Annotated in this window: 48 protein-coding genes and 2 pseudogenes; 25 read left to right on the top strand and 25 right to left on the bottom strand. The window is 75.1% G+C overall.

The genetic code is table 11. The features are described 5' to 3' along the window. Positions 1 to 116 precede the first annotated feature (116 nt). Positions 117 to 680 (bottom strand): hemerythrin domain-containing protein, encoded by a 564-nt coding sequence (locus tag ABZ340_RS30205; protein ID WP_358785026.1) that lies wholly within the window; start codon positions 678 to 680, stop codon positions 117 to 119. A 503-nt stretch (positions 681 to 1,183) separates the two neighbouring features. Between ABZ340_RS30205 and ABZ340_RS30200 the strand changes: the two genes are divergently transcribed. Together ABZ340_RS30200 and ABZ340_RS30195 are read left to right on the top strand one after the other, a co-directional pair. Continuing rightward, positions 1,184 to 1,312: a hypothetical protein gene (locus ABZ340_RS30200; protein WP_358785025.1), complete on the top strand. Its 129-nt coding sequence runs from the start codon at positions 1,184 to 1,186 to the stop codon at positions 1,310 to 1,312. 62 nt (positions 1,313 to 1,374) lie between these two features. Then, complete coding sequence (locus ABZ340_RS30195) at positions 1,375 to 2,694, top strand: hypothetical protein (protein ID WP_358785031.1); 1,320 nt, start codon at positions 1,375 to 1,377, stop codon at positions 2,692 to 2,694. A 30-nt stretch (positions 2,695 to 2,724) separates the two neighbouring features. On the opposite strand, the gene ABZ340_RS30190 is transcribed toward ABZ340_RS30195, so the two are convergent. Continuing rightward, a complete protein-coding gene (locus ABZ340_RS30190) occupies positions 2,725 to 3,255 on the bottom strand; it encodes a DoxX family protein (protein WP_358785024.1) in 531 nt (176 codons plus the stop codon). A 250-nt stretch (positions 3,256 to 3,505) separates the two neighbouring features. Here ABZ340_RS30190 and ABZ340_RS30185 point away from each other — a divergent pair, with 250 nt between their 5' ends. Beyond that, complete coding sequence (locus ABZ340_RS30185) at positions 3,506 to 4,138, top strand: GNAT family N-acetyltransferase (RefSeq protein WP_358785023.1); 633 nt, start codon at positions 3,506 to 3,508, stop codon at positions 4,136 to 4,138. A 65-nt stretch (positions 4,139 to 4,203) separates the two neighbouring features. Here the strand turns inward: ABZ340_RS30185 and ABZ340_RS30180 are convergent, their stop codons facing one another. Genes ABZ340_RS30180 through ABZ340_RS30170 form a run of 3 tightly spaced genes read right to left on the bottom strand, consistent with a single transcriptional unit; the run spans position 4,204 to position 5,932 of the window. Then, positions 4,204 to 4,929 carry a metallophosphoesterase gene (locus ABZ340_RS30180; protein WP_358785022.1) on the bottom strand — a complete coding sequence of 242 codons (726 nt, stop codon included), beginning with the start codon at positions 4,927 to 4,929 and terminating at the stop codon, positions 4,204 to 4,206. Then, positions 4,929 to 5,225, bottom strand: coding sequence for a BON domain-containing protein (locus ABZ340_RS30175; RefSeq protein WP_358785021.1), 297 nt, complete (start codon positions 5,223 to 5,225; stop codon positions 4,929 to 4,931). The genes ABZ340_RS30180 and ABZ340_RS30175 overlap by 1 nt, the downstream gene beginning before the upstream one ends. Continuing rightward, on the bottom strand, positions 5,222 to 5,932 hold the full coding sequence (locus ABZ340_RS30170) for a hypothetical protein (RefSeq protein ID WP_358785020.1): 711 nt from the start codon (positions 5,930 to 5,932) through the stop codon (positions 5,222 to 5,224). Before ABZ340_RS30170 ends, ABZ340_RS30175 begins: the two co-directional genes overlap by 4 nt. A 219-nt stretch (positions 5,933 to 6,151) precedes the next feature. On the opposite strand from ABZ340_RS30170, the gene ABZ340_RS30165 reads away from it, so the two are divergent. Further along, positions 6,152 to 6,520 (top strand): hypothetical protein, encoded by a 369-nt coding sequence (locus tag ABZ340_RS30165; protein WP_358785019.1) that lies wholly within the window; start codon positions 6,152 to 6,154, stop codon positions 6,518 to 6,520. 24 nt (positions 6,521 to 6,544) lie between these two features. Here ABZ340_RS30165 and ABZ340_RS30160 read toward each other — a convergent pair whose 3' ends face one another. Further along, a complete protein-coding gene (locus ABZ340_RS30160) occupies positions 6,545 to 7,723 on the bottom strand; it encodes a PP2C family protein-serine/threonine phosphatase (RefSeq protein ID WP_358785018.1) in 1,179 nt (392 codons plus the stop codon). 319 nt (positions 7,724 to 8,042) lie between these two features. Between ABZ340_RS30160 and ABZ340_RS30155 the strand changes: the two genes are divergently transcribed. Together ABZ340_RS30155 and ABZ340_RS30150 are read left to right on the top strand one after the other, a co-directional pair. Beyond that, positions 8,043 to 8,456, top strand: a complete 414-nt coding sequence (locus ABZ340_RS30155) for an SRPBCC family protein (RefSeq protein WP_358785017.1) — start codon at positions 8,043 to 8,045, stop codon at positions 8,454 to 8,456. Between the two features lie 97 nt (positions 8,457 to 8,553). After that, positions 8,554 to 8,748 (top strand): annotated as a pseudogene (locus ABZ340_RS30150) (cytochrome P450); the annotation flags it as partial. Positions 8,749 to 8,822: 74 nt separating this feature from the next. On the opposite strand, the gene ABZ340_RS30145 reads toward ABZ340_RS30150, so the two are convergent. The 4 genes from ABZ340_RS30145 to ctaD form a co-directional block, all read right to left on the bottom strand. Then, on the bottom strand, positions 8,823 to 9,359 hold the full coding sequence (locus tag ABZ340_RS30145) for a hypothetical protein (RefSeq protein WP_358785016.1): 537 nt from the start codon (positions 9,357 to 9,359) through the stop codon (positions 8,823 to 8,825). 80 nt (positions 9,360 to 9,439) lie between these two features. Then, on the bottom strand, positions 9,440 to 9,973 hold the full coding sequence (locus ABZ340_RS30140) for a hypothetical protein (RefSeq protein WP_358785015.1): 534 nt from the start codon (positions 9,971 to 9,973) through the stop codon (positions 9,440 to 9,442). An 88-nt stretch (positions 9,974 to 10,061) separates the two neighbouring features. Beyond that, the gene (locus tag ABZ340_RS30135; RefSeq protein WP_358785014.1) at positions 10,062 to 10,436 is read right to left on the bottom strand and encodes a hypothetical protein; all 375 of its coding nucleotides are present in this window, start codon (positions 10,434 to 10,436) and stop codon (positions 10,062 to 10,064) included. After that, positions 10,433 to 12,151 (bottom strand): cytochrome c oxidase subunit I, encoded by a 1,719-nt coding sequence (ctaD, locus tag ABZ340_RS30130; protein ID WP_358785013.1) that lies wholly within the window; start codon positions 12,149 to 12,151, stop codon positions 10,433 to 10,435. Before ctaD ends, ABZ340_RS30135 begins: the two co-directional genes overlap by 4 nt. Positions 12,152 to 12,514: 363 nt before the next feature. Here ctaD and ABZ340_RS30125 point away from each other — a divergent pair, with 363 nt between their 5' ends. Both ABZ340_RS30125 and ABZ340_RS30120 read left to right on the top strand, forming a co-directional pair. Beyond that, positions 12,515 to 12,709, top strand: a complete 195-nt coding sequence (locus ABZ340_RS30125) for a hypothetical protein (RefSeq protein ID WP_358785012.1) — start codon at positions 12,515 to 12,517, stop codon at positions 12,707 to 12,709. Positions 12,710 to 12,989: 280 nt separating this feature from the next. Continuing rightward, complete coding sequence (locus ABZ340_RS30120) at positions 12,990 to 13,421, top strand: hypothetical protein (RefSeq protein ID WP_358785011.1); 432 nt, start codon at positions 12,990 to 12,992, stop codon at positions 13,419 to 13,421. Positions 13,422 to 13,427: 6 nt separating this feature from the next. Here the strand turns inward: ABZ340_RS30120 and ABZ340_RS30115 are convergent, their stop codons facing one another. Further along, the gene (locus tag ABZ340_RS30115) at positions 13,428 to 14,507 is read right to left on the bottom strand and encodes a hypothetical protein (protein ID WP_358785010.1); all 1,080 of its coding nucleotides are present in this window, start codon (positions 14,505 to 14,507) and stop codon (positions 13,428 to 13,430) included. Between the two features lie 299 nt (positions 14,508 to 14,806). Here ABZ340_RS30115 and ABZ340_RS30110 point away from each other — a divergent pair, with 299 nt between their 5' ends. Genes ABZ340_RS30110 through ABZ340_RS30100 form a run of 3 tightly spaced genes read left to right on the top strand, consistent with a single transcriptional unit; the run spans position 14,807 to position 17,916 of the window. Next, entirely contained in the window at positions 14,807 to 15,298 is a 492-nt protein-coding gene (locus tag ABZ340_RS30110; protein WP_358785009.1) for an SRPBCC family protein, read from the top strand. Next, positions 15,291 to 16,910 carry an NAD(P)/FAD-dependent oxidoreductase gene (locus ABZ340_RS30105; RefSeq protein ID WP_358785008.1) on the top strand — a complete coding sequence of 540 codons (1,620 nt, stop codon included), beginning with the start codon at positions 15,291 to 15,293 and terminating at the stop codon, positions 16,908 to 16,910. Before ABZ340_RS30110 ends, ABZ340_RS30105 begins: the two co-directional genes overlap by 8 nt. 46 nt (positions 16,911 to 16,956) lie before the next feature. Beyond that, positions 16,957 to 17,916: an SDR family oxidoreductase gene (locus ABZ340_RS30100; protein ID WP_358785007.1), complete on the top strand. Its 960-nt coding sequence runs from the start codon at positions 16,957 to 16,959 to the stop codon at positions 17,914 to 17,916. Positions 17,917 to 17,993: 77 nt separating this feature from the next. On the opposite strand, the gene ABZ340_RS30095 is transcribed toward ABZ340_RS30100, so the two are convergent. The 3 genes from ABZ340_RS30095 to ABZ340_RS30085 form a co-directional block, all read right to left on the bottom strand. Next, positions 17,994 to 19,598 carry an FAD-dependent oxidoreductase gene (locus ABZ340_RS30095; RefSeq protein ID WP_358785006.1) on the bottom strand — a complete coding sequence of 535 codons (1,605 nt, stop codon included), beginning with the start codon at positions 19,596 to 19,598 and terminating at the stop codon, positions 17,994 to 17,996. Next, the gene (locus ABZ340_RS30090; protein ID WP_358785005.1) at positions 19,595 to 20,326 is read right to left on the bottom strand and encodes a methyltransferase domain-containing protein; all 732 of its coding nucleotides are present in this window, start codon (positions 20,324 to 20,326) and stop codon (positions 19,595 to 19,597) included. The genes ABZ340_RS30095 and ABZ340_RS30090 overlap by 4 nt, the downstream gene beginning before the upstream one ends. A gap of 153 nt (positions 20,327 to 20,479) precedes the next feature. Further along, entirely contained in the window at positions 20,480 to 21,688 is a 1,209-nt protein-coding gene (locus tag ABZ340_RS30085) for a lycopene cyclase family protein (RefSeq protein WP_358785030.1), read from the bottom strand. 729 nt (positions 21,689 to 22,417) lie between these two features. On the opposite strand from ABZ340_RS30085, the gene crtI reads away from it, so the two are divergent. The 6 genes and pseudogenes from crtI (at position 22,418) to ABZ340_RS30055 (ending at position 28,117) form a co-directional block, all read left to right on the top strand. Then, complete coding sequence (gene crtI / locus ABZ340_RS30080) at positions 22,418 to 23,968, top strand: phytoene desaturase family protein (RefSeq protein WP_358785004.1); 1,551 nt, start codon at positions 22,418 to 22,420, stop codon at positions 23,966 to 23,968. Next, positions 23,965 to 24,897: pseudogene (locus ABZ340_RS30075) on the top strand (phytoene/squalene synthase family protein); the annotation flags it as partial. The gene crtI and the pseudogene ABZ340_RS30075, both read left to right, overlap by 4 nt. 275 nt (positions 24,898 to 25,172) lie before the next feature. Then, positions 25,173 to 26,264 (top strand): DUF5914 domain-containing protein, encoded by a 1,092-nt coding sequence (locus ABZ340_RS30070; RefSeq protein ID WP_358785003.1) that lies wholly within the window; start codon positions 25,173 to 25,175, stop codon positions 26,262 to 26,264. 135 nt (positions 26,265 to 26,399) lie between these two features. Further along, positions 26,400 to 26,528 carry a hypothetical protein gene (locus tag ABZ340_RS30065; protein ID WP_358785002.1) on the top strand — a complete coding sequence of 43 codons (129 nt, stop codon included), beginning with the start codon at positions 26,400 to 26,402 and terminating at the stop codon, positions 26,526 to 26,528. Between the two features lie 25 nt (positions 26,529 to 26,553). Continuing rightward, a complete protein-coding gene (locus tag ABZ340_RS30060) occupies positions 26,554 to 27,096 on the top strand; it encodes an MSMEG_6728 family protein (RefSeq protein ID WP_358785001.1) in 543 nt (180 codons plus the stop codon). Between the two features lie 124 nt (positions 27,097 to 27,220). Further along, positions 27,221 to 28,117 (top strand): oxygenase MpaB family protein, encoded by an 897-nt coding sequence (locus ABZ340_RS30055; protein ID WP_358785000.1) that lies wholly within the window; start codon positions 27,221 to 27,223, stop codon positions 28,115 to 28,117. 100 nt (positions 28,118 to 28,217) lie between these two features. Here the strand turns inward: ABZ340_RS30055 and ABZ340_RS30050 are convergent, their stop codons facing one another. Further along, positions 28,218 to 29,705 carry an MFS transporter gene (locus tag ABZ340_RS30050; protein ID WP_358785029.1) on the bottom strand — a complete coding sequence of 496 codons (1,488 nt, stop codon included), beginning with the start codon at positions 29,703 to 29,705 and terminating at the stop codon, positions 28,218 to 28,220. Positions 29,706 to 30,331: 626 nt separating this feature from the next. Continuing rightward, positions 30,332 to 31,657 (bottom strand): lipase family protein, encoded by a 1,326-nt coding sequence (locus tag ABZ340_RS30045; protein ID WP_358784999.1) that lies wholly within the window; start codon positions 31,655 to 31,657, stop codon positions 30,332 to 30,334. Positions 31,658 to 32,224: 567 nt separating this feature from the next. On the opposite strand from ABZ340_RS30045, the gene ABZ340_RS30040 reads away from it, so the two are divergent. From ABZ340_RS30040 to ABZ340_RS30030, 3 genes are all read left to right on the top strand, one after another. Then, a complete protein-coding gene (locus ABZ340_RS30040) occupies positions 32,225 to 32,737 on the top strand; it encodes an N-acetyltransferase (protein WP_358784998.1) in 513 nt (170 codons plus the stop codon). 452 nt (positions 32,738 to 33,189) lie between these two features. Next, a complete protein-coding gene (locus tag ABZ340_RS30035; protein ID WP_358784997.1) occupies positions 33,190 to 35,559 on the top strand; it encodes a glycosyl hydrolase family 65 protein in 2,370 nt (789 codons plus the stop codon). Positions 35,560 to 35,627: 68 nt separating this feature from the next. Continuing rightward, positions 35,628 to 36,509 (top strand): universal stress protein, encoded by an 882-nt coding sequence (locus ABZ340_RS30030; protein WP_358784996.1) that lies wholly within the window; start codon positions 35,628 to 35,630, stop codon positions 36,507 to 36,509. A gap of 449 nt (positions 36,510 to 36,958) precedes the next feature. Here the strand turns inward: ABZ340_RS30030 and ABZ340_RS30025 are convergent, their stop codons facing one another. Further along, a complete protein-coding gene (locus ABZ340_RS30025; protein WP_358784995.1) occupies positions 36,959 to 37,819 on the bottom strand; it encodes a hypothetical protein in 861 nt (286 codons plus the stop codon). Between the two features lie 348 nt (positions 37,820 to 38,167). Here ABZ340_RS30025 and ABZ340_RS30020 point away from each other — a divergent pair, with 348 nt between their 5' ends. Then, positions 38,168 to 38,545, top strand: a complete 378-nt coding sequence (locus ABZ340_RS30020; protein WP_358784994.1) for a transglycosylase family protein — start codon at positions 38,168 to 38,170, stop codon at positions 38,543 to 38,545. 176 nt (positions 38,546 to 38,721) lie between these two features. Here the strand turns inward: ABZ340_RS30020 and ABZ340_RS30015 are convergent, their stop codons facing one another. Next, a complete protein-coding gene (locus ABZ340_RS30015) occupies positions 38,722 to 39,342 on the bottom strand; it encodes a TetR/AcrR family transcriptional regulator C-terminal domain-containing protein (RefSeq protein WP_358784993.1) in 621 nt (206 codons plus the stop codon). Between the two features lie 141 nt (positions 39,343 to 39,483). On the opposite strand from ABZ340_RS30015, the gene ABZ340_RS30010 reads away from it, so the two are divergent. Together ABZ340_RS30010 and ABZ340_RS30005 are read left to right on the top strand one after the other, a co-directional pair. Beyond that, positions 39,484 to 41,037 (top strand): APC family permease, encoded by a 1,554-nt coding sequence (locus tag ABZ340_RS30010; RefSeq protein WP_358784992.1) that lies wholly within the window; start codon positions 39,484 to 39,486, stop codon positions 41,035 to 41,037. A gap of 80 nt (positions 41,038 to 41,117) precedes the next feature. Further along, entirely contained in the window at positions 41,118 to 42,689 is a 1,572-nt protein-coding gene (locus ABZ340_RS30005) for an amidohydrolase (protein ID WP_358784991.1), read from the top strand. Positions 42,690 to 42,940: 251 nt separating this feature from the next. Here the strand turns inward: ABZ340_RS30005 and ABZ340_RS30000 are convergent, their stop codons facing one another. From ABZ340_RS30000 to ABZ340_RS29980, 5 genes are all read right to left on the bottom strand, one after another. Beyond that, entirely contained in the window at positions 42,941 to 43,570 is a 630-nt protein-coding gene (locus tag ABZ340_RS30000; RefSeq protein ID WP_358785028.1) for an adenosylcobinamide amidohydrolase, read from the bottom strand. Between the two features lie 389 nt (positions 43,571 to 43,959). Then, positions 43,960 to 45,156: a cytochrome P450 gene (locus ABZ340_RS29995; RefSeq protein WP_358784990.1), complete on the bottom strand. Its 1,197-nt coding sequence runs from the start codon at positions 45,154 to 45,156 to the stop codon at positions 43,960 to 43,962. Between the two features lie 260 nt (positions 45,157 to 45,416). Continuing rightward, positions 45,417 to 47,045, bottom strand: a complete 1,629-nt coding sequence (locus tag ABZ340_RS29990) for an MDR family MFS transporter (RefSeq protein WP_358785027.1) — start codon at positions 47,043 to 47,045, stop codon at positions 45,417 to 45,419. A 172-nt stretch (positions 47,046 to 47,217) separates the two neighbouring features. After that, on the bottom strand, positions 47,218 to 47,913 hold the full coding sequence (locus ABZ340_RS29985; RefSeq protein ID WP_358784989.1) for a TetR family transcriptional regulator: 696 nt from the start codon (positions 47,911 to 47,913) through the stop codon (positions 47,218 to 47,220). A gap of 81 nt (positions 47,914 to 47,994) precedes the next feature. Continuing rightward, positions 47,995 to 48,330 (bottom strand): hypothetical protein, encoded by a 336-nt coding sequence (locus tag ABZ340_RS29980; RefSeq protein ID WP_358784988.1) that lies wholly within the window; start codon positions 48,328 to 48,330, stop codon positions 47,995 to 47,997. Between the two features lie 224 nt (positions 48,331 to 48,554). Between ABZ340_RS29980 and ABZ340_RS29975 the strand changes: the two genes are divergently transcribed. Both ABZ340_RS29975 and ABZ340_RS29970 read left to right on the top strand, forming a co-directional pair. Further along, positions 48,555 to 48,983 (top strand): hypothetical protein, encoded by a 429-nt coding sequence (locus tag ABZ340_RS29975; protein WP_358784987.1) that lies wholly within the window; start codon positions 48,555 to 48,557, stop codon positions 48,981 to 48,983. Positions 48,984 to 49,068: 85 nt separating this feature from the next. After that, positions 49,069 to 49,263 (top strand): hypothetical protein, encoded by a 195-nt coding sequence (locus tag ABZ340_RS29970; RefSeq protein ID WP_358784986.1) that lies wholly within the window; start codon positions 49,069 to 49,071, stop codon positions 49,261 to 49,263. A 127-nt stretch (positions 49,264 to 49,390) separates the two neighbouring features. On the opposite strand, the gene ABZ340_RS29965 is transcribed toward ABZ340_RS29970, so the two are convergent. Together ABZ340_RS29965 and ABZ340_RS29960 are read right to left on the bottom strand one after the other, a co-directional pair. After that, the gene (locus ABZ340_RS29965; protein ID WP_358784985.1) at positions 49,391 to 50,647 is read right to left on the bottom strand and encodes an aromatic acid/H+ symport family MFS transporter; all 1,257 of its coding nucleotides are present in this window, start codon (positions 50,645 to 50,647) and stop codon (positions 49,391 to 49,393) included. Positions 50,648 to 50,770: 123 nt separating this feature from the next. Then, on the bottom strand, positions 50,771 to 51,224 hold a 454-nt coding region (locus tag ABZ340_RS29960; protein WP_358784984.1), incomplete at its 5' end, for a transposase.

The raw sequence follows: 51,224 nt of genomic DNA, 5'->3' as shown, positions 1-51,224 counted from the left end.
CCTTCCACCCGCGCTGCCCTTACGCCGACCTGCCCAAGGGCCCGGCGCCGGGCCGCCCCTTCACACGCCTCACAGACGGTCTCGCGACGGAGTCGCCGTCGGTCCCGCCGGCCCCGTCAGCCGGGCTTGCCGCGGCCCGTCAGCGCGTCCCGCACCCGGTCGACCATCCCGGCGCCGGGTGCCAGCAGCTTGTTCATCGGAGGCTTGTCGGGAGCGGAGGGGTGCGGCCGGGTCGGGGCCGTCTTCTTCGCCTGGCGGACCTTGTCGCCCAGCTCGTCGAGCGCCTCCATGGGGCAGGCCGCGCGGAGCCGGGGGAAGAGGTTGTCCTCCTCGTCGGCGACGTGCTCACGGATCTCGCTCATCAGCATGCCGACCAGCCGGTCGAAGTCGGCGTCGTCCGCCGCGCAGCCCTCCAGGTCCTTCATGATCTGCTCGGCCCTGGCGTGGTCCTCCAGCTCCTTGTCCGCGAGGGCGTCGCCGTCCGCCACGTGCTGCCGGACGGCCGGGTAGAGATAGGCCTCCTCGGCCACCGAGTGCCGTACCAGCTCCATCGTGACCTGGTCGGCGTACAGCTTGCGGTCCTTGTGACCGGACGGCAGCGCCTCGATCTTCCCGAAGAGCTCCTCGACCTCCCGGTGATCGGTCGTCAGCTCGTCGATGACGTTTCCGCCGTGTCCCATGTGTCCTCACCTCCAGCCAGATCGTGGCGGGCCGCGGTTCCGGCCCGCCACGCGCGTCGGGTCCCCGCCTCCTGGGCGGGCTAACACCGGTCCGGCCCGGGCCGGCGGCCACGGCCCGTGCCGCCCGGACGGGCACCGGCTCCTCACGGGCCACCCGACCACATCCGGCCCCGCACCGCCCTCCCGGCTACTCCTTCCGGCGCGCCTGCTCTTTCCGGCGCGACGCCGCGCCCTTGCGTGCCCCCGCTCCGGCTTACGCCAACCGGGCACGCGTCACGGCGTCAGTTTTGCCTGTTGACAAGACAAAAGGCGGGGCTATCGTCGACGTAACCGTACGCCAGCACCCTTCCGGAGCCTCCGTGGAACGCGTCGTCCGATTCACCGGCCCACGTCACGTGGCATCGCCGCCCGGCCCCGCGCGAGGCCCCGCGCCCGGCCACCGGCGGCCGGGCGGCGGCCTCCGGCTTCCACCGGGGCGACGGCACCGGACTCCCGGACCGGCGGTGTCCCGCCCCGGCGCCCTGCCCGCCATCGGCCACGACGGGTACGCGACCCTCGAACGCCCCCCGGCCGGTGACCCCGCCGGGGCCGTCCGCTCCGTCCCCGGCTTCCCCGAGAGGGCCGAGGCGTGACATCCCTCGCGGACCGGCCGGTCCGGACCACGCCCACCACGCCCACCACGCCCACCGCGCCCGTGGACCGCCCGGCACTGCGGCGCGGCGCGGCGCGGGTTCTCACCGGCAACTGGACCGGCACCTCGACCGTGCCCTCCCGCACCCTCTACCCCCACCAGTGGAGCTGGGACTCCGCGTTCGTCGCCATAGGACTGCGCCACCTCTCCGCCCGCCGCGCCCAGCGGGAGCTCGAATCGCTGCTGGCCGCCCAGTGGGCCGACGGCCGCGTCCCGCACATCGTCTTCAACCCGGCCGTGCCGCACGGCGCGTACTTCCCGAGCCCCGACTTCTGGCAGTCCTCCCGCGCCGGGCGGACGGCGGGCGCCCCGGCCGCCCCGGAGACCTCCGGCATCGTCCAGCCGCCCGTGCACGCCCTGGCGGCCTGGCTGGTGCACCGGGCGGACCCGGCGGAGTCCCGGCGCCGCGGCTTCCTGGCCCGTGTCCGCCCCCGGCTCGCCGCCTGGCACGACTACCTCCTCACCCGCCGCGACCTCGGTGGCGGGGGACTGGCGGCGGTCGTCCACCCCTGGGAACCCGGCATGGACAACAGCCCTTGCTGGGACGGGGCCCTGCGACGCGTCGAACCGGCCCCGCCCGGCGCCTTCCGCCGCGCCGACCTGCACCACGGCCACGCCGCCGACCGGCCCACCGACCTCGACTACGGCCGCTACGTACGCCTCGCGGCCGACTACCGCGACGCCGGCTACGACGACCGCGCGGCCCGGCACGCGTTCGCCGTGGAGGACCCCTGCTTCAACGCCCTGCTGATCGCCGGCGAGCTGGCCCTCGCCGCCATCGCCCGTGACCTCGGCACGGACGGCACCGCGCACACCGCCCGCGCCGGGCACCTGACCCGGTGTCTGGTGGCGCGGCTGTGGGACGCCGACGCGGGCGTGTTCCGCGTCCGCGACCTGCACGACGGCACCCTGGCCGGCGGACGGAGCGTCAGCGGGCTCGTCCCGCTCGTCGTCCCGCACCTGCCGCACGCCGTCGCCGGCCGACTGCGCGCCACGCTCGCCGGCCCGTGCTTCCAGGCCCCCGCCACCCGGCTCGTCCCCAGCTACGACCTGACCGGCCACGCCTTCGACGCCCAGCGCTACTGGCGCGGCCCCGCCTGGTTCAACACCGCCTGGCTGATCCACCGCGGCCTGCGCACCCACGGCTTCCACCAGGACGCCGCACGCCTCCGGCACGGCTTCCTCGCCGAGGCCGGCCGCTCCGGGTTCGCCGAGTACGTCGACCCCGTCACCGGCGCCGCGCGGGGCGCCCGGGACTTCTCCTGGACCGCAGCCCTCGCGCTCGACCTGCTGTGCGCCGGCCCCGAGGAGCCCCTGCCGTGACGGCCGCCGGCCTCGCGCCCGTATCCCCGCTCAGCAGCCGATCTTCGCCTTGAGGCCGCCCACGGCCGCGGCCGGGCGGGCCGCGGTGACCGAGCGGCGCACCAGACGGGCGTCGCGCCGCACGCCCTTGGCGGCGTGCCGGCCGCGCCACAGCAGGGACGGGGCGGCGCCCGTGTCGTCGGCCGCGATGAGCAGCCCGCCCAGCATGGACAGGTTCTTCAGGAACTGGATGCGCTGCTGGGCGCGTTCGCCGGGGTCGTCCGCCTCCCAGAAGCGGTGACCGGCCAGCGTCGTGGGCACCAGCGTCGCGGCGAGGGCCAGCGCGGACAGGCGGGGGAAGCGGCCGAGCCCCAGCAGGACCCCGCCCGCCACCTGGACCGCGCCGCTGAGCCGGACCAGTTGCTCGGTGCGGTCCGGCGACAGGCCCACCCGTTCGGCCAGCGGGCGGACGACGGGTTCGGCGGCCGGGGCCACGGCCTCGGGGTTGCGGACGGAGTTCATGCCGCCCGCGACGAACATCGACGCCAGCATCGGACGGCCGGCCACACGCAGAAGACTCATGGCGCTCTCCAGAGATGTCGTGCCCAAGGTGTCGTGCCCGAGGCGTTGTGCTCGGGGTGTTGTGCCCGGGGCGTTGTGTCCTACGGCGGGCAAGGTGTCGTTCCTGCAGCGATCATCGGGTGCCCCGCCGTGCTGCCGCCATTCGGCGACCGCCCGCCGGTCGACCCCGGCCCGCGGACGGCCGGGACGTGCGGTGTCAGGCTTTGGCCAGAGCCTTGAAGGGGTACTGCCGGCAGGGCAGGATGGCGCGGTGACCTCCTCTCCCGCGATACGCCCCTACCGCCCCGGAGACCTCCAGGCCCTGGAGGACATCTGCGTCCGCACCGCGCACAACGGCCAGGACAGCCGCCCCTTCTATGCCGACCCCAACCTGCTGCCGCAGATCTTCGCCACCCCGTACGTCCATCTGGAGCCGGAGCTCGCCTTCGTGCTGGACGACGGCACGGGCCGGGCGGTCGGCTACATCCTCGGCACCGCGGACACCCCGGCCTTCGTCGAGGCCTTCCGCGCCAAGTGGCTGCCCCTCGTCGCGGACCGGTACCCGGTGCCGGACGGCCCGCCGGCCACCCCGGACGAGGCCATGGCCGCGCTGCTGCACGACCCCGAGCGGATGGTCCTGCCGCAACTGGCCGGCCACCCCGCCCATCTGCACATCGACCTGCTGCCCGGCTGGCAGGGCAAGGGGCACGGCCGCGCGCTGATGCGGACCTTCCTGCGCGCCCTGCGGGACAGGGGAGTACCCGCCGTCCACCTCTGCATGGTGACGGCCAACACCGCGGCCCGGGCCTTCTACGACCGCCTCGGCTTCCACGAGATCGACGTACCGGACCCCGGGCCGGTCGTCTACCTCGGACGCACCACGGACGGACCCGACCGCGTCTGACCGTGTCTGTCTGCGTCTGACCGTGCCCGACAGGCCGGCACCGGCCGGTGCCGGCCGACACGCCGTCACTCCACCGGCAGCTGATAGACGTTGAAGGCCCGGCGGATCACCGGCTGGGCCACGTTGCGCACCCGTACGCCGCCCGCCGTCATGCCGTGCTCGGTGCCCAGATGGGCGTGCCCGTGGACGGCGAGGTCGGCACCGGCGGTGTCGATCGCCTCGGCCAGCAGGTAGCTGCCGAGGAACGGGTGGATCTCGGCCGGCTCACCGGCGAGCGTGTCGGGCACGGGGGAGAAGTGGGTCAGGGCGACCCGTGCGGCGCAGCCCTGCCGCTCCAGCGCCTCCAGCGCGGTGCGCAGGCTGTCCGCCGAACGGCGCGTGGTGCGGACGAACTCCTTCATCACGGGCTCGCCGAACTCCCCGGCGCTGCGCCCGACGAACCCGCCGCCGAACCCCTTGGTGCCGGCGACGCCCAGGCGCCGCCCGCCGCACTCCACGACCGTGCCCTCGCCCTCCAGGACCGTGACACCGGCGTCCTGGAGGATGGCGGTGACCTTCTCGGGCTGTTCGTCGTGGTGGTCGTGGTTGCCGAGCACCGCCACCACCGGCACCGGCAGGTCGCGCACCTCTTGGGCCACCACCCGGGCCTCCTCCGGCGTGCCGTGCCGGGTCAGGTCGCCCGCGAGCAGCAGCAGGTCGGCGCAGTCGGGCAGGGTCTCGAAGGCGGGCCGCAGCAGTCCCTGGCTGTCCGGCCCCATGTGGATGTCTCCGACGGCGGCGACGCGGATCATCACAGCTCCTCCGCATGGTCGGGGCGGGTGGTCTCCGCCACCACGATGTCGCTGTGCACGGTCAGCCCGGCCAGCTCCTCGTGCACGATCCGCAGCAGCGTCTCGCGGCACTGCGCGGAGGGCACCGTTCCGGTGACGGCGACCGCTCCGGCGCGGACCTCGGCCCGTACGCCGAGTTCGCCGAGCTCCTCGGCGGCGAGCCGGTCCCGCAGATGGGCGATGCGGTACTCGACGTTGCCGCCGGCGGGGGCCGCCCCGCTCGCTGCGGGCCCTTGGCGGGCGACGGGGTCGCTCATCGCTGGTTCTCCTTCGGCTGATCGTGCGGCTGACCGTGTGGCGGGATGATCTCCAGCCGTTCCAGGATGAAGAAGAACGCGGCGGGCATGGGGGCGTCTCCGCAGGCGCGGCGCACCTCGTCCCAGTCGATCTTCTCGCGCAGGGTGCGGGCGATCGGCAGCACCGCCCCGAAGTCGCAGTGGTGCTCCGAGAACGCGGCCAGCAGGCTCCGCACCAGGTCCGTCGGCGACAGAACCGGCATCAGCACCGAGTCGACGGACAGTTCCTCGGCCCGGTCGAGCATCTCCTGGGTGACCGGCTCGTGCGCCAGCTCGAAGATGAGATCGACCTGCTGGCCGAGGCAGACCGCCTTCAGCAGCCAGTCCTCGGGCGGCGTGTAGACCGTCAGTCCCGCCTCGCGCAGGGTCGCGGCGACGGCCCCGGCGTCCTCCGGGCGGATACAGAAGTCGACGTCGTGCTGGAGGTTCTGGGTGCCGCCGTGGGCGTACACGGCGACGCTGCCCGCCAGTGCGAACGGGTGCTCCTTCTTCTTCAGGATCGCGCCGACCTGTTTGGCGGCCTGCAGAATCGCCTGGTTGCGGTCGAGAGGGAGATCGTCCTTGAGTACGTCGTTCTGGGGGACGAGCTCGGGATCCCCCGCGGCCAGACGGAGCTCGGGAACGCCGGCGCGCTGGTCGAGAGCGTTGTCGTCGGCGTGCTGCGTCATTGCTTCTCCCCTTTCCGGACCGGGCCGTCCTCCCCGGCCCCCGGAGAACCGCTGCCGGAGGCCACGACGGTGCCCTTCGGGTACCCGGCGCCCCTGCGACGACACGGCCCCTCCCGCCCGGCCGGCGTACGAGGCGGTACGGGAGGCGGCCCGGGTCCGGGGCACTCGTGCTCCAGGGGGCATATGGGTCATATGAGTCATGGGAGTCATGGGGAAGACATGGGTGATACGCACGGGACGGACGGCATGGGTGGCATGGACGGCATGGACAGTATGGGCGGCACGGACGACGACGGGCGGCGGACCGGGGGCCCGGATCGCCGGACCGTGGAGCGGCTGGTGGCGGCGTGGCTGACGGAGACCGAACGGTACGACCGGGCCGCCGCCCGCGAGGCCCGCACCGGCTGGGAGCACGGCTCCCTGCCGGACCGGGCCGCGCAGGACCTGGCCACCTGGGTCACCGCCCGGGTCACGGACACGGCGTTCAACGAGGACGAGGGCCCGCACGTCGGCGGTGCCGTCCGGATCACCCCGGCGGACAAGGAGGCCGTGCACCGCTGGCTGCGGGCCCGGGGACACGAGGTCTGAGGCGCCCGGCCCGGGACACCCGTCTCAGGGGGCGGGGGGCCGCCACTCGAACATCAGGATCGTCGCGTCGTCCCGCAACTGCCCGGTCTGCGCGTCGAGGATCGAGTGGATGAGGCGGCGCAGCGTCTCCGGCGCCAGTTCACCGCCGGCCGTCGCCCGGATCACGTAGTCGGCAAACCGCTCCAGCCCGAACAACTGCGCCTCCCGCGTCCGGGCCTCGGTGACGCCGTCGGTGTACATCAGCACGCGGTCACCGGGCTGCAAGGGGAACTCGTGCATCCGGCGCGGTGCGGAGGCGAGCCGTGACGGCATCCCGAGGGGCGGGTCGGCGTCGTGCTCCAGGGCGTCGGTGACCACCTGGCCGTCCCGCAGGAGCAGGGGCGCCGGATGCCCGCAGTTGTACCAGCGCAGCACGCCGTCGGCCAGCCCCAGCTGGGCGAGGACCGCGGTGCAGTACTGCTCCGGGAGCCACTGCGTCAGGGCGTCGTCCACGGCGTCGACGAGTTCGGAGAGACCGGCCCCGTTGCGCCGGGCGTTGCGGCAGGCGGCCAGCGCCACCGCGCTGGTCAGCCCCGAGGCGAGGTCGTGCCCCATGGCGTCGATGACGGACACGTGCAGGGCCGTCCGGCCCAGCGAGTGGTCGAAGGCGTCGCCGCCGAGCTCGTAGGCGGGTTCGAGGACGGCCGTCGACACCACGCGGTCGTTGCCGATGGTGCGGGGCGGCAGGAAGGCGCGCAGCATCTCGGAGGGCAGCCGCATCTTCGCCGTGCGGGTGTGCTGGACGAAGGAGTCCTCGGACGCCCGCTTCGACGTGATCATCATGGCCAGGAGCGAGGCGAGCGCCCTGCCGCGGCACAGGGAGGCGGAGGTGAGCGCCTTCTCGTGCACCGCGAGCACGCCGAGCCGCTCCGCGCCGTCCAGCAGCGGGAGCCAGGCGATGATCCCGCCCGTCCCGGTCTCCTCCACGCGCAGCGCCTGTGTACGGTACGCCCAGCCCGCCAGCGAGCCGTCGACGGGGAGCGGGGAGCCCACGTCCGTCTCCGGCACCAGGTGGCGCTGTTGCAGGTCGACCAGGTAGACGACGGCGTGCCGCAGCCCCAGGGCCTTGGCGCAGCGCGCCGCGGCGGTGGACAGGTCCAGCGTCAGATGCGCCGGATCGGCGAGGAAGTCCAGCAGCGGTCCGTCGCCCGCCTCGGGCGTCATCACCTCGTCTCCCCTCGTCGAGAACCCGACGTGATGGAGTACGTCGCCCCAGCAGTCTGGCACCACGCGCCCCGGATTGCGCGCCCACGCGCCCCGTGGTGCCGCCGGCCGGCACCACCGGATACCCGGCATCCGCCCGTCCGCCCGTCCGCCCGGACCCCCGGCATCCGCCCAGCCGCGCGTCCGTGCTTCGACTCCGGCATTACGGGCACGCGTTCCGTCGGGCGGCACGGGCGCACGTCCCGTGAGCCGCCGACGACCGAGCCGCTGCCGACCCGCGGGTCGCCGAGAGACGGAATCAACCGAGGAGTGGTGCCGCATGACCGAGTACGAGCGTTCCCGCACCATGCCCGCCCAGCCCGAGCACGTCTTCGACCAGGCCGCCAACGTCGACCAGATGGAGACCTGGCTCCCGGACGCCCTGCACGTGCGCGTCGAGGACCCGCCCGCCGTCACCGTGCACGAGGACCGCACCGACCAGGACACCTCCGCCCTGCTGCGCGCCCGGCCCGAGCAGATGCGGATCGAATGGGGCACCCGTGAGCAGGGCAGCTACACCGGCTGGCTCCAGGTCGCCGGCGTCGGCAGCGGGGCCAGCGAGGTCACGGTGCACCTGTCGTTCTTCGACGACAGCCACGACCCGGGCGAGCGGGAGGTGCTCGGCGCCCTCGACACCAGCCTGAGCCGCCTGGAGGAACAGGTGCGCCTGCGCGTCGAGAACGCGGCCGGCTGAGCGGCCGGAGCGGCGCGCCGACCGCCCCGGCCGGTGCCGCCCTGGCCGCTTCGACCGGTGCGGCCCCGGCCGCCGCTCCGGCGGCCTCCGCGTCCCCGGCCCCCGGTGCCCCGGCGAGCGCGTCACCGTCGGCCTGCTCGAAGCCCTGGCGGCGCGGCTGGCCCGCCTGGACCACACGGTCCCGGAGCAGGATCTGACCATCCCGCTGCGCCGTGTCCCCACCCGCCCGCGCAGCGGCTTCGTCATCACCGGCGTCCGCGGGACGGACACCACGACCGCGACCGCCGGCTGACAGGCGCCGACAGGCGGGGTCCGGGTCCCCCGCGCCCCGGTGCGCGAAGGAGCCCTGACCGGCTCGGAACCGGCTCAGGCATCCCGGAAGACGGCCCCCACCTGCCGGAGGCGCAGCTCCTCCAGCGTGTCCCGCTGGCGCCGGGCCCGTTCCAGCAGGCCGTCCAGCAGCCGGGCGTCGAGGCGGTCGTCGGTGTCGGCGAGCCGGCGCAACGTCAGCCACCCGGCCTCCTTGCCCTGCACCCCCAGCCGCAGCGCCTCCAGCTCCAGCAGCGTGCTCAGCGGTGAGCGGTGCAGCAGCCGGCCGTTGGTCTTCAGCCGCCCCACCCGCTCGGCCACCCGCCCGGCGTACACCTTGTACTGCCGGACCGGGACGCCGAGCCGCCTCATGACGCGGATCAGGGCCGCCCGGTCCTCGGCGATCTCCGCGGCGACGGGCGCCACCGCCGCACCGAGGGCGGAACCGCCGCACGACCGCACCAGGTAGCGGGCGCGCTCCGCCCCGGCGGTCGCGCCCGCGAGGTGGTCGTTGAGGTAGATGCCCAGCAGGGCCGGGCCCGCGTACGGGCCCGAGGCGGGGCCGGGCACACCCGGACGTGAGCGCTCAGCCATCGTGTGTCCCCTTCGTCGTCACGGGCCATCGGGTCCGTCGCCACGGACCCGCCGGGCGCGGACCGCGGTACGGGGCTCCCCTACCGCGCATGGGACTGCTCGCGGGGCAGCGGCCCGGCGTCCGGGTGGCGGCCCGGGCGCCGCGCGGCGTGCCGTTGCCCGGGCCCGGGGCCCGTACGGGCGGCCAGGGCGTCGGCGACGGCCCCGGTGGCGAAGGCGTAGACGGCCTTGTGCAGCAGGTCCACGACGAGTTCGGGCCGGGGCCAGGTCTGCGGCGGGGCGCCGACACCGGTGGCGTTCTCCAGGATCTGGTCGTTCGTCAGCCGCACCACGGCGAACTGCGCCGACGACCACGGCCCGCGCAGCCCGGCGTGCGCCATCACCGACCGCAGGACGCCCAGCAGCGCGCCCTGCCCGACGTGCATGGCGAGATTGACCGCCGTCGACTGCTCACGGGGCCGCTCCGGCGCCCCGGTGAGCCGCTCCAGCGTCCGGGCGGGTACGTACGAGTCGGGGCGGCCCGTCAGACGCTGCTCCGCCTTCTCGCCGAGCGTCATCACGAGCACCCCCGCCGTTCCGGCGAGGAGCCCTTCCCACAGTGCGCGCTTCCTCATGCCGCCGTGAGTACCCCGATCGGCGACGCCCCACCCGGCCCCGGTGCTCGGGAGCGGTACCGCGGCCGGGGGCGGGAGGGGCGGCCGGTCAGCGCCCCAGCGTGCCCATCGCCGACCCGATGCCCGCCGCGCAGGCCATCAGCACCGACGCGCACGCCGCGTGCCGGCGCAGCAGGGTGCGGCGCAGGGCGCGGTAGCGGGCCTCGTACTCCTGCCGCAGCTCTTCGGCGCGCCGGGCCGTGCCGCTCAGCATCCGGCGGGTGAGGTCGATGCGCTGCTCGACGTAGTGGCGGGTGACGTCCTCGGCCTGGGCGGTGGTCAGCCACGGCAGTGCGGCGCACAGGGCCCGTGCCTCGCGGCGGGCGTCGTCGTGATGGACCCGCGCCAGCAGGTAGCCCTCGGCTTCCGAGGCGAGGAGCGAGGCGTCGCGGGGCAGCGGCTCGCCGCCCCGGCCCCTGCTCACGACCGGTCGCTCTCGTGCCCCGCGACGTCGATCGCGTCGCGCTTGCCGGTGTTCTCCTTCTCGTCCAGCTTGGCCAGATCGGGGTGGTGGAGGTCGAAGGCGGGGGATTCGGAGCGGATGCGGGGCAGGGTGACGAAGTTGTGGCGGGGCGGCGGGCAGGAGGTGGCCCACTCCAGGGACCGGCCGTAGCCCCAGGGGTCGTCGACCTCGACCTTCTTGCCGCGCTGGGCGGTCTTCCAGACGTTGTACAGGAACGGCAGGGTGGACAGGCCCAGCAGGAAGGCGCCGATGCTGGAGAGGGTGTTCAGGGCGGTGAAGCCGTCGGCGGCGAGGTAGTCGGCGTAGCGGCGGGGCATGCCCTCGACGCCCAGCCAGTGCTGGACGAGGAAGGTGGTGTGGAAGCCGACGAAGAGGGTCCAGAAGTGGATCTTCTCCAGGCGGGTGTCGAGCATGGTGCCGGTCATCTTCGGCCACCAGAAGCTGAACCCGCCGAACATCGCGAAGACGATCGTCCCGAAGAGCACGTAGTGGAAGTGGGCGATGACGAAGTAGCTGTCGGTGACGTGGAAGTCCAGCGGGGGCGAGGCGAGGAGGACACCCGTCAGGCCGCCGAAGAGGAAGGTGACGAGGAAGCCGGCCGCCCACAGCATCGGTGGCTCGAACGACAGGGAGCCGTTCCACATCGTGCCGATCCAGTTGAAGAACTTCACGCCCGTCGGCACGGCGATCAGGAAGCTCATGAAGGAGAAGAACGGCAGCAGCACGGCCTGGGTCGCGAACATGTGGTGGGCCCACACGGTCACGGAGAGGCCGGTGATGGCGAGGGTGGCGCCGACCAGGCCCATGTAGCCGAAGATCGGCTTGCGGGAGAAGACCGGGATGATCTCGGTGATCACGCCGAAGAACGGCAGCGCGAGGATGTAGACCTCGGGATGGCCGAAGAACCAGAACAGGTGCTGCCACAGGATCGCCCCGCCGTTCTCCGGGTCGAAGACGTGCGCGCCGAACTTCCGGTCGGCCTCCAGGACGAGCAGGGCGGCCGCCAGGACGGGGAAGGCGAGCAGGACGAGCACCGAGGTGAGCAGCACGTTCCAGGTGAAGAGCGGCATCCGGAACATGGTCATGCCCGGGGCGCGCATGCAGATGATCGTGGTGATGAAGTTGACCGCGCCGAGGATGGTGCCGAACCCGGACAGCCCCAGTCCCATGATCCACAGGTCGCCGCCGACGTAGGCGGTGCGCTCCCCGCCGCTCAGCGGCGTGTACGCGGTCCAGCCGAAGTCCGCGGCGCCCTGCGGAGTGAGGAAGCTGGTGAGCACGATCAGGCCGCCGAAGAGGAACAGCCAGTACGAGAACATGTTCAGCCGGGGGAAGGCGACATCGGGCGAGCCGATCTGCAACGGCATGATCGCGTTGGCGAACCCGGCGAACGTGGGGGTGGCGAACAGCAGCAGCATGATCGTGCCGTGCATCGTGAACGCCTGGTTGTACTGCTCGTTCGAGATCATCTGCAGCCCGGGCCGGGCCAGCTCCGCCCGGATCACCATGGCCAGCGCCCCGGCGATCAGGAAGAAGGCGAACGAGGTGATCAGATAAAGGTGCCCGATCTTCTTGTGATCGGTCGTGGTGATCCAGGAGACGATCACGCGGCCCCTGCCGCGGCGGCCCTCCGCCGCCGGGACCGGAGCAATCGGTTCGGTCGTATGTGTCGCCATCAGCTTCCTCGGTCGGTACCCGGCGGTGCGCGTGCTGTGCGGGTGGCCGGACGGGAGAGGGGGGTGCCTCCGGCTCCGGCCGCGGATGTCGCGCAGCGCGTGCCCAGGGCGGCCGAAGCCAGATCTCCTTTCCCGGTGCGGCGTCACACCGAGCCGGACGGGGGCCGGATGACCGATGTTTTCCATCCGTCCGAGTGGGGCCTCGGCGCGACCGGAGGTGATGCCCCGAGCCGCGGCACACGCCGCCGCCCTTTCCGGCCTGTCACCGGCCCGTCACCCGAATGGCCCCTGCACGTTTCTGGTCCGGGTGGTTGTGAGGTCTCCTGGACAGGGACGGCGGCGTCCACCTTGGGAGGCCGGATCATGTACGAGATGTGCGTGGGCCCGGAAAAGCCGGGCGGAGCATTGGTGTGGCACGTGATGGCCAAACAGGCCGCGGCCACGTTGTGCGGGCAGCGGCTCGCCGATCGCATCGAGGCGTCCACAGCCGAACGGGCACGTCACTGCCCGGACTGCATGGCCTCGTTCGCGGAGCTGATGACCACCACGGCGCGTTGACGTCCTGTCCACGACGACGGCCGGAACCCGCTTCTCCGAGCGGGCCCGGCCGTCGTCCTCTTCTTTCGGCTTATTTCTACTGATTTCGACTCACACCTTTTCGTGTGGGTTTGTACCGGTCCCGTGCGGATCGCGCCGCGAGGAGGCGCGCCGCGCCGGTACGCCCCGGTGGCCGAACCCCGGTCGCTTCGCGTCCGGCGCCCCGGTGGGACAATCTGCCCGCAGGGGCGGGGACGATGCCGTGGTCGGCGCCGCCCGGGGAGCGGAAGGAGCCGTCAGCGTGATCGAGTGGGCACCCCTGGGCAGTGGTGCGCGGCCCGTCCCGGAGCCGGCGGCGGCTCCCCTGGTGTGGGCGGTGGCCTTCGGCGGGGCGCTGGCGCTGGTGGCCGTCGTCAACAGCGTCGCGGGTCCCGGCCGGCCCGGGCTCGCCCTGACCGCGCTGTCCCTGCTGGCCGCCCTGCTGGGGCTGTGCGCCCGGTTCACGGCCGCTCCCGGTACGGCACTCCTGTGCTGGCTGTCCCTCAACGGCTTCGCCATCCCTCCCGCGGGAACGCTCACGTGGGGCGGGCGGCGGGACGTCCTCTGGATCGGCTGCCTGCTCGCCGCGGCCCTCACCGGAACCGCACTGGCCCGCGTGGTCCACGCCCGCGCCGCCTACCGCCGCCTGGCGACCACCCCCGGCCCCGAAGCACCGGAGGCGGGCGGCGGCTGACGACCGTCAGCGTGGCGCATCCCCCGGTGTGGGGCTGCCCCGGGACCCGTCCCGTTCCGCGTACACGTCCTGCTCCGCGTACCCGTCCCGTTCCGCGTACCCGTCCCGTTCCGCGTACCCGTCCCGTTCCGCGTACCCGTCCCGTTCCGCGTACCCGTCCCGCTCCGCGTACCCGTCCCGCTCCGCGTACCCGTCCCGCTCCGCGTACACGTCTCGCTCCGCGAGGATCAGCGACCGCTCGCGTACGCAGTCGGCGTGGACGACCACCTCACTGGGGTCGAGGCAGTCGATGGCGCCCTGCAGCGCGGCCAGCGCCTCGTCGAACCGCCTCAGCCGGCGCAGCGCGCTCGCCTTGCGGAACAGGGCCTCGGCTCCCAGGCCCCGGGCGAACGCCGGGGCGCGCAGGAGTTCCAGCATGCGCCGCGGCTGGTCGGGCAGGTGCTCCCCCAGCCACAGGCCGTGCAGCAGGGCGTGGACCGCCTTGCCGTCACCGCCGGCGCGCGCCATGACCGACTCCAGCAGGTCCAGGCCCCGGGGCCGGGAGCGGCCCAGCAGGGCGAAGGCACGCAGCGCGTCGGTGTAGGGGTCCAGGTCCGTCCGGCCGGCGGCGGCCCGGGAGAAGAACTCCTCGATGGCGCCGCACCGGAAGTCGTACCGCAGGGTGGTCAGGAAGCTGTGCCACAGTCCGCGCCCGTACGGAGTGGCCGGATCGACCTGCGCCACATGGGTCTCGGTGAGGAAGATCAGCGCGCTGCGGCCCGCCGCCCGCGCGCGCCACGCCAGGTCGCCGGTCACGTGAGCCGATTCCGCCCAGTCCGCCCCGCCCCGCGCCAGCCACAGGGCGGCCTCCCGGGTCCAGTCCCGTCCCGAGGAGATCTCCTCGGCCACCCGGGTCCGCACCATCACCCAGCCCTGGTCCCGCAGGGCGGTGTCGTCCGTCCGCAGGACGTGCTCCACGGCCTCGGCGGCCCGGGGCAGACGCCACAGGCCGGACGCGGTGTGCTCGGCGGCGGCGTCCCACCCCGGGGGCAGGGAGGCGACCGCGGCCACCGCCCGTGTCAGGCCGGAGTCCTGCTGCATGGTCATCGGGGAACCTCCTCCACACGCCCGGCCGTCGAAGGCCCCGGGCCGTTGCGCCGCAGGGGGCGGACGGGTCATGTCATGTCTGCCGTGCACAGGGGTTCCGGTAACCGCGGCCGGCTGGATGCCGCCCCCGCACGTCCCTCGCATGTCCCCCGCACGTCTCCCGCACCGAGCCCGTGCGTCTCCCGCACCGAGCCCGTGCGTACCAGGCCCATGCGTCGCGGAACCTGGTTGGCCCGGTCCGGAACGGGAACTCAGTGCGCGGATGCCGCAAGGGCACCTTCTAGACCCGGGAGGCGTGCGTGGCAGTTCGTCACCGTCTGATCAAGGCGAGTCCGGAGATGGTCTGGTCCGTCATCGCGGACGGCAGCCGGTACGCGCAGTGGGTGGTGGGAACGTCGGCGTCCCGCCCGAAGCGGGGACAGTGGCCCCACCTCGGCGCCGCCCTCACGTACGAGGTGAGCCTCGGCCCCGTACGGCTGAGCAACGAGACGGTCGTCCGGCGCTGCGAGGAGGGCTCCGCCCTGGAACTGGAGGCCAAGGCGGGGCTGCTCGGCACCGCGCGCATCGCCATCGAGCTGCGGCCCTGGGGCGGGCACTGCCTGGTGATCGTGGACGAGCATCCGCTGCGCGGCGCGGGCGGCGCGCTGCACAACGCGGCCCTGGAGCCGCTGATCCAGCTGCGGCACCGGGCCATGCTGGCCCGCCTCGCCCGGCTGTGCGAGGCCGAAGCCGGGAAAGACCCGGCGGGCGAAGGGGCGCTCGCGGCGGGCCCGGGGGCCGGTCATGCCTGACGCCGTCGTGATCGGCGCCGGACCCAACGGGCTGGTGGCCGCGAACCTGCTGGCCGATGCCGGCTGGAGCGTGGACGTCCTGGAGGAACAGCCCGAGCCGGGCGGGGCCGTACGGCACGACAGCGGCGTCGACCCGGACTTCGTCAGCGACGTGTTCAGCTCCTTCTACCCGCTCGCCGCCGCGTCCCGGGTCCTGGCCGGCCTCTGCCTGGAGGAACACGGCCTGCGCTGGAGCCACGCCCCCCATGTCCTCGCCCACCCCCTGAGCGACGGCACGTGCGCGGTCCTCGACCGCCACGTCGGCACCACCGCCGCCTCCCTCGACGCCTTCGCCCCCGGAGACGGAGCGGCCTGGCAGCGCCTGTACGAGGTGTGGGAACGGCTGCGCCCCGACATCCTGGACGCCCTGTTCACGCCCTTCCCGCCGGTACGGTCCACCGCCCGGCTCGCCGCCCGGCTGCGCGGCGCGGGCGGGCTGCGGCTGGCGCGCTCCCTGGTGCTGCCCGTGCGGCGCCTGGGCGAGGAGGAGTTCCGGGGAGCGGGCGGCAGGCTGCTGCTGGCCGGCAATGCCCTGCACGCCGACCTCGCCCCGGAGGCCGCGGGCAGCGGCGGCTTCGGCTGGCTGATGTCGATGCTCGGACAGACGTACGGCTTCCCGGTCCCGGTCGGCGGCTCCGGTGCCCTCACCACCGCCCTCGTGCGCCGCCTGCGCGCCCGGGGCGGCACCCTACACTGCGGTCGGCGCGTCAGCCGGATCGTCGTCCGCGACCGGCGCGCCGTGGGGGTGCGCACGGCCGACGGCGAGACCGTCCCCGCACACCGTGCCGTGCTCGCCGACGTGTCCGTGCCCGCCTTGTACGGCGGCCTCGTCGAACCGGAGCACCTGCCCGCCCAGCTCCAGGACGACCTGGAGCGCTTCCAGTGGGACTTCGCCACCTTCAAGGTGGACTGGGCGCTGGACGGCCCGGTGCCGTGGCGGAGCGAGGAGGCGGCCCGGGCCGGCACCGTGCACCTGGCCGACGGCGTGGACGAACTCACCCGGTTCGCCGCCCAGATCGCGATGCGGCAGGTACCCGACCGCCCCTTCGTGCTGTTCGGCCAGATGACCACCGCCGACCCGTCCCGCTCCCCCCGGGGCACCGAGTCGGCATGGGCCTACACCCACGTTCCCCACGACGTCCGGGCCGACGCCGGCGACGAGGGCCTCACCGGCAACTGGGACGCCGGGGAGCAGGAGGTCATGGCCGATCGGGTCGAACGCCAGGTCGAGCGTTTCGCCCCGGGCTTCCGGTCCCTCGTCCGCGCCCGCCGCATCCTGGCCCCGCCGACCCTCCAGTCGCTCGACGCCAACCTGCACGGCGGCGCCATCAACGGCGGCACCACCGCCCTGCACCAGCAGCTCTTCTTCCGCCCCCTGCCCGGCACCGGGCGGCCGGAGACACCGCTCGCGGGCCTCTTCCTCGCCTCCGCGAGCGCCCACCCGGGAGGCGGGGTGCACGGCGCCCCCGGCGCCAACGCCGCACGGGCCGCGCTGCGCCGGCACAGCCCTCCGGGCCTCACCCGGCTCCAGCAGATCCTCGCGAGCCGCGACCGCACCGGAACGAAACGGTGAGACGGAACGGTGGGACGAGATGGTGAGACGACGAAACGGCGGGACGGTGAGAACGCGGCCGGCGGCGGACAGCCCCCTGCGGAACCGGACCGTCGTCGTCACCGGAGCCGCGCGCGGCATCGGCGCCGCCCTGGCGGGCGAACTCGCCCGGCGCGGCGCCCGGCTCGCCCTGCTCGGCCACGAGAAGCCCCTGCTGGACACGGTGGCGGCCGGCCTCCCGGGCACTGCCCTGACCTGGGAGGTCGACGTCACCGACGCGGCCGCGCTGGCCGACGCCGCCGACGAGGTGCGCGGGCGGCTGGGCCGGCCGTCCGCCGTGGTGGCCAACGCGGGCATCGCGACGGGCGGCCCCTTCGCGACCTCCGACCCCGCCCTGTGGCGCCGCGTCATCGACGTCAACCTGACAGGCAGCGCCCAGACCGCGCGGGCCTTCCTGCCGGACCTGACCGACACCGCGGGCTACTACCTCCAGATCGCCTCCTCCGCCTCGCTCGGCGCCGCCCCGCTGATGAGCGCCTACTGCGCGGCCAAGGCCGGCGCCGAGGCCTTCGCCCACGCCCTGCGGGCCGAGGTGGCGCACCTCGGGGTCGGCGTGGGCGTCGCCTACGTCAACTGGACGGACACCGAGATGATCCGCGACGCCGACCGGTACGCGGGCATGCGCGCGCTGCGCACCCGCATGCCGCCGCCCGCCCGGAGCGTGTCCCCCGCCGACGAGGTCGCCGCCCGGCTGGCCCGCGCGGTCGAACGCCGCCGCACCACCGTCTACGTACCTGCCTGGCTGCGCCTGGCACAGGTGGCGCGCGCGTCCCTGCCGCCCGTGGTACTGCGCCGGACCCGCCGCGACCTGCCCCGCCTGGAGGCCGAGCAGGCCCTGAGCGACACCGGCCCGCTCGGGGCCGGGGGACGGGCCGACCGCGCGGTGGCGGTGGCGAAGGGTGACGGGGGCGGTGACGGAGACGGAGACGGAGGCCAGGGCAGGGACAAGGACAGGGACGAAGGCTGAGCCAGGGACGGGGACGGGGACGGGGACGGGACGGAGTCCGATCCGGGGGCGGGGACGGACGGGTGACCCCGCCTCGGTCACGGCTGCGGCTCCGCGTCCCCCCGTGCCGTACTCCGGGCTCCTGCCGCCCCGCGGCGGGCCACGGCGCGCAGCAGCGCCGAGCGGCCGCGGTCGGGGACCGTCCACAGCACCTCGCCCCGCACGCCCCACCGCTCCAGCAGGGCGTTGGCGGCCAGGAAGCCGGAGGTGGCGGCCCGCTCCATCAGCGCCACCGGCAGGTCCGTGCGCACCAGGTCACCGGCGACGACGACGGCCGGATCCGGCGTGCGGACCGTGAGCCGGTCGCGGTACCCGCCCACCGGGAACAGGGGGCAGTCCGCCCGCCACTCGTGGCGGGCGTCGACGACGCGGGCGCCGCGCGTCTCCGGATACACGCGGTGCAGCTGCCGGGCGAGTTCCCCGGCCGCCGCGTCCGGTACGGCCGTCGCGGGCAGCGCGTAGCCGTGCAGCTCGACGACCGACCCGCCCGTGCGCGCGGCCCAGCGCGCCGCCTCGCCCTCCCAGTGGGAGAGCACGCTGACGTTGTCCAGCGGCCCGTAGCCGCTGGTGCCGAGGAAGCCGGGCCGGCCGGGCGCGACCGGCCGGTCCAGCCACAGCCGGGACACCAGGAACGGGGGCGCGGTCCGCAGCCGCGCCGTCCGCTCCCGCCAGGCGGCGTCGCCCAGCCGCGGCGACCTGCCCACCAGCGCCTTCAGCCCGTCGACGTCCAGAGCGAGGACGACGGCGTCGTAGCGGCGCGTGCCGCCGGCCGCCTCGACCACGTCATGGCCGCCGCCGGGACGGGGATGCACGGCCTCCACGGGGGCGGCGGTGCGCACCACGGCCCCGTGGCGGGCCAGGTGACGCGCGAGCGGATCCCACAGCGCCTGCGGGAACGGCTCGCGCGGAACGTCGAACAGCAGCCCCTCGCTGGACCCCAGGAAGTAGATGTGGAACATCAGCGCCATCTCCGCGGCCGACAGCTCGCGCGGATCGGCGAAGAAACTGCGGGAGAACACCTCGAACGCCAGGTGCCGCGCGGCGGCGGGGAAACGCAGGGCGTCGAGGAAGTCGTGCGCGCTGACGTGGTCGAGCCGGTCGTGGACGCGGCGGGTGCGCACGTCGAGCAGGGGCAGTGCCGCCGCCGGACGCAGGGAGAGCAGGTCCCGCAGCCCGAAGGCGGGGCTGAGGGCGACGAAGCCGAGGGCGTTCCACGGGGGCGTGCGCGGAACGCGGCGGAAGCCGTCGCACAGGCCGCTGCTGTGCCGGAGCGGGTAGTCGGGCAGCCCCGTCAGCATGCCCAGCGCGGGATCCGCCCGGCGCAGCAGGCTCCGCAGGTTGTAGTACTGGCGGAAGAAGGCGTGGAAGCCGCGGCTCATCGTCGCCCGCGAACCGTCGGCCAGCGTGACCGGCCGGCCGGCGACCCGGCCGCCGAGCACCGGCTCACGTTCGTACAGCACCACGCGTACGCCCCGCTCGGCCAGCGCGGTGGCCGCCGCCAGCCCGGCGATGCCGCCGCCGGCCACCGCCACCGACGGCGGCTCCCCGCCGCCCCCTCCGATCCGCTCCCGCCCCGGCCGGGGAAGGAGGGCCCGCGCGCGCCGGTCCCGCCCCGGAGGCCGCCCGCTGCCGCGCCCGCTCACCGGGCACTCCCCGGCCGCTCGGGCGGGCGGCGGGCGAGGAAGGTGTGGGTGATGCCCGTCTGCCAGCCGGGCAGCGGCAGCACGCGGACGCGGTCGAACCCGGCGCGCCCCAGCCGGGCGGCGAAGGCGGGCGCGGTGTCGAACGCGGCGACGCTGCGCCCCAGATGGCGGTAGAGGGCCCGGTCGCCGGTGGCCGTGCCGAGCGGCAGGATGACGCCCCGGCACACCGCGGTCCACACCAGGCGGTCGGCGCGCCGGCCGCTGAGCGCGTACTCGTGCACCGCGAGCCGGCCGCCCGGCGCGAGCAGCCCGTACACCGTCCGCAGGACCGCGTCCGGGTCGGTCACGTTGCGGAACAGATAGGCGGCGAAGACGGCGTCGAACGGGCCCCGCACCCCGGCGCGGTGCAGCTCCTCCGCCGGAGCGTGGACGAAGCGCACGCCCGTCGGCCACCGCTTGGCCCGCGCCCGCTCCAGCATGCCCGCCGAGGCGTCGGCTCCGACGATGTCCGCGCCGGGGAGTGTCGCGGCGAGCGCCGCCGTGGACGCGCCCGTGCCGCAGCCCAGGTCCAGCACCCGGCATCCGGTTCCGCCCGCCGGCAGGCCCAGCCGGCGGGCGGAGCGGCGCAGCTGGGAGTGATAGCCCGGATGGAGCGCGACCAGACGGTCGTAGGTGCCGGCGCCGTGGTCGAACGCGTCGGCCAGCGCGGCGTCGCGCAGCAAGGTCATCGGTGACTCCTGAGGGGAGGGGCGGGCGGTGCCGGGCGCGGGGCGGGGAGGGCGCTTCACGGGGATATGGGGACACGGGGTCATGGGGACACGGGGTCACGGGGATACAGGGTCACGGGGTCACGGGGTCACGGGGTCACGGGGGATACGGGGTCACGGGGCGGGGAAGGAGCGGCGCGGCAGCCGGGGCAGTTCGGCCGCGGTGCGCAGCATGGGCAGGACGGGGGTGCGCACGCCGACCACGAGGTCCTCGTACAGCCGGGTGTCCCCGTCGAGGAACCGCAGCAGGAGCGGCGCGGGTACGCGTTCGAAGAGCCGGAAGAAGAAGCCGGGGCCGTCGACGCGGCCCGTGTCCAGCGCGCGCAGGAGCACGGCGTCCATCAGCCGGGCGCGTGCCGGGTACGGGGGCGGCGGCACGGGGGTCCGGCCCGCGCGGACGGCACGGGCGACGGCGTCCGACTGCCGCTGCACGGCGGCGAACGTGTACCCGGTGGCGGCGCGCGTCGCCCCGCCCGCGGCACCGATCCGGAAGACCGGGCCGGCGGTCCGCCGGGGGAGGACGGCGTCGGTCATCGGGATCACCCCCTGCTCGGTCGACAGCACCTGCGCGTCGCCGATGCCGAGGACGTGCCGCGTGTAGTGCTCCAGGGCGGCGTCGTACGCGTCGGCCGTGAGCGGGGCGGGACCGAACTCGGTGTACTCGACCAGGGCGGTGCGGCGGCCGGTGGGCAGGACGTACCCGAAGGACAGACCATGGGCGGGCTGCGGGGTGCGGAAGTCCATCAGGTCGACCACCTCCGGGTCGAACGCCGGCCGGCGTGTGCGCACGAACCAGCCCCGGAAGTGCTGGAGGAGACGGGTGCGGGCCGCGGGCGGGCGGGGCGGCGGGCGGGAGTCGAAGACCCAGCGGGCCCGCAGCCGGACCGGGACGCCCGCGGCGTCCGTGCCCCGCACCTCCGCCGTCCCGTCCGGCAGGACGGCCACCGTGTCGACGGCGGCCTCCACCCGGCGGACCCGCGACGCCTCCCCCGGATCGCGCAGATCGCGGTCGACCAGGGCCTCGAAGTCGTCCGAACGGATCATCTTGTAGCGCACCGGCGCGATGTGCCGCCGGACGGCCGCCCCGTTCCGGTCCCGCACCCGCAGCCACTCCCACGACGCCGTCACGGCCGGGTCGAAACGGCCCGTGCCCGCCTCCCAGAAACACCAGGTGCGGCGCGGCGCCCGCAGGGGGCCGTCCGGCGGATCGACGAGGGCGACGGAGGGGGCCGGGCGGCATCCCGCGGCGGTCTCCGGCAGCCGGTGCGCCAGCGACAGGCCCGCCGCCCCGGCCCCCACGATGACGATGTCCGCCGCCGGCACGGCGCCGGACGCCCGCCGGGTGCCCGTCCCCTGCCCCGCGCCCGTCTCCGGCACGGCCGTCCTCCCTTCGTCTCGTCCGGCGTCCTTCCGGCCGGGTGCCCGGTGTCCGTCCCTTCGGCCCTGGTCTCCTCGGGTCCCGCGTCCCTCCGGTCCGGGCCCTCTCCGGTACGGCTCCTTTCCGGCACTCCGGTGCGGATCCCCTGCGGATCCCCTGCGGATCCCCTGCGGTTTCCTTGCGGATCCCCTGCGGGCCCGCGCGGGGAGCCGGCCGGACCGTCCACGGCCGGACGGGGGCCGAACGGGTGCCGGACGCCCGGCACACGCCCGGAGGGTGTCGGGCGGAGTTTCCCCCGCCGGCCCGCTCGCGGACGCGCGGCGCGCGGGAGCCGACCGAGCCGGCTGCCCGCCGGACGGGTGGCCGACGCGCATGATCGGGCGACGGCGGCTTCGGGCCGGACACGGACGGGGAAGGCATGACGCCGTACCGCACGGCGACAGCACCGGGGCCGCCCGGCCACGGCGTGCCCCCGGGGCACGGGAGGCGCACGGTGCCGCCCGGCCGCCGTGACCGGCATCCGCCCGCCGGTGCCCGCCCGGCGGCGCAACCGGGACGTCCCGGCCGGCCGAACGGCCAGGCACCGGCTCACTGCCCGGACCGACGACGAGAGGACCCGGGATGCGACCCAGCAGCGCCGACGCCCCACCGCCGGCCGCCCGAAAGGACCGCCGATGACCCGGACCATGCCCGGTCCCACCGATCACGTCGTGGTGGTCGGGGCGGGGCTCGCCGGGCTGTCGGCCGCCCTGCACCTGCTGGGCGCCGGGCGCCGGGTCACCGTCGTGGAACGGGACGGGCTGCCCGGCGGCCGGGCCGGACGCCGCGATCTCGGCGGATACCTCCTCGACACGGGCCCGACCGTGCTGACCATGCCGCACCTGGCCGACGAGGCGTTCGCGGCCGTCGGCGAGCGGCTGCGCGACCGCGTCGAACTGCTGCCGCTGCACCCCGCCTACCGGGCCTGCTTCGCCGACGGCAGCACCCTCGACGTGCACACCGACGCGGCCGCCATGGAGGCGGAGGTGGAACGGTTCGCCGGCCCGCGCGAGGCGGCCGGGTACCGGCGGCTGCGCACCTGGCTGACGCGGCTGTACGCCGTGCAGATGCGCCGCTTCGTCGACGCCGACTTCGACTCGCCGCTGGACCTGCTCGCCCCCGGCTCGGCGCGCGACCTGGCCCGGCTCGCCGCGCTCGGCGGCTTCGGCCGGCTCGACGCGCGCATCGGGCGGTTCCTGACCGACGAGCGCCTGAAACGGGTGTTCTCCTTCCAGGCCCTGTACGCCGGTGTGGCCCCGGCCCGGGCGCTGGCCGCCTACGCCGTCATCGCCTACATGGACACCGTGGCGGGCGTGTACTTCCCGCGCGGCGGCATGCACGCCCTGCCGCGCGCCATGGCCGCCGCTGCCGCCGACGCCGGGGCCGACCTGCGCTTCGGCCACGAGGTCAGCCACCTGGAGCGGTCCGGCGACCGGATCACGGCCGTCGTCACCGCCCACGGCCGCATCCCCTGCGACGCCGTCGTCCTCACCCCCGACCTGCCCCTCGCCCACCGGCTGCTGGGCCGCCGCCCGCGCCGCCCGCTCCCGCTGCGGCACGCGCCCTCGGCGGTCGTCCTGCACGCCGGCACCACCCGCACCTGGCCCCACCTCGCCCACCACACGCTCTCCTTCGGCGCCGCCTGGCGGCGCACGTTCGACGAGCTGACCCGGACCGGCACCCTGATGACCGACCCGTCCCTGCTGATCACCCGCCCCACGGCCGGCGACCCCGGCCTCGCCCCCGAGGGCCGCCACCTGCACTACGTCCTGGCCCCCTGCCCCAACACCGACATCGGACCGTCCCCGCAGACCTGGCGCGCGCTCGCCCCCCGCTACCGCGACCGCCTCCTCACCACCCTCGACCGCCGGGGCCTGTCCGAGATCGCCGCCGCCATCGAGGAGGAGTGCCTGGTGACACCCGCCGACTGGGCCGCGCACGGACACGCCGCCGGAACGCCGTTCTCGGTGGCCCACACCTTCGCCCAGACCGGCCCGTTCCGCCCCCGCAACCTGGTGCGCGGCCTGCGCAACGCGGTCCTCGCCGGCTGCGGCACCACACCGGGCGTCGGCGTGCCCACCGTCCTGATCTCCGGCAAGCTCGCCGCCGCCCGCATCACCGGACCTCCCTCCCGTCCCTCTCATCCCTCCCGCTCCCGCCGCCGGGTGGAGGCCGGGCACCGATGACCCGCCGCGAACTCGACGCCGCCGGCATCACCGACCCCGCGCTGCGCGCCGCCTACGCCCGGTGCCGCCGGCTCAACGCCCGCCACGGACGCACCTACTTCCTCGCCACCCGGCTCCTGCCTCCCGGCCGCCGGCCGGCCGTGCACGCCCTGTACGGCTTCGCCCGCTTCGCCGACGACATCGTCGACGACCTCGGCACCCGGGCCGGCCACGCCGAACGCGCCGCCGCCCTGGCCCGGCTCGACGCGCGGCTGCGGCAGGCCCTGACGGGCGGCGGGCCGGTGGCCGAGCCCGTGGTGCGGGCCGTGGCGGACACCGCCGCCCGCTACGGCATCGCCCCCGCGCACTTCACCGACTTCATGGCGTCGATGCGCAGCGACCTGACGGTCACCGCGTACGCGACCTACGACGACCTGCGTGCCTACATGCACGGCTCCGCCGCCGTCATCGGCCTGCAGATGCTGCCCGTGCTCGGCACCGTCGCGCCCCGCGCCGAGGCGGCCCCGCACGCCGCCGCCCTGGGGGTGGCGTTCCAGCTGACCAACTTCCTGCGGGACGTCGGCGAGGACCTGGACCGGGGCCGTGTCTACCTCCCGGCGGACCTGCTGGCCGCGCACGGCGTGGACCGGGAGCTGCTGCGGTGGAGCCGCAGCACCGGCGCCCACGACCCGCGCATCACCGCCGCGCTGCGGGCCGCCGAGGACCTGACCCGGCGGGTCTACCGCGAGGCCGCGCCCGGCCTGGCGATGCTGGACCCGGTGGCGCGGCCGTGCATCCGCACCGCGTACGTCCTCTACCGGGACATCCTCGACGCCATCGCCGAGGACGGGTACGCGGTGCTGCACCGGCGCGCGGTGGTCCCGGCCCGGCGGCGGGCGGCCGTGGCGGCCGACGGACTCGCCCGCGTGCTGGCCGCCCGCCTGCGCGCAGGACCCACCCCGCCCGCCCCGCCGGCCCCGGCCGGTGTGCCGACGCCCTGCCGGCAGGGCCCACAAGAGACAAAACACGCGGCGCACGCGATGCACGAGTCCCATGAGACGTGCGAGATGTGCGAGACATGCAGGGCGTGCAAGACGTGCGAGTCGTGCGAAACGCGCGAGACGTGTAGGACGTATGAGACGTGCGGGACGTATGAGACGTGCGGGACGTACGAGATGAGCGAGACGTACGAGATCCGCAAGACCCAAGAGACCAGGGAGACCGGATGAAGCACGGGAGGGACCCCCGTCCCGGCCCCCACTCCGACCACCGCTCCCACTCCGACCACCGCTCCCACTCCGACCACCGCTCGGGTCCCCGCTCAGGCCGCTACCCGCTGCGGCTGCGCAGGCGTCCCGACCCCTGGGACCGCCAGCCCCCGACCTGGCGCCAGGCACGGCCCGCCGTCATCACCGGCGCCCTGAAACGGGCGCTGGCCCGCCCCTCGGGCAACTGGTACGTCGTCGGCGCCGCCACCGGCGTACGGCCCGACCGCCCGCTGGCCCGGACCGTCGCCGGGCTGGAGGTCGTGGTCTGGCGGGACGCGCGCGGACGCCTGGTGGGCGGACCCGGCGCCTGCCCCCACCTCGGGGCCCCGCTGGCCGCCAGTCCGGTGCGCTGCGGCACCCTCGTCTGCCACTGGCACGGACTCGCCCTGGACGGCACGGCGTTCGCCGGCTGGGAGCCGCTGCCCGTCCACGACGACGGGGTGCTCGTCTGGGTCCGCCTGGACGCCGCCGGCGGAGAACAGCCCACACCCGTCCCCGTACCGGCCGCCCGGCCACCGCTGCCGACCGCCCTCACCTCCGTCTGGCAGGGCGTGGGGGTCTGCGCGCCCGAGGACGTGATCGCCAACCGTCTCGACCCGTGGCACGGCGCCTGGTTCCACCCGCACTCCTTCGCCGACCTCACCGTGGTCGGGGAACCCGGCGACGGTGACGGCGACGACGAGGACGACCGCTTCGTCGTCGACGTCTCCTTCCGGCTCACCCGCCGCCTCGTCGTCCCCGTCCGCGCGGAGTTCACCGCGCCCGGACCCCGCACCGTGGTCATGCGCATCACCGACGGCGAGGGAACGGGCTCCGTCGTCGAGACCCATGCCACGCCGCTGGACGCGGACGGCCACGGCAGGCCCCGCACCGCGGTCGTCGAAGCGGTCCTCGCCACCTCCGGCCGGCCCGGCTTCGCCCTCGCCCGCCGCCTGGCCCCGGCCCTGCGCCCCCTGATGCGCGCCGCCGCCGCCCGGCTCTGGCGCGACGACCTCGCCTACGCCGAACGCCGCCGCCACCTGCGTGCCCTCGGCCGGAACCCCGGCTGACCGGCCGGGCCCGCGCCCGGCGCGCCGGGGCGCGAGCGCACCGGTTGCCGCGCCGTGGAGCCCCCGTCAGACTCGCCACCAGGACGGCGGCGCCGTCCACGCACCGCCCGCACGCCGCACGAGGAGATCCGGAAGATGACCGAGGACACCAAGGACATCGAGGACGCCGGGGGCGCGGGGGGCGCGGCCGGGCGGAAGACCACCCGGCGGCCCGGGGCCGCCGGACGGGCGGTCCGCGGGCCGTCCGACCGGCGGGAGAAGTGACGCGGGACGCGCGGGGACGACGGCCGTGCAGACGTTCCTGCCCCACCCCGGCTTCCGGGACTCGGCGCTCGTCCTGGACCGCCGCCGGCTCGGCAAACAGCGGGTCGAGGCCCTCCAGATCCTGCGCGGGCTGACCGTGCCGGGCTACGGCTGGCGCCGGCATCCCGCGGTGCGCATGTGGGCCGGCTACGAGGAGGCGCTGGTCCGGTACGGCCTGGAGGTCTGCCGGGTCTGGCGGGAACACGGCCACCAGGACAGCTGCGCCGCCTCACTCGTCGCGGGCCTCGCCGCCCGGCGCCCCGGCAGGCCGGTGCGCGACCAGCGGGAACTGGCGGCGGCCGGGGAGCTGCCGCCCTGGCTCGGCGACGCCGCCTTCCACCGCAGCCACCGCTCGGCGCTGGTCCGCAAGGACCCGGCCGCCTATGCCGCCCTCTTCCCGGACGTGCCCGACGACCTGCCCTACGTGTGGCCGGCCTCGGACCGTGAGCGCGGGGACACCGAAGACACCGGGGACATCGGAGACGCCGGAGACGCCGGGAACACCGGGGACGCACCGGCCGGCCGCTGAGCCCGGCCCGCCCGGCCCGTCCACCCCGGCCGTCCTGCCCGCCGTACCCGCCGTACCCGCCGTGTCCACTGAATCCGCCGTGCCCGCTGAATCCGCGGTCCGGCGTGGCGGAGAAGGACCGGCCATGGCGGACACTTGGGGCATGGACGGGGAACCGGCCGTGCTGGCGGCGGCGCGTGAGCGCCTGGGCAGCGCCCTGTTCCGCCGGGTCGCGGGCCCGGAGGGACCGGCCAACCGCGCCCGCATCCACGGCACCCCCGGACCCCGGTGGTTCGGCCCGGAACGCCCCATCCGCGTCGTGCACGGCGACGCCTCGATGTTCGTCGGAGGCGTACGGGCCCTGCTGCTCCAGTCGCTGCACCCGCTGGCCATGGCCGCCGTGGCCGCGCACTCCGGCTACCGCGGCGACCCCTGGGGACGGCTGCAGCGCACCAGCACATTCCTCGCCGTGACGACGTACGGCACCGCCGACGACGCCCGGCGGGCGGTCGACCACGTCCGCGGCATCCACGAGCGGATACGCGGTACGACGGCCGAGGGCGTGCCGTACCACGCGGCCGACCCGCACCTGCTGAAGTGGGTCCACCTGGCCGAGACGGACAGTTTCCTGCGCGCCCACGAACGCTACGGCGCCCACCCGCTGGACGCCGCCGGCTACGACGCCTACGTCGCCGACACGGCGCGCGTCGCGACGGCCCTGGGCGTGATCGACCCGCCGCGCACTCGCCGGGAACTGGCCGGCCAGCTGGACGCCTACCGGCCCGAGCTGCGGGCCACGCAGGAAGCCCGCGCCGCCGCGCGGTTCCTGCTGTTCCAGCCGCCGCTGCCGCTGCCGGCCCGCCCTGTCTACGGGGTGCTCGCCGCCGCCGCGGTCGTCACCCTGCCGCCGTGGGCGCGCACGCTGCTCGGGCTGCCGCGCGTCCCGCTGGCCGAGGACATCGCCGTACGGCCGGCCGGACAGGCGCTGATCCGGACCATCCGCTGGGTGATGACCCCGCCGCCCGCGGCCGGGCGGGACTGAACCGGCGGAGTGCCGCTCGGCGCCCTGGCCGTGCGGGCGCTGTCCGTGTCCGCGCTCGGCCGGGCCGTCGGGGCCGCAGCCCGGGGCCCGCCCGGGTGCCTCACCGCGGGCCGGAGTGCTCCTTGGAGAAGCGGTAGAGGTCCTTCGAGGTCGTGATCAGCTCCCGCAGCTCCTGACGCGAACCGACCAGCGGCTGCGAGCCGTTGAGGGGCACCTGGGCGCTCTCGGGCAGGAACCTCACCGTGATCAGGCCGATCAGCCCGGCCGCCATCAGGTAGAAGGCCGGCACCAGGTCGTTGCCGGTGGCTTCCACCAGCGCCTCGGTGACCAGCGGGGTGGTGCCGCCGAAGGCGGCGACGGCGAAGTTGAAGCCGATGCCCATGGCCGCGTACCGGACGGCGGTGGGGAACAGCGCCGGCAGGGTGGCGGCGCTTGGCGCGGCGAAACAGGCCAGCAGGGTGGACAGCACCAGCACACCGGCGACCGGCTTCCAGGTCCCGTCCGCCTTCAGCAGCAGGAAGGCCGGCACGGCCAGGACGATCATCGCGACGGCGGCGACCGCGTACACCGGGCGGCGGCCGATACGGTCGCTGAGCCGGCCGAGGAAGGTGATCAGCAGCACGATCCACACCATGCCGATCAGCACCAGCAGGTCGGCGAAGCTGGTGGAGCGGCCCAGGGTCTCCGTCTGGTAGGTCGGCAGGAAGCCGGTGACCATGTAGTTGGTGACGTTGTAGAGCAGCACCAGACCCATGCAGACCAGCAGCGCACGCCAGTGCCTGCGGACGATGGTCTTGAACTCGCTGCCCGCCGACGCCTGGGCGAGGCTCTTCTCGTGTTCGTCGAGCTGCTTCTGGAAGGCCGGGGACTCTTCCAGCTTCAGCCGCATGTACAGGCCGATGAGGCCGAGCGGACCGGCGATCAGGAACGGGACGCGCCAGCCCCACGAGAGCATCTCGTCGTCCGTGAGCGCCAGGTTCAGCAGGGTCACCAGCGCCGAGCCGAGCGCGTAGCCGACGAAGGTGCCGAAGTCGAGCCAGCTGGAGAGGAAACCGCGCCGGCGGTCCGGCGAGTACTCGGCGACGAAGGTGGTGGCACCGCCGTACTCGCCGCCGGTGGAGAAGCCCTGGACCATACGGGCGAGCAGCAGCAGGACGGGGGCCGCGATGCCGAGGGTCGCGTAACCGGGGATCAGGCCGATGGAGAAGGTGCCGATCGCCATCATGATCATGGTGGTCGCGAGCACCTTCTGCCGGCCGATGCGGTCGCCGAGCGGGCCGAACACCAGGCCGCCGAGCGGGCGCACCACGAACGCCGCGGCGAAGGTCGCGAACGAGGAGATCAGCTGGGCGCCCGGGGAGGCGCCGGGGAAGAACACCTTGCCGATGGTGGCGGCGAGGTAGCTGTAGACGCCGAAGTCGAACCACTCCATGCAGTTGCCGAGCGCCGAGGCGCCGACCGCGCGTTTGAGCAGCGGCCCTTCGACGACCTGGACGTCCTCCTCGCGGAAGGCCCCCTTCTTCCGGTGGAGCCGGCGGATCAGCTCCTCGCGGACCTGCCGCGGCATGTCGGCGACCGTCTTCGGCATCCTCGCCCGGCCCCGCGGGCCGAGCCGTCCGTCGGGCTTGGCGTCACTCACGCTGCCGCCTTTCTCTTGCTGCACACTCTTCGCCTACGCGAATTCTGCGCCTCTGTGATCATGCGGCGCATGTCAGGGCTGCTGCCCGGCTTCGCGCGGGCCCACACGCCGGTGCGCGTGTCCCGTGCGTCACCCGGGTGGCGGGCGTCCAGCGCGGCCGCCGGGTTCCCGCACCCGGCGGCACGGGGTACGGGAACCTGCGGGGACCGCTGAAGCCGTGACGTCGGCCACCCGGAACGGCCGGACCGGAACGGCCGGACCGGACCGGCCGAGCCGGACCGCCCCGAGGCGGGCGGCCGTGCCGGCACCGGTGAACGGGGCTTGGCGTGTGCAACGGCGAGGCGGAGGCGGTCGTCGGTGCGAAGCCGCGGTCACGAAGCCGCGGTCACGAAGCCACGGCCACGAAGCCACGGCCACGAAGCCTCGGCCACGAAGCCTCGGTGACCGGTGACCGGTGACCGGTGGCGCGGGGAGGGGGAACGGCGGTGCGGTGAGGGAGCCGCGGCCCTGCCCCGACAGCGCGGAGGAGTGCGGGCCGGGGCCCGGACCCGGGGCGGTCCGGGCGGCAGGTCCGGTCAGGGCAGGAGGGGCAGCGCCCGGCAGTTGGAGGCGGCGGGATCGCCGGAGAGCCGGTCGGTGAGCCACGCGATGGCGTCGCCCTGGTCGCCGAGGAGCGGGCCGAAGTGGTTCAGCAGCCCCCGGCCGACGTCGGGCAGGATCACCGGGGCGTAGGTGACGTTCCCGCCCAGCCGGCACCAGTCGACGGCCATCCGGCGGGACTGGGCGTGCGGGACCAGGTCGTCGTTGACGCCGGTGGCCACCCGGACCGGGCCGCTGGGCTTCCGCGCGCCGATGCGCTGCTCGGCGAGGAAGTCCTGCAGGGCGGGCTCGGCGGCGATGATGTCGCCGACCGACTGCCCCGTGGTCGTCCAGGCCGTGCTGCGGGCGGAGCCGTACGCGAACAGCGCGTCGCCGACGCACCTGGTCGCCAGGTCCTCCAGGGCCTCGCGGCCCGCGTCGCTGAGATACCGCTCGGCGATGGGCCGCAAGGAGGGCTCCGTCTGGAGGAAGCCGTTCAGCGACCAGCCCAGGGCGCCCGCCAGGTCGCTGCCGTCGATCGCCTCGGTGACCTCGGTCAGGTCCGCGGGCGGCGCCCCGGAGTACGTGCCGGCGAGCCGGACGTCCGGGGCGTAGGCGGGCTGGAGCTCCGCGGCGGCGGCCGTGGCCCCGCCCCCCTGGCTGTAGCCGAACAGCCCCACCGGGGAATCGGCGGTGACGGACGCGCCGTCGAGGGCGCGCGCGGCACGCACGGCGTCCAGCACGGCGTGCGCGCCGTCGACGCGGTTGACGTAGGTGTGCAGCCGGTCCGTGGCGCCGAGGCCGACGTAGTCGGTGACGACGACGGCGATGCCGCGGGCCAGCAGCCGGTAGACCGACAGGTCCTCGTACCCGACCGAGACGGTGTCGCCGTCGATCTTCAACGGGTGCTCCAGGCCCATCGAGGCGGCGCACTGGTCGCCCTGGCCCATGGTGCCGGGCGCGACGGCGACCAGCGGGCGCGGCCCGCCACCCCGCCAGTCCGCGGCCGGCTCGATGTAGGCGCCGGTCACGGCGACGGGCTCGCCGGTGGAGTCCGTGGACTTGTACATCAGCCGGGTCGCTTTGCCCGGCAGCGGCCCGCCCAGGCTCGGCAGGCTCAGCGCCAGCCGGAGCGGCTCGGTCCGCACCAGTGCGCCGTCGGCCTCGGGCAGGGTGGCGGGCGGGGTGTAGAAGGCGGGGACGGTGACGTCGCGGGACACCTCCGCGGCCGGTGCCGCACCGGCCGCGGCGGGTACGGCCTGGGCGCCGAGGGCGAGTGCCGCGGTGACCGCCGCGGCGAGCAGACGTCTGCGTACGGGCATGGCGAACCTCCTGGGGAGGGACGGGCCGGACCGGTCGTCCGCGGTCCGGCGGGAGACGGCCGTGGGGCGGGCGGCCGTGCAGGCGCGTGGAGGCACGGCCGCCCGGCGGTGTGCTCGCGCTGCTCCTGTGGGGTGACGGGACCGTACCGGGACAGGGGTTACCGGCGGTAGCGGCAAGCATGTTACGGTTCGGTAACTTGACGGAATGTCTAATAAGCGCCGCTCCTGTTTGCCCCGCTCCCGTATGCGCCGCCCGTACGCGCTGCTCGTACGCGCGCCCGGCCGTGGCGCCCGGCACGCGAGGAGGCCGGCACGCGAGGAGGTCGTCCCGCGGGCCGCCGGAGCGGGCGAGTAGACTGGCGCTCGTTCGTGTGCCGGCGGGAGCCGCCCGGCAGGAACCCCCGAGGGAGGTGAGGCCGATGACCGCGCCCATGGCCACCGTGCGCAGCGCCCGGGTCTCCCTCACGTCCCGGGCCGTGGCCTGATCTCGTTCCGTCCCGCCCCGCCGGGAGCGTGAGCTCGCGGGGCACCCACACGAACACCACACAGAACGGATCCGCACCCACCATGCGCGACCTGTGGACCACGCGCGCCGAGACCGGCGCCGACATCCCCGCCCTGCGCGACCTCCTCCTCGCCGCCTTCCCCACCGCCGAGGAGGCCGACCTCGTGGACGCCCTGCGCGCCGACCCGGCCGCGTGGATCGACGGCCTGTCCGTCGTCGCCGCGGACGACCGCGGACGGCCCGTCGGCCACGCGCTGCTGACCCGCTGCCACATCGGCGACAGCCCGGCCCTGTGCCTGGCGCCCTGCGCCGTACGTCCCGAGTGGCAGAACCGCGGCGCCGGTTCCGCGGCCGTCCGCGCGGCGCTGGCCGCCGCCCGGGACCGGGGCGAGCACCACGTCGTCGTCCTGGGGCACCCGGCGTACTACCCCCGGTTCGGCTTCACCCGCGCCTCGGCCCACGGCATCCGGCTGAGCATCGACGTCCCGGACGAGGCCCTGATGGCCCTCACCCTCGACGCCGCCCGTCCGCTGCCCGCCGGGACCGTGCGCTACGCCGCGCCGTTCGGGATCTGAGCGGCCGGACGGCGGTGCCGCGCGGGGGAGCCGCCCCGCACGGCACCGCCGTACCGGACGTCCGTCGATTCCGTCGATTCCGTCGATTTCGTCCATTCAGCCGATTCCGTCGAGCCCGCCGGGCCCGTCGCACTCACCCGAGCCGCGGGAGGACCGGAACACCGCGCGCCCGCCGAAGGGCACCCCGTACGCCGGACCGGACGCCGCCGGGGCGGCCCGGCCCCACCGCCGCGCCGCGCCCCGGCCGGTCCGCACCCGTCCGGGGCCGGTCACCGGGCACGGTCCCGCCACCGGACGCACCCTGGACCCAGGTGCGTCCGGTCACCGGTGGGCTCCCGTCCGGGGTGCGGACCGGCCCCGGCACGACCCGGGAGGCCCCATCGGGCACCCGGGCACCGGCGTCGGGCGCGCCCGTCGCCCCCACCCCCGCCCCACGGGAGGACACCACCGCAGTGACGGCCTGGACCTGGCAGTACGACGGATACGACCCCGCGGCCGAGCGGCTGCGGGAGTCGCTGTGCACGCTGGGCAACGGCTACGTCGCCACCCGCGGGGCCCTGCCCGAGTGCGCCGCCGACGACGTGCACTACCCCGGCACGTACGCGGCCGGCTGCTACAACCGGCTCACCTCCACCGTCGCCGGCCGCCGGGTGGAGAACGAGGACCTGGTCAACCTGCCCAACTGGCTGCCGCTGCGCTTCCGCCTCCCCGGCGGCGACTGGCTCACCCCGGACACGGCACCCGTGCTCGCCCACCACCAGATCGTCCACCTCGACTGCGGCCTGCTGGAACGCCACACCCGCTACGGGCTCGGCGAGGGACGCGTGCTGGACGTGCGCCAGCGGCGCCTGGTGCACATGGCCGACCCCCACCTGGCCGCGCTGCGCACCGAGCTGACGGTCCAGGGCGCCGCCGTCGCCCTCGACGTCGAGGCCGCGCTCGACGGCGGCGTCACCAACGCCGGGGTGGCGCGCTACCGGGAACTGGAGGGTCGCCACCTCACCCACGTCCACACCGGCGACGCCGCCCCGGACACGGTGTGGCTGCGCTGCCGCACCCGCACCTCCGACATCCGGATCGGCCTGGCGGCCCGCGTCACGGCCGGCGTCCCCGTGGCCGCGGCGCACGAGCATCCCCGCGCCGTGCAGCGGATGCGGCTGCACCTGGCCCCCGGCCGCACCGCCGTCGTCGACAAGGCGGTCGCCCTGCACACCTCCCGCGACGCGGCCATCAGCGATCCGCTCCAGGCCGCCGTGGACCGGGTGGCGGCGGCGCCCGCCTTCGACGAGCTGCTGCGCTCCCACCACACGGCGTGGAACCAGCTGTGGCGCCGGGCCGAACTGGAGGTCCCCGGCGAGGCGGGCCGCATCCTGCGCCTGCACCTGTTCCACGTCCTGCAGACCCTCTCCCCGCACACCGCCGACCTGGACGCCGGCGTGCCCGCCCGGGGACTGCACGGGGAGGCCTACCGCGGCCACGTCTTCTGGGACGAGCTGTTCGTCCTGCCCTACCTCAACCTGCACTTCCCCGAGGTCTCCCGCGCCCTGCTCCACTACCGGCACCGCCGCCTGGACCGGGCCCGCGCCACCGCCCGCGCGATCGGGCGGCGCGGCGCGCTGTACCCGTGGCAGAGCGGCAGCGACGGCCGCGAGGAGACCCAGCAACTGCACCTCAACCCGCGCTCGGGACGCTGGCTGCCCGACCACTCCCACCTCCAGCACCACGTCGGATCCGCGATCGCCTACAACGTGTGGCAGTACTGCGAGGCCAGCGGCGACGCCGAGTTCCTGCACACCAAGGGCGCCGAGATGCTGCTGCAGATCGCCCGCTTCTGGGCGGACTCCGCCACCTGGGACGCCCGCCTGGGGCGGCACCGCATCCGGGGCGTGGTCGGCCCCGACGAGTACCACGACGCCTACCCCGGCGCCGGGGAACCCGGCCTGGACGACAACGCCTACACCAACGTCACCGCCGCCTGGGTCCTCGCCCGCACCCTGGAGGTGCTGCGCGCCCTGCCCGAACCCCGCCGGCGCGAACTGGCCGAGCGCACCGGCCTGGACGGCGGCGAACTGGAGCGGTGGGAGAACGTCTCCCGCACCCTGCACGTCCCCTTCCACGAGGGCGTCATCAGCCAGTTCGACGGGTACGGCGACCTCGCCGAACTCGACTGGGAGGAGTACCGCGGGCGGTACGGCGACATCCGGCGGCTGGACCGCATCCTGGAGGCGGAGGGCGACACCGTCAACCGCTACCGGGCGTCCAAACAGGCCGACGTGCTGATGCTCGGCTACCTCTTCTCCCCGGCCGAACTGCGCGGACTGTTCGAACGGCTGGGCTACCGGCTCGACGAGGCGACCTGGCAGCGCACCGTCGACCACTACCTGGCCCGCACCAGCCACGGCTCCACCCTCAGCGGCCTGGTCCACGGCTGGGTCCTGGCCCGGTGCCGCCGCGCCGAGGCATGGACGTTCTGCCAGGAGGCCCTCAAAGGGGACGTCGCCGACCTCCAGGGCGGCACCACCGGCGAGGGCATCCACCTCGGCGCCATGGCCGGCACCCTCGACCTCGTCCAGCGGGGCCTGACCGGCCTGGAGACCCGCGCCGGGGCGCTGTGGCTGGACCCCGTGCCGCTGCCGGAGCTGTCCTCCTACGGCTTCTCCCTGCGCTACCAGGGCGACTGGGGCGTACGGCTGCGGCTGGAGCACGGCCTGCTGGAGATCGCCGTACCGTCCTCCGACCCCGTCCCCATCGAGGTCCGTCTCCCCGACCGCACGGTCCGCGTCCGTCCGGGCGACACCTGCCGCCTCGCGCTGCCGGACTGATCACCGGGGGCGGGGGAACCTGGCAGGTGGGGGAGCGGAGACCGGCCTCACGGCGAGGAGGCGCTGTCATGGTGAACCCGGTGGTGGTCGGGGTGGACGGTTCGCCCTCCAGCCTGGCCGCGGTGGAGGTCGCGGCGCGCGAGGCCGCCCTGCGCGGCGCCCAGCTGCGGCTGGTGCACGCCTTCGGCGGCCCCTCGGTGCGCGTGCCGCCCCACGTACGGCCGTGGAACCCGGCCGTGGCGGGACTGCGCGAGATGGTCGACGGGACCCTGGCCCAGGCGGAGCGGCGGGCCCGTGAGGCCGCACCCCGCGTGGAGGTCGCCCGGGACGTCGTCGTGGGCGAACCGGTGACGGTCCTGGAGATCGAGTCGCGCACCGCCTCGCTGGTGGTGGTCGGCAGCCGGGGCCTGAGCGCCTTCGGCAGCCTGCTCCTCGGCTCGACGGGCGTGCACCTGGCCGCCCACGGCCGCTGCCCGGTGCTGGTGGTGCGCGGCGGCCCGGATCCGGCGGGGCCCGTGCTGCTGGCGGCCGACGGCTCGCCGGCCGGGGAGGGAGCCGTCGCGTTCGCCTTCGCCGAGGCGTCCCTGCGCGGCGCGGACCTGCTGGCGCTGCACGTGTGGAGCACCCGCACCGAACGCGCCTACGACGGCCCCGCCGATCCGCCGTTCGTGACGTACGACGAGGACCACCTGCGCGCCGAGGAGGAGCGGGTGCTCGTCGAGGCGCTCTCCGGCCACCGCGAGCGCCACCCGGACGTCACCGTGCGCTCCCGGCTGGTCCGGGGGCGGGTGCGCGCGGCCCTGATCGACGCGAGCGGTGAAGCCCAGCTGGTCGTGGCCGGCGCGCGGGGCAGGGGCGGCTTCCGGGGCCTGCTGCTCGGCTCGGTCAGCCAGGCCCTGCTGCACCACGCCCACTGCCCCGTGGCCGTGGTGCGCGCGCATCCGGCGTGACAGGCGCCGGCCGTGCGAGGTGTGCGGCCGTCGCCGTCGCGGCCGTTCCGGGTCGCGGTGCGGGAGCGCACACCGGCGCGGGGCGCCGCCCGGCTCACCCGATCGGCCGCGTCGGCGCGCGCGGCCCGGGACGGCCCGGCTAAGGTCGGTCATGAGCGAGCCGCCCACGGCGAAAGCGGGCGGACCGCGCGTTGGTGGTCCAAGGCAAGACGCTCCGCTTCCTGCGGGGAGATGCAGGTGCAAGGCCTGCCCAACGCTCCGGAGAAGGACGGGCCCCGCCTCCCGCGGACACGGGAGGCGGGGCCCGTCCTTGCGCGAGCCGAGCGGGGTGGGAGCGGGGACGGGGCCGCCGGACCGCCGCCCGCCGTCCACCGGGTGCGGCGCGGTCCCCGCCGATGCGCCGGCCCGGCCCGCCGCCGGAGGCCGACCTCAACCGCCCCGTCCGGAGGTCAACCGCCCTGTCCGGCCTTGCCGGTCGCGTCGGTGACCTGGCCGGCGGGCGGTGCCTCGACGTCGACCTCGGTGCCGAAGCCGGAGAACTCCATCAGCGTGCTCATCTTCACCTGCTGGGGCGAGGCACTGCTTCCGGGCCGGCCGGCCGAGGCCGAGGCGGGGGCCTTGACCGTCAGGTCGATCTGCTGCCGGCGGATCCGGCCCTGCTCGTCCAGCCAGATCTGCATCGGCAGGGTGTCGCCGAGCCGGCTGCGCAACGCGGCGCCGTCGGGCAGCTCGGCGACGTCCACGGTGACCCGGTACCGGGTGGTGCCGACGCCGTCGACCGTGGCCGTGCCGGTCTTGGTGACGTCCTGGTCGGTGATCGCCTTGGCGAAGGCGGCGGACTGCGCGGGGTCGCCGATCGGCTGCCCCTGCGCGCCCTGCTGCCCGGCGGCCTTCCGCAGGTCGACCTTCATCCAGGGCTTGCCCTGCCGGGCCTGCCCGTCGGGCAGCTTCTGGTACAGCACCTGGTCGACGACCCGCTGCTCCATGCGCTCGCCCCCCGCGGTGACGGTCAGGACGCTGTCGCCCTCCGCCAGGTCGATCACGCCCCGGCCGTCGGCCGTGACCGTCTCGCCCTCGGCGCTCATCCTCACCCGCACCGTCATCCGCGCCGTCTCCGCCTCGGCCGTCCGGTCGTAGGCGGAACGCACCTCCTGCGTGCCCTCCTCGCGCGCGCCGGCGCTGCTGCTGGGCGAGGCGTCGTCCGCGGCCCGTCCCGTGCCGCCGCCGTCGTCGCCGCATCCGGTCAGGACGAGACCCGCCAGGGCACCGGCCGAGGCGAGGACGCCGGCCTTCCTGCTTCCGCTGCGCATGCACCACGCTCCTGTCGTGACGGTCGTCCGGCAGCGGACCCTCTGCCGCCGCCCGCCTCCCGAATGCCCCCGGAGGGAACTAACACACAGAAAAGGAAAAGGAACTGACGGAGCATCGGATTCCGGTTCGCTGGTCCTGCCGTGCACGTCCTGCGGCCCGATCCGGGCCCGCCCCGGACGGGTGCGTCGACGCTTCCGAGGGTGATGGGGGCGCCGCCTTCGGTCCGCTGACCGACCGGTGGCGGCGGGACGCCCCGGCGGGCCCGGCGGATCCGCGTCTGCTCCGTCCGGAGTAGGGAGGGCCGCCGGTGACCGGCGCGGTCCGTCATGTCGTGTCACAGTCTGGTCATGATCTGGCGACATGCTGACATGACGGGCGGTCACCGCCGCCCCCGCCTGCGCGGCGGCCGGGCCGCACTGGTGACCCTGACGGCCACGGTGGCGCTGGGCGCCACGGCCGGGACGGCGACGGCCTCGCCGTCCGCCCGCCTCGCACCGGACTGGGACGCCATCGCGCGGTGCGAGTCCGGGGGCAACTGGAAGGCGAACACCGGCAACGGGCACTACGGCGGACTGCAGTTCTCGCGGTCCAGCTGGATCGCGGCCGGCGGCCTGAAGTACGCCCCGCGCGCCGACCTGGCGACCCGTAAGGAACAGATCGCCGTGGCCGAGCGGCTGGCCGACCTCCAGGGCATGTCGGCCTGGGCCTGCTCCTGGGCGGGCTGACCGCCGACCTGGCACGGCCGGGCACGGCCCGGCACCGGGGGCGCGGACGTCAGCAGGCAGCCCGGCATTGGGTGGGGGCGTCAGCCGGCGGTCCGGCCACCGGGGATGGATGCCGGCCGGCGGTCCGGTCGCCGGGGATGGATGCCGGCCGGCGGTCCGGTCGCCGGGGGTGGACGTCAGCCGGCGGCCCGGTGCTCCTCCAGCCTCCGGCGCGCATGGGACAGGAAGCCCTCCAGGGCCAGGTCGAAGGCCCGGTCCGCCCGTCCCTCGCCCACCGCGCCGAGCGCCTCCGCCAGACGCGGCGTGGCCGTGCCGTCGGCGACGTCCCACATGGCCTCGGGGGCGGCCAGGTCGAGAGCCGACCCGAGGACGACGTTCTCCAGCGCGACGATGACCGGCATGACGTCCGGCGGGGCGAAGCCCGCGTCGAGGAGCAGCGAGACGGCCCGCTCGTACTGGTCGAGGACGCGCGGGGCGCGGACGGGGTTCGTCATCAGCAGGGGGATGGCCCGGGGGTGTGCGGCGAAGGCGGCGCGGTAGGAGCGCGCCCATGCCTCCAGGGCCGCGTCCCACGGCCGGAGGTCCAGCGTGGCGACGTCGATGGCCGCCGACACCCGTTCGCGCAGCAGCTCCACGATGCCGCCCCGGCCGTCCACATGGTGGTACAGCGAGCCCGTCTGCACCCCGAGGCGGCGCGCGATCTGCGGGACGCTGAACTCGCCCTTCTCGTCGACGAGTTCCAGCGCGGTGGTGGTGATGCGCTCCCGGTCCAGCAGGGGTGTGCGCGGCCGTCCCATGTCGTGTGCTCTTCCTGAAGGGTCTTCCCAGCTCTCTGAAGAGGAGGTTACATTGCGGAAACCGAAAGCCTTTAGGTTTACCGGCGCCGGACACCCCCCACGTCTGCCTTCCGTCCCTCACGCAGCAAGAAGGGCTTCCCCGTGCCCGACACCAGCACCAGCCCGAGCCCCGCCGCGGGCTCTCCCGCGCCCGCCGCCCTGCGCACCGGGGCGCTCGGGACCGCCGACATCGCCTTCTTCGTCGTCTCCGCCGCCGCCCCGCTCACCGTCATGGCCGGGGTCGCCCCCCTCGCGATCCTCCTCGGCGGCATCGGCGCCCCGGTGGGCTACCTCCTCGCCGGGGTCACCCTCGCCGTCTTCGCCGTCGGCTTCACCACCATGAGCCGCCACGTCCGCAGCGGCGGCGCCTTCTACGCGTACATCACCCGCGGCCTGGGCCCGGCCGCCGGCGTGGGAGCCGCACTGCTCGCCCTCATCGGCTACAACGGCATGGAGATCGGCGTCTACGGCCTGCTCGGCAGCGCCACCCACGACACCGCCCACGCCCTGTTCGGCGCCGACCTGCCCTGGCTGCCCGTCTCGCTCGCCGGCCTGCTGCTCATCGGGTACGGGGGCTACCGCTCCATCGACTTCGGCGCGAAGGTCCTCGGCGTCCTCCTCGTCGCCGAGACCGGCATCCTCGTCCTGCTCGCCGCCGGCGTGCTCCTCGAGGGCGGCGCCCACGGCCTGTCCCCGGCCTCCTTCGCCCCCGGCAACGTGCTCGTGCCCGGCACGGCGGCCGTCCTGGCCTTCGCCTTCGCCGCGTTCACCGGCTTCGAGTCCACCGTCATCTACCGCCGCGAGGCCCGCGACCCGGCCCGCACGGTGCCGCGCGCCACCTACGCGGCCGTCGCCTTCCTCGGCCTGTTCTACGCGTTCGTCGTGTGGACCGCGATCCAGGCCTTCGGCGACGCCGAGATCGTGGAAGCCGCCGGCGACGACCCGGCCGGGCTGTTCTTCACCGCGATCACCACCTACGTCGGCGGCTGGGCGGCCGACCTCATGCACGTCCTGATCGTCACCAGCGTCCTGGCGTCCCTGCTCGCCTTCCACAACGCCATCAACCGCTACGGCCTCGCCCTCGCCGAGGAGGGCGTCCTGCCCAAGGCGCTGGCCCGGGTCCACCCGCGCCACGGCTCCCCGTACGTCGCGGGCATCGCCCAGACCGTCCTCGGCGCCGTCGTCGTCCTCGGCTTCGCGGCGGCCGGCGCCGACCCGTACGGGCAGCTGCTGCTATGGGTCAACACCCCCGGCATGCTCGGCCTGATGGCGCTGCAACTGCTGGCCGCGCTCGCCGTGTTCCGGTACTTCCGGCGCGTGCCCCACCGCGAGGGCGCCCTGCGCACGGTGGTGGCGCCCGTCGCCGCGGCGGCGCTGCTCACCGCCGCCCTCGCCCTGGTGGTCACCCACCTCGACCTGTTCACCGGTGCCCCGGCGACGGTGAACACCGTGCTCGCCTCCCTCGTCCTCGTGGTCTTCGTCGCCGGGCTCGCCCTCGCGGGGTGGCTGCGCCGCCACCGGCCCGCGGTCTACGAGGGGTTCGCCGCCGAACCCGAGACCGACCCTGAGGCCGAACCCGAGGCCGAAGGCGGGCCCGGGCCGTCGGCCGTGCCCGGGGCCGTCCCGCCCGCGCGGCGCGCCGTGCCCGGGGACTGACCGCGTCACCGCCCCGGACCGCCGCCCGCCCGGGCCCCGCACCACCGTTCCGATCCACCCGTCCGCAAGGAGACTTCCGCATGCCCACCGCCGACCTGGTCCTCACCGGCGCCCGCGTCCGCACCCTCGACCCGGACCGCCCGCACGCCGGTGCGGTCGCCGTGCGCGACGGCCGGATCGCATACGTCGGCGAGGAGGCCGGCGTACGCGACTGGTGCGGACCCGGCACCGAGGTCGTGGACCTGGCCGGCGCCTGCCTGGTGCCCGGCCTGACCGACGGCCACAGCCACCCCGTGTGGGGCCTGGAGATGGCCACCGGGCTCGACCTGTCCGACGTCCGCGACCTGGACGGGCTGCGCGCCCGGCTCGCCGGGGCCGAGCGGACCGGCGGCTGGGTCGTGGGCTTCGGCCTGGACCACAACGTGTTCGGCGGCCGCCCCGTCGACCGCGCGCTGATCGAGGACGTACTCGGCGGGGCCCCGGCCTTCCTGCGCCTGTACGACGGGCACTCGGCCCTCGTCACCGGCGCCGCGCTGGAGGCGGCGGGCGTCACCGGGCCCCGGACGTTCGCGCAGCGCTCCCACCTCGCGGTCGACGCCGACGGGAGGCTGACCGGGCACCTGGTCGAGCACGCCGCGATGGACCTGGTCGCACAGGTCATGCCCCGGCCGTCGTATGCCGAACGCCGCACCCGGCTGGTCGCGCTGCTGTCCGCGATGGCCGCCACCGGGCTCACCGGCGCCCATGTGATGGACGGCGGCGACCTCGGCCTCGTCGGCTCGGTGGCCGAGGAGACCGTCCTGCCGCTGCGGCTGCGCTTCGCGCCCTGGTGCATGCCGGGTGACGACGAGGCGGCCCTGGACGAACTCGTCGCGCTGCAGCGCCGCGCCGGGCGGCACTGGCGGGTCGGCGGGGTGAAGTTCTTCATGGACGGCACCGTCGAGGGCGGCACCGCCTGGCTGGAGCACCCGGACTGCCACGGGCAGGGCACCGAGGCGTTCTGGCCCGACCCCTCCGCCTACAGCGACGCCGTACGCCGCCTGCACCGGGCCGGGGTGCGCACCGCGACCCACGCCATCGGCGACGCGGCCGTGCGCCACGTCCTCGACACGGTCGAGACGCTGGGCGCCGGCGCCCGCTTCGCGCACCGGGTGGAACACATCGAGTCGGTGCCCGACGACACCCTCGCCCGCTTCGCCCGCCTCGGCGTCGCCGCCTCCATGCAGCCCCCGCACACCGGTTACACCCGTGCCGACCACTCCGACGAGTGGTCCCGGCGGCTGGGGGAGGGCCGCGCCGGACGCGCCTGGCGCCTGCGGGACCTGCGGGAGGCGGGCGCGGTCGTCGCGCTCGGCTCGGACTGGCCCATCGCCCCCTACGACGCCCGCGCCGTGCTGGCCACCGCGCGGGCGCCCCGGGGCGCGGCCTCGGCGCGGGAAGGCCTGACGGGCCTGCAGGCCCTGGAGGGCTGCACCACCCACGCGGCCGTCGCCGCCGGGGAGGCGGACGTCGCCGGCCGCATCGCCGTGGGGTACCGGGCCGACCTGACCGCCCTGGGAGTCGACCCCGTCGACGCGCCCGCCGACGAGGTCGCCGAGGCACCGGTACGGCTCACCGTGACCGGCGGGCACGTGGTGCACCGGGGCGTGTGACGGGCGCGGGACCCGGCGCCGTACGGGGCCGCCACGGCCGCCGTGAGGCGCCGCGCGCCCCTCGGCCTTCCGCGCCGGACGCCTTTCCGCGCCGGACACCTTTCCGTACCACGCCGCGCGTCTGCTCCGCACCGGACACCGCCCGGACCGGCGCACGCCGCACCGGCCCCTTGCGGCACCTCCCGGACCCTTCCGGTGCCTTCCGCCGGTCCGCGTGACGCGGAGCCGGCGACCGCCCGGGGCCGGGAGACCTACCCCCGGCCGTGCCCGCCGGCCCGCCCGCCGTCCGGCTCGCCGCGCACGCACGCCTCGTACGCCGCCCGGTGCACCGCGCGGGCGATGCGGGCCCCCCACACCGACCGGGGCCCGGCGAACGCCTCGGCGGCCCGGCCGGGGGCGGGGCGGGCGGCGGCGACGCAGACCGCGTCGGTGGGGGTGCCGGAGGCGTCGATCCCGGCGTCCCGCAGCGCCTGCACCTTCGCCTCGGTGGCGGTGGCGACGGCGTTGACGAGAGCGGCGTCGCACAGCGGCACGGGAACCGACACGACGATGTTGACGGTGCCCGCCGGCGGCTGCCCCGGGCGGCCGGGGGCGGGCACCGCGGCCCAGCCGCGCACGCCGAGGCCCGCCGTGACCACGGCGACCACGCCGTCGTCCGCCGCGCAGCCCCGGTCGGCCACCCGGGCCGCCGTCATCAGCCCGACGCCGTTCCCGCGCACACCGAGCGACGCTGCCATCCCGGCCAGGTGCGCCGCGGGGTCCCGGCGCGGATAGCCCGGCGGGACCTGGGCGTTGAGCACCCAGTCCCGCTCGGCCAGGCCCCCGCCCAGGACGGCGGTGGAGATCATGCGCATGCGCTCGCCGGGCACCCACAGCAGCATCGGCCAGGTGCCCCCGTCCTCCGTACGGGTCAGCAACGGGAGGTCGTCCAGGGCGGACAGACGGGACAGGTCCGGCCGCTCGGGCAGGCCGGTCGGGGTGGTGGGAGCGACGGCAGGCATGCGAGGCACCCTAATCGGTGACCTCGTCCGCATCCGCGACGGGTCATGGCCGGAACATCCCCGGCCGAGTCACCCCGGCCGTGACCGGGCTCGCGGCGCCGGACCGGGGGAGGCCCCGCCCGCCTTGCACCGGACACCGGACCGGACTGCGGTACCCGGCACGCCGCGCCAGGTGCCCGGGGCGGGCACGGCAGCGCGGCGTGGTGGGCGGCGGCCCGGGACACGGGACGGTGCCGTCCCGCGCCCGTGCACCTGGCGCGGCGTGGCCGTCAGGTGCGCTGGCGCAGGCCCACGGTGAGTCCCCGGATCTCGTAACCGCCGATGGCGTCCTTGAAGGAGACGCGCGGCGGCGCCGTCATCCGGACGCCGTCGAGCGCGAACAGACGGCTGAGGAAGACGTCGGTCTCCAGCAGGGCGATGTGCGCCCCGGGGCACCGGTGGGGCCCGTCCCCGAAGGAGAGCCACACCGGGCCCACGCCGGCCTCCAGGGGCCGGCCCGGCCGGACGCGCAGCGGATCGCCGCCCACGGCGCGCGGATCGGCGTTGGCGTCGTCGAGGTGGATCTCGACGACCTCACCGGGCCGTACGGCGACGGGCCCGTCGTCCGTGGGCAGTTCCAGGGCGGTGGCCGCCCGCCGGCGCAGCCGCGCGACCACGGGTTCCAGCCGCAGGATCTCCTGCAGGACGGCCAGGCGCCCGGCCTCGTCCGCCGAGCGGTAGTGGCCGAGCAGACCGGCGTCCGTGAACAGGTGCCAGGCGGCCAGGCAGACGAACTCCCGGGTGGTGACCATGCCGGCCGCGGCGAAGGTCAGGCACTCGCCGAGGATCTCCGCGTCCGAGCAGCCCTCCGCGATCAGATGGGAGATCAGGTCGTCGTGCTCTCGGCGGCGGTGCGCGCGGATGGCGGGGCGTACGTCGGCGAGATGGATGCGCAGCCAGTCGGCGTTCTGCCGCACCAGCCAGTACAGGCCCCGCGCACTGGTCAGACCGGGTTCGCCGAACTCCTCCGGGAAGAAACGCTCCAGCCTCCGGCGGATGCCGGGCCTGCCGTACCGCAGGCCGACGACCTCGCTCACCACGCCGATGGCCAGCTCGAAGGCGAGGTCGGCGAGCGGGGCCTCGCCCGCCGCGCGCAGGGCCGCGAGCTGCTCCGTCGCGATACGCACCATCAGGCCGCGGTAGTGCTCGTCGACCCGGCGGGGCGTGAAGAAGCGCGCGGTCTGCCGGCGGTGCTCCCGGTGCTCGGGGCCGTCCCGGTAGAGCACGGGGCGGCGGACGCGCCGCGGCAGCTTCTCCACGGTCTCGATGCCGAGACCGGCCTGTACGGTGCCGGGGTCCCGCAGCACCGAACGGGCCACGGCGTAGTCGTGCACCCGCCAGGTCCCGTCCGCCGCGCGGGTGACCGGGCACCCCGGCCGTTCCCGCCCCCTGTCGACCTTCCGCGCCGTGCCCTCACGGTCGCGCACCGGCCCGCACCCCCTTCCGTCGGCGTGCCGGACGGCCCTCGCGGCCACCGGCCCGAACCGCGTCCCTCCCAGCATCCGGCACGGGCGGCCGCGCGGACCAGACCACGGACCCGCCACAGCGGCGACGGCCGTACACGCGACGACGGGGCCGCCCGCCCCGAAGGGCGGGCGGCCCCGTCGGAAGGGGAGCCTGCGAAGGAGACCGGGGCGACCGGGGCGACCGGGTCGACCGGGTCGACCGGGTCGACCGGGCCCCCGCGTCAGCCGACCGGCGTCGTCGGACCGCTGTCCGCCGGCGACGCGGCCTTCTCGGAGCGCGCCTGGCCGGGCACGTCCGCCGCCGCGCCGTCACCGGAGGCGCCGGCAGACTCCTCGGCGAGGCGCTCCATGCCGCTGGTGGTCTTCAGCGGCTTCTCCTTGATGAACACCACGGCGATCAGCGCCAGCAGGGCGAACGGCGTGGCGATGAGGAACAGGTCGGCGGTGGACACGCCGTAGGCGTGCTCGACGATCGACCGCATCGGGGCGGGCAGCGTCGTCATGTCCGGCACGCCGCCCTCGCCGCCCGGACCCCCGCCGGCCGCACCGGCGATGCCGGCCTCCTTCAGCCCCTTGGCCATCTCGTCGGCGACCCGGTTGGCGAGGATCGCGCCCAGGACGCTGGTGCCGATGGTGCCGCCCATGCTGCGGAAGAAGGACAGCACGGAGGTCGCGGCGCCCAGCTCGGCGGCGGGCACGTCGTTCTGCGCGGCCAGCACCAGGTTCTGCATCAGCATGCCGACACCGATGCCGAGCACCGCCATGAACAGGCTGAGCAGGGCGAAGTGCGTGTCCGCGTCGATGGTGGACAGCAGCGCGAGGCCCACGGTCATCACGACCGCGCCGGCCACCAGGTACTTCTTCCACTTGCCGGTCTTGCTGATGACCTGGCCGGCGACGGTGGAGGACACCAGCAGACCGAGGATCATCGGCAGGCTCATCAGCCCGGCCATCGTCGGGGACTTGCCCAGGGAGACCTGGAAGTACTGGGAGAGGAAGACCGTTCCGCCGAACATGGCCACGCCGACCAGGAGGCTGGCGACGGTGGTCAGGGTCACCGTGCGGTTGCGGAAGATGTCGAGCGGGATGACCGGCTCCGGGGTGCGCGCCTCGACGAACACCGCGACGACGAGCAGCAGCACGCCGCCGATCGTCAGCGCGGCGGTCTGCCAGGACGCCCAGTCGAACTGGTGCCCGGCGAGCGAGACCCAGATCAGCAGGGCGCACACACCCGCCACGATGAGGAAGGCGCCCAGGAAGTCGATCTTCACCTCGCGCCGGACGGTGGGGAGCTTCAGCGTGGCCTGGAGCAGCACGATGGCCAGCAGGGCGAAGGGCACGCCGATGAAGAAGCACCAGCGCCAGCCCAGCCACGAGGTGTCGACCAGTACACCGCCGATCAGCGGACCGGCCACGGTGCCGACGGCGAAGACGGCGCCGAAGATGCCGGCGTACTTGCCGAGCCGGCGCGGCGGGATGACGGCGGCCATCACGACCTGGGCGAGGGCGGTCAGGCCGCCCGCGCCGATGCCCTGGACCACACGGCTGAAGATCAGCAGTCCGACGCCGTGGGAGAAGCCGGCCAGCAGCGAGCCGGCGACGAACATGAGCAGGGAGAGCTGCAGGAGCAGCTTCTTGTTGTAGAGGTCGGACAGCTTGCCCCACAGGGGCACCGTCGCGGTCATCGCGAGCAGTTCCGCGGTGACGACCCAGGTGTAGGACGACTGGCTGGCCCCCAGGTCGGCGATGATCCGGGGCAGCGCGTTGGACACGACGGTGCTGGCCAGGATCGCGACGAACATGCCGGCCATCAGGCCGGACATGGCCTGGAGTATCTGACGGTTGGTCATGGAGGTGGTGGGCGCCTGGTCGGGCGCCGGAGGTGCGGTCACGGCATCTCTTTCGACAGTGATGATCGGTGGTGCGCGCGGACCGTGGCGCGGACATGACGTCCGTGCCCGGGAACACGCGTGACAGGCAAGGGGCGGTGGCCGCGGTCGGTGGGCCGGACGGCGGGCGGGGTCACCGCGCGGGAGGCGCGGGGAGCCCGGCGGCCAGCAGGGAGAACGTCTCCTGGAACACGTCGGCGAAGGAGAGTTCCTCCTGGCGGGCGCACCAGTGCTCCAGGCTGACCCGCACCGCGGTGGTCGCCATCGCGGCCAGCAGCCGGGGGTAGAGGTCCAGTGCCGCGCGCCGTTCCTCGTCGGACGCGGCGGGCGCGGCCGTCACCGCCGGGGTGCTGCACGAGGGGCCGGAACCGGCCCGGATGCGCTCGGCGACGGCCTCGGCCAGTTCGGTCTCGTTCGCCATGTGCGCGCTGAGCGAGCGGGCCAGGAGGTGAGGAGAGGCGCGCAGCACCTCGGCGTGCAGCAGCCACAGCTCGTGCCGCTGCTCGGCCTCGGCGAGCTCCGTCCCGATGGCCTCGCGCACGGCGTCCAGCGGGGAGAGGGCGGCGGGGGCGTCGAGCACGGACCGGCGGATGCGGACACGGGCGTCGGCGTCGATCGTGACGAAGGCGTCGTCGCGGGTGTCGAAGTAGTTGAAGAACGTCCTCACCGAGACTCCCGCCGCGGCGCTGATGGCCTCGACGGTGACCTTCTCCACGCCGTGCTCGGCGGCGAGGCGCACGGCGGCTTCGGCCAGCGCCGCACGCGTCGCCCGCTTCTTCCGCTCCCGCAGACCGCCCCCGGCGGCACTCTTCCCCGACACAAGTTGCATGCTATGCAAACATGCACGGCATGCAAAATTCCGCTTGTGACGGACCGGGAGGCGCCGCGCCCCGAGAGCCGGGGGCCTGCGTCAGCGGGTGTACCGCAGCCAGCGCAGGACGGCGGTGACGGCGCTGTCGGGCAGGGCGCTGAGCCGGTCGATGGCGTCGCGGTCCTCGGGGCGCGGCGGGACGCCGGCCGCGGTCAGCGCCGCGCGGAGATCCCGCCGGCGCCGTTCGCGCGGCTCGATGCCGGAGGCGGGGTACGGGGCGGGAGCCGGGGACGGCAGCGGGAGGTCCCCGTCCGGGTGCCCGGCGCCCGGTTCCCGGCGCCCGGCCGGCTCGCGCCAGAAGGCGCCGGCGCCGTCGTGGGCGTAGAAGTCGACGACGGTCCCGTCCGGGCCGAACTCGAAGGCGGACGCGGTCATGTGGGCCTCCTCGCGCAGGGTGTCGGTTCTGTGAGTGCAGGAACCGGTTCGTCCGCCCGGCGGTTGCGGCCGCGGCGACGCGCCACCCCGATGGCGCCATCGGCATGTCATCGGCCGGTCCGACAACCGGTGCGGCGGGGCGTCCCGCTGTCCCGCGTGGTGCGGACGGGTGCCGCGGGGCCGGACGCGCGTTTGCCGCGGGAACGAGGGGCAAGGCGGTGTGCATGACGGAACCGAACAACGACACGCAAGGGAAGCGCACGTCGGCGCAGGCGGCCCGGTCCGCGGCCCGGCGCGCCGCCGACAAGGCGGCCACCGGGGCCTCACGGGCCGCGGAGGGCGTCGCCACGGCCACCGACGAGGCGGCGTCGGCGGCGAGGACGGGAACCCGCCGGCCGGCCGAGGTGGCGTCCGGGGCCGCGCAGACCGCGGCCAAGGGGGTCGAAGCGGGCCGCAGGGCACTCGCCACGGTCCCGGGCCGGGTCGCCGGCACGGCCCAGGCCGCCTGGACGGTCATCGCCCACCGGAAGCTGGTCGCCGCCGGAGCGGCGGCCGGGGTGACGGCGCTGAGCGCGGCGTCCTACGCGGCGGGCCGCCGCTCGGGCCGCCGCACCCTCGGCCCGCTGACCCGGCTCACCGGCGGACGTATCTGACGCACCCTCAAGCAGCCTGCCGGGGCGGAGGGCCGGGCCGCTCGGACGGGCTCCGAACCGGCCGGGGATCTGTGAGAATGATCCCGTGGCCCACCGCATCAGCATCTGGATCTCGGCCTTCGGGGTCGTCGTCAGCCTGGCGCTCCTCACCGGAGCCGTCCTCGAGTACCGGGCGGGGGCGTCGGTGCTCTGGGCCGGGGCCGGGGCGCTGATCGTCCTGTGCGCCGTCCACGCACTGGTGCGGGACCTGAGGCGGTCCCGCGGAGGGCCTTCGTCCTGAGGACGCCGGGCTCCTCGGCTGGGCGGCCGGCGGGCCCACACCGTTCCCGCCCCGGCACACGGTGGCGGCACGGGTCCCGGTGGGGACCCGTGCCGCGGTTCGGCGGACGGCGGTGCCGTGCCGGGCGTCAGGCGGCGGCCCCGGCGCCCTCTTCCGCAGCGTCGCCGGCCCGGCGCGGCAGGGTCAGGACGGCCAGGAAGCCGAGGACCGCGACGGCGGCGAAGAAGTAGAAGCCCCAGGGATGGCCGATCCCGGCGGTGAGCAGGGCACCGGTGATGGACGGGCCGACGATCGAGCCGATCCGGCCGATGCCCGAGGCCGAGCCGAGGGCGGTGCCGCGGACGGCGGCCGGGTAGAAGTGCGTCACGTAGGCGTAGACCAGCACCTGGGCCGAGAAGACGAACACGCCGGTGAGGAAGACGACCGTGTTGAGCAGCAGGTCGCTCTCCATCTTGACGCTCAGACAGGCCAGCATCACCACCGAGATCCCGAACCAGCCGAGCGTCGTGCCCTTGATGCCGCGCCGGTCGGCGACGAAGCCGCCGAGGACCAGACCGACGACACCGCCGATGTTGAGCACCAGGAGCTGGGTGACGGCCGTGGGGACGGGGTAACCGGCGTCGTTCATCAGCTTCGGCAGCCAGGTGTTGAGGCCGTAGACCAGCAACAGCCCCATGAAGGACGCCACCCACACGCCGATGCCCGCACGCAGGTAGGCCGGCTTGAGCAGCTCGGTGAACGGGACCCGCTGCGCACCCGTGGTCCGCCGGGCCCGGACGAACGCCTCCGACTCCGGCAGCCGGAACCACTGGATGACGGCGACGGCGAAGCCCACGACGCCGAGGACGTAGAAGAGGATCTCCCAGTCGTCCGTCACCTGGAGGGCCAGCAGGGACGTGATGACGGCACCGGTGTGGTAGCCGGTCATCGTCAGGGTGCTGGCCCGGGCGCGGCGGCCGGCCGGCATGTGCTCGGCCATCATCGTCAGCGACACCGGCATGCAGGCGCCCAGGCCCAGGCCGGCCAGGAGGCGCAGCACGGCGAACATCGTGACGGAACCGGCCAGCGGCACCAGGAGGGTGAACAGGGAGAACACCACCACGGAACCGATGAGCAGCAGGCGCCGCCCCAGCCGGTCGGCCAGCGGGCCGACGCAGACCGCGCCGATGGCCACGCCCACGAGGGAGAGGGTCGCGATGGTGGTCGCGTCACCCGCGGTCATGCCGAGGTGATGCGTCTTGAGCAGGGTCGGGATGATGGCGCCGAGGACGACGAGGTCGTACCCCTCGAGCAGGACGGTGATCCAGCACAGGACGACGGTCCAGGCGTTGCGTCCGCGCACGCCGGACGGTGCCGGCGGGCCGGACGAGATGACGGAAGTCATGAAGACATTCCCCCCAAAGGCGGCTACGGGAGAGCGGGGACGGAAGGGAAGGAAGACCGGAGGAGGCGGAGGGAGCGGAGGAGAGAGGGGGCGGAGGAGAGAGGGGTGCCTCTATGTCCTTCGTCAAGCGAGTCGAGGGCTTCTCGGTTCGTAGAAGGTTCCGTCGCGGAGCATGGCGAACAGGACGCTGATGCGGTGGCGGGCGAGTCGGAGGAGGGCCTGGGTGTGGGTTTTGCCGCGGGCTCGGCAGCGGTCGTAGTAGGTCCGGGAGGCGGGATCGTGGAGGGCGGCGAACGCGGAGAGGAACATCGCCCGTTTGAGCTGCCGGTTGCCGCCTCTGGGGGCGTGTTCACCGTGGATGGAAGTTCCTGATTGCCGGGTGGCTGGGGCGAGGCCGGCGTAGGAGGCCAGGTGGGCGGCGGTGGGGAAGCTGCTGCCGTCGCCGACGGTGGTCAGGAGGATGGCGGTGGTCCTGACGCCGATGCCGGGCATCGAGGTCAGGACCTGGGAAAGAGGGTGGGCCTCCAGCAGGGTTTCGATCCGGGCTTCCAGAGCCCGGCGTTGTTCATGGACGGCG

The sequence above is a fragment of the Streptomyces sp. NPDC006134 genome (assembly GCF_040628835.1).
In the GTDB taxonomy this organism is placed as follows: Bacteria; Actinomycetota; Actinomycetes; order Streptomycetales; family Streptomycetaceae; genus Streptomyces.
This window is presented reverse-complemented; position numbering and strand designations above follow the sequence as displayed.

What these genes read in the sequence shown, in the direction of transcription:
- ABZ340_RS30170 (WP_358785020.1), bottom strand. Translation starts at nt 5,932, where the DNA reads ATGACGCAGCACGCCGACGACAACGCTCTCGACCAGCGCGCCGGCGTT.
- ABZ340_RS30165 (WP_358785019.1), top strand. Translation starts at nt 6,152, where the DNA reads ATGGGTGATACGCACGGGACGGACGGCATGGGTGGCATGGACGGCATG.
- ABZ340_RS30125 (WP_358785012.1), top strand. Translation starts at nt 12,515, where the DNA reads ATGTACGAGATGTGCGTGGGCCCGGAAAAGCCGGGCGGAGCATTGGTG.
- ABZ340_RS29965 (WP_358784985.1), bottom strand. Translation starts at nt 50,647, where the DNA reads ATGACTTCCGTCATCTCGTCCGGCCCGCCGGCACCGTCCGGCGTGCGC.
- ABZ340_RS30090 (WP_358785005.1), bottom strand. Translation starts at nt 20,326, where the DNA reads ATGACCTTGCTGCGCGACGCCGCGCTGGCCGACGCGTTCGACCACGGC.
- ABZ340_RS30020 (WP_358784994.1), top strand. Translation starts at nt 38,168, where the DNA reads ATGATCTGGCGACATGCTGACATGACGGGCGGTCACCGCCGCCCCCGC.
- ABZ340_RS30190 (WP_358785024.1), bottom strand. Translation starts at nt 3,255, where the DNA reads ATGAGTCTTCTGCGTGTGGCCGGCCGTCCGATGCTGGCGTCGATGTTC.
- ABZ340_RS30030 (WP_358784996.1), top strand. Translation starts at nt 35,628, where the DNA reads ATGGTGAACCCGGTGGTGGTCGGGGTGGACGGTTCGCCCTCCAGCCTG.
- ABZ340_RS29975 (WP_358784987.1), top strand. Translation starts at nt 48,555, where the DNA reads ATGACGGAACCGAACAACGACACGCAAGGGAAGCGCACGTCGGCGCAG.
- ABZ340_RS30205 (WP_358785026.1), bottom strand. Translation starts at nt 680, where the DNA reads ATGGGACACGGCGGAAACGTCATCGACGAGCTGACGACCGATCACCGG.
- ABZ340_RS29990 (WP_358785027.1), bottom strand. Translation starts at nt 47,045, where the DNA reads ATGACCAACCGTCAGATACTCCAGGCCATGTCCGGCCTGATGGCCGGC.
- ABZ340_RS30050 (WP_358785029.1), bottom strand. Translation starts at nt 29,705, where the DNA reads ATGCCGAAGACGGTCGCCGACATGCCGCGGCAGGTCCGCGAGGAGCTG.
- ABZ340_RS30005 (WP_358784991.1), top strand. Translation starts at nt 41,118, where the DNA reads ATGCCCACCGCCGACCTGGTCCTCACCGGCGCCCGCGTCCGCACCCTC.
- crtI (WP_358785004.1), top strand. Translation starts at nt 22,418, where the DNA reads ATGACCCGGACCATGCCCGGTCCCACCGATCACGTCGTGGTGGTCGGG.
- ABZ340_RS30115 (WP_358785010.1), bottom strand. Translation starts at nt 14,507, where the DNA reads ATGACCATGCAGCAGGACTCCGGCCTGACACGGGCGGTGGCCGCGGTC.
- ABZ340_RS30000 (WP_358785028.1), bottom strand. Translation starts at nt 43,570, where the DNA reads ATGCTGCTGTGGGTGCCCGGCGAGCGCATGCGCATGATCTCCACCGCC.
- ABZ340_RS30045 (WP_358784999.1), bottom strand. Translation starts at nt 31,657, where the DNA reads ATGCCCGTACGCAGACGTCTGCTCGCCGCGGCGGTCACCGCGGCACTC.
- ABZ340_RS30145 (WP_358785016.1), bottom strand. Translation starts at nt 9,359, where the DNA reads ATGGCTGAGCGCTCACGTCCGGGTGTGCCCGGCCCCGCCTCGGGCCCG.
- ABZ340_RS30160 (WP_358785018.1), bottom strand. Translation starts at nt 7,723, where the DNA reads ATGACGCCCGAGGCGGGCGACGGACCGCTGCTGGACTTCCTCGCCGAT.
- ABZ340_RS30105 (WP_358785008.1), top strand. Translation starts at nt 15,291, where the DNA reads ATGCCTGACGCCGTCGTGATCGGCGCCGGACCCAACGGGCTGGTGGCC.
- ABZ340_RS30070 (WP_358785003.1), top strand. Translation starts at nt 25,173, where the DNA reads ATGAAGCACGGGAGGGACCCCCGTCCCGGCCCCCACTCCGACCACCGC.
- ABZ340_RS30040 (WP_358784998.1), top strand. Translation starts at nt 32,225, where the DNA reads ATGCGCGACCTGTGGACCACGCGCGCCGAGACCGGCGCCGACATCCCC.
- ABZ340_RS30175 (WP_358785021.1), bottom strand. Translation starts at nt 5,225, where the DNA reads ATGAGCGACCCCGTCGCCCGCCAAGGGCCCGCAGCGAGCGGGGCGGCC.
- ABZ340_RS30025 (WP_358784995.1), bottom strand. Translation starts at nt 37,819, where the DNA reads ATGCGCAGCGGAAGCAGGAAGGCCGGCGTCCTCGCCTCGGCCGGTGCC.
- ABZ340_RS30180 (WP_358785022.1), bottom strand. Translation starts at nt 4,929, where the DNA reads ATGATCCGCGTCGCCGCCGTCGGAGACATCCACATGGGGCCGGACAGC.
- ABZ340_RS30015 (WP_358784993.1), bottom strand. Translation starts at nt 39,342, where the DNA reads ATGGGACGGCCGCGCACACCCCTGCTGGACCGGGAGCGCATCACCACC.
- ABZ340_RS29980 (WP_358784988.1), bottom strand. Translation starts at nt 48,330, where the DNA reads ATGACCGCGTCCGCCTTCGAGTTCGGCCCGGACGGGACCGTCGTCGAC.
- ABZ340_RS30055 (WP_358785000.1), top strand. Translation starts at nt 27,221, where the DNA reads ATGGCGGACACTTGGGGCATGGACGGGGAACCGGCCGTGCTGGCGGCG.
- ABZ340_RS30065 (WP_358785002.1), top strand. Translation starts at nt 26,400, where the DNA reads ATGACCGAGGACACCAAGGACATCGAGGACGCCGGGGGCGCGGGGGGC.
- ctaD (WP_358785013.1), bottom strand. Translation starts at nt 12,151, where the DNA reads ATGGCGACACATACGACCGAACCGATTGCTCCGGTCCCGGCGGCGGAG.
- ABZ340_RS30140 (WP_358785015.1), bottom strand. Translation starts at nt 9,973, where the DNA reads ATGAGGAAGCGCGCACTGTGGGAAGGGCTCCTCGCCGGAACGGCGGGG.
- ABZ340_RS29985 (WP_358784989.1), bottom strand. Translation starts at nt 47,913, where the DNA reads ATGCAACTTGTGTCGGGGAAGAGTGCCGCCGGGGGCGGTCTGCGGGAG.
- ABZ340_RS30155 (WP_358785017.1), top strand. Translation starts at nt 8,043, where the DNA reads ATGACCGAGTACGAGCGTTCCCGCACCATGCCCGCCCAGCCCGAGCAC.